A 56,422-nucleotide genomic window follows, 5' to 3' on the forward strand; every position below is an offset into this window, starting at 1 on the left:
TGATTTTCACCTCCACTTACTAGTTCATCTGTTCTTACAAAGCTGAGATGCTCCCGTTGGCTTCGGCACGGCATAGAACCAAAATATTGTGAAAGTGTTGCTGAACACTCATTTAGCGTTGCTTTATTAGCTTTATTTTTAGCTGATGAATATTCCCTGACATTAGATAAAACCAAAGCTATTCGTATGGCTTTAATACATGATTTTGGAGAAATATATGCTGGTGATTTCATACCTCATGATCGAATAGAACCAAATCAAAAATATCAACTAGAAAAGCAGTCTGTTCTTCAAGTGCTAAGTAAACTCAATCACGGAGCAGAGTGGATTGCTTTGTGGGAAGAATATGAAAAGGGAGAGTCTACGGAATCGCAGTTTGTTCGTCAAATTGACCGATTAGAAATGCTTTTACAAGCAAGCGTATACGAACATCAAGGATTAGCTAATTTATCAGAATTTTTTACATCTACTAATCAGGTCTTTGCAACATCGCCACTAAAATCTATATTGAATGCTTTAGAAGAATTAAGAGCTAACCTAGAACTACACAAACCTTGAGTTATTGCTTTATCGTTGGCGATCGCCTCTTCATAAGTTGGGGTTAAGCTAATTAACATACAGAATTAGCATAAATTTCAAGATTATGACTTAATATCCCAGTTTTCCAGCAAAACCACAGGTATAGGGCTGGCTTCTAAGACTGCTTGTGATACTGAGCCAATCAGTACCTGCTCCCAAGGTTGATGTCCGCGTTTTCCCATAACGATCGCAGTTACACTATACTCTTGGGCGACACGAATAATCTCCTCTGGAACAGCACCTGTAGTAGTCAAAAATTCATGTCTAATATCAGAAAGTAACTGTTTAGCTTGTTCGTGCAATTGTTTAACAGCTTGCTGATTTGAGATGTTAACTACGTGCAAGACAATTGCTTCACCATTACTGCGTCGTGCCAAATCTGCTACTTTTGTTAAAACTTCTGTAGCTAAATCAGAAGTGTCTACTGCTGCTAGGAACAAGGTATGAGTAGTTACTGAAACTTTTGTCGGGTCAACTTCTCCCCTTGTTAATAATTTAGGTGCAAAGGTCGTAGTTGCCCAAGCGCCTAAAGGTGCAGTTACTAAAATTGAGAGAGATGCGATCGCTAAAATTATCTCACCTCCGGCAATTCCTTGGGAGAGAGGAATGGCCCCAATAGCAGCTTGTACTGTAGCTTTAGCAGAGTTTCCTGGTAATAAAAATAATCTTTCGCGCCAATTCCAATTACTACCTAAAGTCGAGAGATACCAGCCTATCATGCGACCAATCAGTAACCCAATCGTCAAAATTAAAAGACCAGGTAACAAATTCTTACCCAATACTTGCAGTTGAATACTTGCACCCAACAGAACGAACAAAAAAATCTCAGCTACTACCCATAAGCTATCAAAACCGCCGCGTAATCTTCGGGCTAGGGGAGCATCTAATTCAATTAAGAAAAAACCCACACCCATTGTTGCCAAATAACCAGAGAAGTAAGGTAAAGCATGAGCGAAAATTACCAGAGATAAGGCCAAACCTGCGGCAATCATCGTATCTTGAACAACATTCTGAGTCCAGTTTTGTTTTGCCAACAGCAAAACTAGTAAACGCGCTCCTAAGTAGCCAAACAACACTCCCAGCAATATTTGCATAATAATTTGCAATGGAAGCAGTTGCACAGCAGTTAAAGTGAATCCTCCAGGAAGGGCGATACGTTCCACACCGCTACCCAAAAAACTTAGCAAAAGACTGAAAACTAGCAATAGCAGCACATCAGATAAAGCACTACCAGTTAAAATTGCATCGGGAATTCCTTTAGTGACACCCCAGCCTAAACTTTTGAGTCTGAGCATTCCAGGGACAATCACAGCTGGAGATTCAGCGCCAATTATGCAGCCCAACAACAACCCAGTGGGAAAGTCAAATTTAAAAATTACCATAGCAGCAAAGGCGGTCGCGATCGCTTCGGTAGTTGCTGGTAAAAATCCCAAACGCAGCGCCACGGTTCCTTGTTGAGCAAGCTTTTCTCGATCTAAGCCTAGTCCAGCTTTCATCAAAATAATCATCACTGCCAAAGTTCTCAAATCATCGGCAGCATTTAGCACATCTTGACTAATGAGATTACGAACTTGGGGGCCAAGAATAATCCCCACTAAAATCATCCCAATTAAAGGTGGAGCGCCTAAGCGACGGGCAATTTGACCCACAAAAAAGCCCATCATTAAAATCCATAACACACTAGCTAACATCCCATAACTCCTTGAGGTGCGATTTGTAGAGTGGTACTTTCTACAGGGAGTTAGGTAATGCATTGAGCAAGGCCCTACTCTCCCTTAGTCAGGAAAGTAGGAGCCATCAGCCTTTTAATTATTTATCCTTGATGGGAAAGGCGGTTTTGGCGAGCTCCATCGCCATGTTTAAGTAAACAATACTATTTTTCGCTTTTGCGATCAATCAAAATTTAAGATTACTGCGATCGCACCAACACTAATTTCTAAATTTCTCCTTCTCTGTGCCCTCTGTACCTCTGCGGTTAATTCAATCAAAGCCTTTTTTATACATTACATAGCATGGTTATATTTGGGTTTTTCAGAAAAAGTAACATTAGCAAAAGATATTTTCATAACTAATTTATCAAGATAATATTTACCTACATCATTAGGTAGAAGCTATTAATTTGGAAATTTATTAAACTTAGTTCAAGGAGCGTAAATACTGATTCATTAATATTAGGAGTTGAATAATGACAACTATTACAACTCACCAATCTTCTATTGAGACTTGTATTCAGAATTGTCTTGATTGTTTACGCGATTGCGAAAACTGTGCTGATGCCTGCTTAAGTAGTGACATGGTGCAGATGATGGCTGAATGTATCAGTTTGTGTAGGGACTGCGCTGACACTTGTGCCCTTTGCGCTCGTTTAATGATTCGTAATTCGCCTATCTATGCACATATGTGTAATGTATGTGCTGAAGCGTGTGACCGCTGCGGCAGAGAGTGTGCAAAACATCGCGGTGAACATTGTAAACGCTGTGCTGCATCTTGTCATCGTTGTGCCGAGTCTTGCCGTCAGATAGCTAGTGCGATCGCTTAACATAAATCATTTTGGTTGTAATCAGCTAATTATCCTAGTTTTTAGATAAAAGTAATTTCCAATACAGTTTATTAGCAAATTAGGTTTTGTGTTTCCTAAATAAATTATTTTATTGCCACCTGAGTAGGAAAACCGTAATGAAATTGGCGCACAATTCCTACCTGATAAATATGTGTTTGGATGGATAAAATGAAAGTGCGGCTTAAATAATGCTGTTATCTATAACTTCAATTACAGCATTAGTAGGAGAGCGAAAATATGACAAATCAATTAAAAACGGTTGCTTTACTAGCAGCGCTGAGTGGTCTTTTGATTGCCATTAGTTACTGGATACTTGGTGGTACTACTGGCTTGATTGTGGGAATTGGTTTAGCAGCAGCAAGTAACCTATTTTCCTGGTATCAATCAGATAAGATTGCTCTAGCAGTCTACCGTGCCCAGCCTGTTAGTGCTAGCGAAGCTCCGGGACTTCATCGCATGGTACAGAGATTATCCCAGTGGGCTAACATTCCCATGCCAGGAGTTTACATTGTTCCCGGGCCAACAGCCAATGCTTTCGCTACAGGGCGCGACCCAGAACACGCTGCTGTTGCCGTTACAGAAGGCATTTTAAATATATTGCCAGAGGATGAACTCGAAGGCGTACTTGCCCACGAACTCACCCACATTATTAACCGTGACACCTTAACACAAGCCGTTGCTGCAACAATCGCAGGTACTATCTCATTCCTAGCGCAAATGGTAAGTTACAGCTTATGGTTTGGCGGTGTCGGCTCGCGGGATGACAATAGAGGTGCAAATCCTTTAGGTATATTATTAACAGTAATACTTGCGCCTTTAGCTGCCACAATCATTCAGCTAGCAATTTCGCGCACACGAGAATTTTCTGCTGATGCTGGTGCGGCTAGATTGACTGGTAATCCTCGCGCTTTAGCCAGAGCATTGCAACGTTTAGAACTTACAGCTAGACAGTTGCCTTTAAATGCTAACCCAGCCTTTGAGCCGTTATTGATCATCAATCCTATCTCTGGACAGTTTCTCGGCAACTTGTTCTCCAGCCATCCTCCTACCGAAGCTCGTGTTGAACAGTTACTAAAATTAGAGCAAAAGCTGCCAACCACAGCTTATTAGGTTTTGGGCATTGGTGATTGGGCATTAGGGGAGCAGGGGAGAAAACTATACTCAGCACTCAACACTCACAACTATTAAGGATGTATCAACTATGAATGATAAAAATTTTCAATCCAAAGTAATAGAAATTAGCCCTCATACCCACGAATTGGTAGAAACCGAAATGGCTGGCGAAAGTGATGAAGTCAAGCGCGAAACCAAAGCGTTAATTGAAGCGCTAAAAAGACGTGCCCAAACTGAAGCAAAGTCAGCAGGTAATTACACCCGCGAAACGTATTTAAAAGCTGTGCGCCAAGCACGGGAAGCGATTGAAGCCAGGACACTCATTGAACAAGATCATCGCCTAGAATACGCTTGGGTAGTAATGCAGGGCGAAGCTGAGAAAAACTGGTACTTGCTAATGAAAGAAGTGGTAGACTTCAGCGTGCGCCTACAAAATGCTGCTAAAGCTGCTTGGGAAGCCTTTAATGCACCACGTTATCAACGTTAAACCTTGCGCCCTTACCAATGCCTCTTTTGAACTCAGATATTACATCTGCTGACTAAAACCTTGAATAGAGAAACTTTTAAGTCCACTTCAAGTGGACTTTTGCTGTAAGCCAGAGATTTCAATCTCTAGCGGGTGAGTAGGTTGGTGCAATATCTGAGTTGAAATAGATTATACCAATTTGAAAAAAGAATGCGACAGATGGGTAGGGGAGCCACTCCGTTCGGTCGCCAGACTTGTAGACACCCGGAGGGTGGCTTCCCGCAGGGTAGGATGTGGCGCTGCACAACATTGTTGTGCCCTTACTAATAATTTATGTGTCGCAAACATTATTTGAATTGGTATCAGGTAATCCCTCACACCACTCTGGGAAAAATTGCTGATCCTCAATTCGGACTAAACCAAATCGAGTTTCGGCATCCGTTAAGCTGGTAATCGCTTCTGGAATTACTGCTGTCTGTGTCATAGCTTTTATGCTGGCGATCGCAGTTACCAAGCTACTCTAAAATTACATTACCCCACCAACAGCAACCTCAAACTTCCAGTGTAATGCGTACCTCGATCAGATTGGCAGGATATTGTGCCATCTTGACTTCAATTGGATACTATTGATGCTAGATAATGGGAAAGCTTTGACATTTACTTACCCATCTAGAGCGAAAGAACAAAATTAACTACTATGCGAACTCACTATTGCGGCGAACTCCGAAAAGAAGATATTGGAGAAACTGTTACCTTGTATGGATGGGTAGACCGTCGCCGCGATCATGGGGGCGTGATATTTTTAGATTTACGCGATCGCTCTGGGATTGTCCAGATTGTCAGCGATCCCCAACGTACCCCGGATTCATACGAGCAAGCAAACCACTTGCGGAATGAATACGTTGTTGAAATCACTGGTAGGGTGACGCAACGTCCCGACGAATCTCTAAATTCCCGCATACCCACAGGCGAAGTTGAAATATACGCGGATAAAATTGAGTTACTCAACGCTGTCCGTAAACAATTACCTTTCCAAGTTTCTACTGCTGACACCGAAACAGTACGGGAAGATTTACGACTAAAGTATCGTTACTTGGATTTGCGACGCGAACGGATGGCGAGAAACTTGCAACTGCGTCATCAAGTTATTAAAGCTGTCCGCCGCTACTTGGAAGACGTAGAAGGTTTTATTGAAGTTGAAACCCCCATACTTACCCGTTCTACACCAGAAGGGGCGCGGGATTACATTCTACCCAGTCGCGTCAATGCTGGTGAGTGGTTTGCTTTGCCGCAATCACCGCAATTATTCAAACAAATCTTGATGGTATCTGGCTTAGACAGATATTATCAGGTCGCCCGTTGCTTCCGCGATGAAGATTTACGCGCCGACAGACAACCAGAATTTACTCAATTAGACATGGAAATGAGCTTCATGTCTCAAGAGGAAATTATCGAACTGAATGAGAAGTTAGTTTCTCATATCTTTGAGACGGTGAAAGGCGTTGCGTTACACTATCCTTTCCCTCGTCTTACCTACGCTGAGGCGATGGAACGCTACGGTAGTGATAAACCAGATACCCGCTACGGTTTAGAATTAGTCAACGTCTCTGATGTACTCAAAGATTCTGGTTTCAAAGTCTTCCGGGATGCTGTAGCTAATGGTGGTATCGTCAAAATTCTGCCGATTCCTAATGGTAACGATGCGATTTCTAACGTCCGCATCAAGCCAGGTGGTGACATATTCAAAGAAGCCAGTGAAGCCGGTGCGAAAGGTTTAGCTTACATCCGGGTAAGAGAAGATGGTGAAATTGACACCATTGGCGCAATTAAAGATAACCTCAGCCCAGAACAAAAAGCGGAAATCTTACGCCGCACAGGTGCAAAAGCCGGTCATTTGCTGCTGTTTGGGGCTGGTGATGCTGCGACTGTTAATAAAACTTTAGATAGATTACGGCAATTTGTTGCTAAAGAATTTAGCTTAATTGATCCAGAGAAAATCAACTTACTCTGGATTACCAATTTCCCCATGTTTGAGTGGAATGCTGATGAAAAACGTCTAGAAGCATTGCACCACCCATTTACTGCACCTCATCCTGATGATTTGCACGACTTAAAAACTGCCCGCGCCCAAGCTTACGATTTAGTATTCAATGGCTTTGAAGTTGGCGGTGGTAGTCGGCGGATTTATCAGCGAGAAATTCAAGAACAGGTGTTTGAAGCGATAGGTTTGTCTCCCGAAGAAGCACAAAATAAATTTGGCTTTTTGTTGGAGGCGTTTGAATATGGTACACCGCCTCACGGTGGCATCGCCTACGGTTTAGATCGTTTGGTAATGTTGCTAGCTGGGGAAGAATCGATCCGTGATGTCATCGCTTTTCCGAAGACACAACAAGCACGTTGTTTGTTAACTGATGCGCCTTCTGGGGTAGATGCCAAGCAACTCAAAGAATTACACGTTGCTTCGACATACAAGCCCAAGTCTTAGTTAACTCCTTTGAGAACAGCCTTTGTCAGGGCACAACATTGTTGTGCCCCTAACGTCACCCCTGTGATACCGTTTCATCTTTAGGTTGATACAAATGGCAAGTAGGGAAAGAGAAAAAAAGGCTTATCTGAACTGTATTGCCTGATGAGCGAATTTATTGCCTTGGCAGAAGATTTCTTGCTAGATGTAAGTCATCTGAGATTTGACAGATTAATTAATAAAAAATCTTTCATGCTTTGGCTGCTCTTTGAGAGATTGAACAAAATCTTTCAAGGTCATCAGGTTCCCTGTTAAGGTGAACTTAGGAGTGCCATTTGGAGCAACGATTTTCACCTCACCGTCTTTGAACTGAATCTGATTTTTAATGCTGTCCCATAGAGTATCGAAGCTTTCGTCATCTTTGCAACCATTAGCTTCAAGGAACTTTTGGCGCACTTCGATTTTCAGCGCTCGTGCTTCCGCTGCTTGGGTACGCGCTTCAAAATGCTTAATGACATCTTCATAGGCGCTTTCCCTTAGGATTTTGTTTTCAGCCTGAACTTGCTCTAACTGAGTTTTTATGGCTTGCAGTTGTGATATGGCATCAGATGATCTCTGGTATTCAGCTTTTAAGGCAAGCTTTGCATTAGCTAACAAAGCTTTGTAATCTAGCTGCTCTTGGTTTTGAATTTTCTCAGATTCCATATTACAAAAACTGGCGAGAGTGTAGTAAGTGTTCTGTCCTTTATTTGAGTGCTAATTGTTTCACTAATAAAGTCCTTCAGGAATGAGGCTGCTCCTGGATATTACTCACACAAAAACTAATATGGGAGCGAATAGCTCGCTCATAAATTACAGTTTGCTCTCTGCGTATTCCTACAGGCTGATATATGAATTTAATTTCTGGAAATTCGCACCAAGACATCAAAAAAATGTCTTTGGCTGGGGTAATAATCTGATAATGATTTTCTTGCTTTTTCTTGATGAGGCGACAGTTATTTAGTTTTAATTTTTCTTTAAGTAGGTTCTCAAATTCCAGAATTAAATTTGAAGCTGTTTTCATAGATTCTACACTTTTAAACGTGTTAGTTTAACAAACATTATCTGGTGATATTCTTAAGTATGACACTTCCATTAGCCATCACAACATATTGTATTTTTTTAATAAATTTTGAGCGGTCACAGACACAGGTGTAGGGTGGGCATTGCCAGCCCTACGTGTATCGCTTCAAGAAACCCCAAAAATGAAAAAACCCGCCACGGCGGGGTTACACACAACAAAATTATTTATAATCAAGGCTTAATTTAGCCAAAGTACCTCATTTCAGCTTCCAATTGACGAATCAGCTTTTCGTCGCCCTTAGCTCTGGCAACTTCCAAGCGATGTTCGATGTTTCTTTGGATGTTCTGGATGTGAGCTTCTTTGGCTTTGGTTGCAGCTTGTACTCTATTGGTGTTCATAAGATTACCTCTTTAAAGTTTTGGCTTTAATGTCTTGTATTCTTAATATAACACAAATTCCGTAGCCTTTGTTACAGAAAAATTTACTTCTTTACATTTTCATTGATCCATGCATCAACAGCCAATGAGTCAACAAATAATCTTTGACGAATACTTGGCTCAAAACCATGAAGTTGCACAAGCAAGTGTTCTCACTTTGTTAAGCGATTTTGGCGATCGCGATGTTTATGTAGGCGTGATGAAGGGAGTTATCGCCCAAATCAACCCCAAGCTAAGGCTGATCGACTTGACACACCAAATTCCGCCACAAAACATCGCCGCTGCTAGATTTTGTCTAATGAATGCTTACCCCTATTTCCCAGTAGGAACAGTTCATGTAGCTGTGGTAGATCCGGGAGTAGGAAGTCGACGACGGGCGATCGCAGTAGAATTTGCTCAAGGATTTCTGGTAGGGCCTGATAATGGTATCTTCAGTGGCGTTCTGAGTCAAATACCAGCGATCGCTGCCGTCGAACTCACAAATCTTAACTATTGGAGAACTCCCCAACTCAGTAGCACATTTCATGGTAGAGATATCTTTGCACCAGTGGGGGCGCATCTTGCCAGCGGTGTACCCATCCAACAGTTAGGAAGAGAAATCGATCCAGCAACTTTGGTACAGTTGGATATCGGCTGCTGCAATCAAACAACAACTGGTGTGAGGGGTTGCATTCAATATATTGACTACTTTGGCAACTTAGTGAGTAACATTCCTGGGGTTTATGTACAAGGCAAAACTTGGTGTGTGCAAATTGCTGGGTTAACCATACCTGGGTGTAATACTTACAGTGATGTCGAGGTAGGAGAGACAGCCGCTTTAGTTGGGAGTCACGGTTGGGTAGAAATTGCCATCAACAGCGGTAATGCATACTCACAGTTACAAATCAACTTGCAAGATACGCTAGAAGTCATTAGTCATTAGACTAGGTACTAGAGACTAGCTTAAATGCCTCACTCGGATTAAATTTTGTATGACTACACAAATTCTATCTGCACCAGAAGTTTATCAAGGCCAGTTTGGGGAATTTACAATTACTCAAAGCGATCGCACAGGTGTAATTATCTACCGCGCTGGGTTAATGGTAGCTGCACTCAGCTTTGCTATAGGTAGCGCTTTAGTATTGTTCAACAATAACCCAACAACCTTAAGCGTACTGACACCGCTATACGCCTGTTTTAGTCTTGCACTTGGTGTGAGTTTATTGAGCATTCATATTTACATGGTGCAACTGCACCGACTTTTGCAGATTTTTTGGGCGATCGGTAGCATTGCATCAGTGGTACTGGCACTGTATGGTAGTGAACCATTAGCTGCTACTGTTTACAATCAGCCTATTACCTTATTCGGAGTAGGTTTTACCTTTGTTGCACTAACAGGTATTTATTTCAAAGAAGCTTTCTGTTTTAATCGGCTAGAAACAAAAATATTAACTGTAATAGTGCCATTACTGTTGTTAGGACATTTAGTAGGTATTTTACCAACTCAGTCAGAACAGGTTTTATTAGGAATTTGGGCGATTTTATTTGTGGTGTTTGCTGTACGTAAGGCAGTACAAGCAATTCCTCCAGATATTGGAGATAAGTCTGTGTTTGCTTATTTGAAAAAACAAAGTTCAGCTAAGGCTTAATGCAGATAAAGAATCGCCAACGGCTAAAATTGCCGAAAATTCGCTTAATTAAACGTCAACAGATGTGGACACTGACGGTGCAGGGATGGATGATTGCGATCGCTTCTGTTGTTGCTGTCATAATTTTCGCTATCACTCACATACATCCGTTTCTTGCCGTTAATTCTCCCATCAAATCAGCAGAAGTATTGGTTGTGGAAGGATGGCTACCAGACGATGCATTACAAGAAGCTTTAGCTGAATTTAAAAGTGGTAATTATCGCCAAATAGTTACCACAGGAGGCACATTAGAACAAGGAAGTTATTTGATTGAATATAACAGCTTTGCAGAAGTGTCAGCAGCCACATTGAAGAAACTTGGTTTGGCACCAGACAAGGTAATAGCTGTGCCTGCACCTTTCGTAATTAAGGATCGTAGTTATGCTTCTGCTGCCGAATTTGGCCGCTGGTTATCTAATTCCAATTTAAAACTAGAAGCAATTAATCTTTTATCTTGGGATGCACATACCCGTAGGAGTTGGCTGCTATTTAAAAGAGTGCTTGCTCCCCATCATATCAAAGTTGGTGCGATCGCTGCAAAATCACAATATTACAATTCTAGCCAGTGGTGGCGTTATAGCCAAGGCGTGCGGACAGTTATTGATGAAGCGATCGCTTATATTTATGCCCAGTTTATTAATTGGAAAGCTTAGAATCAAATCAGGTTAATTACCCCAGATTTCTAATAATGCTTGTCGATAAATCTTCAGTCCTTCTGCATTCAGATGGACACCATCGGTTGTCAAATTTTCTTTGAGAGCTTTATTTTCATACAAAGGTGCTAAACCTTGTCCTATCACCGATACCTTTTCTGTAGCTGCAACTTGATTAATCAAATTATTGATTTGCTCTACTTTAGATAATGGTGCTGCTAAATTGGGTTTTGAGCTAGCTGTAACTGTTGAGTAAAAAGCAGGAAGCAGCAAAATCTCCTTAGTTTCCATTTTTCGTACAAGAGCGATCGCCTCTTGTAAATTCTTGCTAAACATCTCATCGCTAATTCCATACAAAGCATCATTAGCTCCAATAGCAATCACAGCTTTTTCACATTTCACATTATTAGAAACTAAAGCTTTTACTTGCTCAATCAAGGAAATTGTACTTAAACCATTTAACCCAAAATTAAATTTACCCTCTCCAAAATTATTTCCCAAGCCAGCAGAAATCGAATCACCGAACAAGCAACCTGAATATTGCTTACCTTGAGTAGCAAATGTTTGATATTGGAGTGCAAGTTGTCCTAAAGGCGAAGAAGTTATGTCGTCTTTTGGTGCGTTGCTAGATGAACTAGAATATAAATTTGACATCCCGATTAACTTGACAGCTTTTGGTAAATCAACAATCAATCTGTTGCTGGGATAAGCTTCGAGAAAACTAACTATCCCTAAACCTTCTTGTGATTTTGAGCCGATGATAATCGCAGATCGTAGCGCTGAAGTACCAGATGTATCACGACGAGCGATCGCTTGGGAAACAAAATATAAAATTTGCTTACCCATAATAGTATTTGTTAGCTTATCCAAAGCCGCAACATCAAGAGACATCTTTACCTGAAGAACCGACTGTAACTGCTGCTTTTGTTCAGCACTCAGGTAGCGTAAAAATGATTGTAAATCGGGAGAAACTTGTTGCGTTTCAGCATACTTACGGATATCTTTTACAGGTAGCGCTTGTTCAAATAAACCATACCTAACAACAATTTTATCGGCTGCAAAACTGGGAGATGAAGTAATAATGCTATCAACAGTTTGAAATATTAAACAACCAGATAGGCATAACAGAAAACGGTAGAAATAATTCATGACTAACGACAGTGGTGTAATTAATAGATTTGTCTTGAAAGAAGGCAGATGGCAGGAGGTAGGAGGTAGGAACAGATTTCCATCCTTCGTTATGTATGTGTAGCGTGTGCTTTGTGCTTACTTTAGTTCATGGTGTCCCTTGCATAAATAGTTTTTATCAGCTTTTATCGGTAATTAATTATTAATTGTTCAGATTTTTGCAATAAATCTAATAATTAATACTCAATGTTCAAGTGTGATTAGTCAAGAGTTATTAATTATTATCCCGCCCTCTTATTTATTCACATACAGCAGTTTGTTTGTAACTTAGTGAGGTACAAAAGCTAGTTTTACTTCTGCCCCTGCCTTCTGCCTTCTGCTATAAACGAACTCAATATGGGAATACTCAATCCAGTGGGTGTGAGGATGGATAAGTGGTAGAAGAACGGGCGTATTGGCTAGCGTGGTCACAAATTTCTGGGATTGGCCCGGTATTACTGCGACGCTTGCAACAGCATTTTGGCACGCTCGCAACAGCTTGGAAAGCTACTGCGGCTGAATTGTCACAGGTAGAGGGTTTTGGTTTTCAGACACTAGAAAAGGTAGTAAAACAGCGATCGCGTCTGCATCCAGAACAAATACTCACCAAACACCAAGAAGAAAACCCCCATTTCTGGACACCAGCAGATGCAGATTATCCCCGCTTGCTATTAGAAACTCCCAGCCCTCCTCCGATTTTGTACTATCGCGGTGAAGTTGAACTACAAGAAAATCTTGGGCACAAACCTTTAGTTGGCATTGTTGGCACTCGTAAACCCTCAGATTATGGCATCCGCTGGACTCGTCAAATTAGTACAGCTTTGGCCAAAAACGGCTTTACAGTTGTTTCCGGTATGGCAGAGGGAATTGATACTGAAAGCCACGCCGCCGCCATCAAAGCTGGTGGACGAACGATCGCAGTTTTAGGTACAGGTGTAGATGTCATCTATCCACACACAAATCGGGATCTGTATCAGCAAATTTTAGCTGCGGGATTAGTTGTAAGTGAGTATCCAACAAAAACCCCACCAGATCGTGCCCACTTTCCCCGCCGCAATCGAATTATTGCAGGATTAAGCCGTGCCATTTTAGTAATAGAAGCACCAATAAAATCTGGCGCATTAATAACAGCCACCTATGCAAATGAGTTTGGCAGAGATGTCTATGCCTTACCTGGAAGGTTAGACGACTACCCATCCCAAGGGTGTTTAAAATTACTGAGTCAAGGGGCTTTTTTAATTCTCAAGGAATTAGACGAACTATTAAAAATGCTGGGGGCGATACCACAACTAGATGTAGTTGAAGATTCCCCAGCACCGCAGCAGTTAACTTTGCCAGATTTATCACCAGAACTGCAACAAGTAATGAATGCGATCGCCTTTGATACCTTACCCTTCGATTTTATTGTCCAACAAACAGGCATGACCGCTGGCTCGGTTTCTAGTGCATTATTACAGTTAGAACTCATGGGTTTGGTATCGCAATTGCCAGGAATGCGATATCAGAAATGTTAATCCAGCAGCTTCTACAGCGTCTAAGATGTAATGATTTTCTGCGACCTCTGATTATTTTTTTATTTGGAAGTCCCTTTTACACCCAAATATCCGAAGTACAATCACCGCCAGGATAGCGCATCTCATGGGCACGAGCAGGGCCTGCTGGTTCTTTACCAAAGTCAACGTAAAAATTTTCGTTGATTTTCAGTCCCCCATTTTCAGTATCGCAATCAATTTGCAATAGATATGAGCCAGTTTTAGACAAGTCAGGATAAAACTGATTATCCCAAGTGCTGAATAAAGAATTAGTGACATAAAGCCGCTTACCATCCAGACTTAGCTGTAGCATTTGCGGGCCACCAGCCAATTTATGACCTTGTACTTCGCCATTTTTACCTAACAAACCACCACACCAAACTTGACCAGTCAGCTTAGGATGGGAAGGATCGCTGATATCGTATTGACGAATATCTCCATGCAGCCAATTGGAGAAGTAAATATAGCGATCGCACATTGAAATTAAGATATCAGTAATCAACGATGGCACAGGTATAGGCCAGCCTTCTACCTCTACTGATGGTATATCAATGACTTTCTCTGTTTGCCAATGACCGTTAGGCTTGTGCCAATGCCAAACATTGCTGCTGAGTGCGGCGGCGACAAATCCATGTGTGCTGTCGGGATTATGGTGAAAGCGCACTTCTAAAGGAATTAACCCTTCTTCCCCCAAGTCAACAGTTTGGATAATCTCGTGAGTTGACCAATCCCAGAAATGTATGTGGTGTCCATAGTTGCCAGCCGCTACATCGTTCAGGTCAAAGCCGGGATAATAGGTTTTGGGTGCGCCCCACTCACTACTTACCATGACATTATGACGCGGCTGATACCAAAAGTCATAGTTAAACTGCATAGTATCGGCTTGGCGTTCCCAGCGTCCAGCAATATCAAAATTCTCATTCAGTAACAAAAAGCCACCAGGGCCATTGCCTTCGCTGTCACCCAGCATAGAAATCATCACATGACCATCTGCTAGGCAATGTACTGTATGAGGTGCAGTTAAGTTGGTTTTTTCTTTGATTTCTTCTGGTTCAATAATTTTATGTAGTTTTGGTGCTTTCGTCTCTGCTGTATCAACAATATAAATACGACTAGACCGTTGTCCAGGAATCACACTAAACCGCCGTGATTTACTAGCATCACCATGGCAAGAACTACAAGCATTCCAGCCAAAGTGATGTAACTCATCGCCAATGTAAGGCATAGATAAACGATGAATCACTTGGGAGTAGGTTGGGGATTTAGGGTCAACGTCTACAGTTGCTAGATAATCTGGTTTCTCAATACCTGTACCCGTATAAAGAGCGATCGCATAAAGCACTTTTTCCTGTTCTGCTTGGATGGCTGCTTCTGGGGAAGCGTAACCAGGGCCGCAGCAAGCATGAGTCATAGTTAGACACCTCAACAAGCTTAGGACTTACGCACTGTATAAGTAGATATTAGTATGCATGAGTGTTCCTTGTAGGGTTAAGAAATAAGTAGGACGCGGAGCGATCGCTTTTGGCGCTGCGCCCCGCGCAATTGCATTGCAGGTCGATGTTATTCAATTGCAGACCGATGTTATTCAATTGCAGACCGATGTTATTCAATTGCAGACCGATGCAATTCAATTGCAGACCGATGTTATGCAATTGCAGACCGATGTTATGCAATTGCAGACCGATGTTATGCAATTGCAGGGCGATGTTATGCAATTGCAGACCGATGTTATGCAATTGCAGACCGATGTTATGCAATTGCAGGTCGATGTTATTTAATTGCAGGTCGATGCAATTCGATTGCAGACCGATGTATTAATATATCAATGCGGAAGTCTAAACGTCGAAGACTTTTGAGTTAATAGTGTGTTGCTCTTTGTGCTAACAACAGGAGGTATGCGATTGGCTGCTTTTACTGTAATAACCAACCAAACACAGACCCAATACTTAAAGTTAGATCACTAGCAAAAGATGGAACTGGGAGTTTTTGCGCTGGTTGGTCAAACACCTGTGGTTGCTGCTTTGGCAGATAAACAAACACAGTTTGCTCATTTGGGTCTATTAACCAACCTATCTGAGTGCCATAATCAAGGCAATGCAGAATATTTTTGATTACTTTTGTTTGGCTTTGGTCAGGTGAAAGGATCTCAATTGTCCAGTCAGGGGCTATTGAGAAGGTATTAGCAATCTCACCATTTCCGTCGCGCGGAATTCTTTTCCAGGTAAAGACAGACACATCTGGAACTATTGACCTTTCAACAAATATACAACGTAATTCTGAAAATGCCCGTGCAACCTGTTGAGGTTTAAGAATTAGGTTAACAGTAGTAGAAAACTCTGTTTGAATCGTACTGTGTCTACCCTGTGGCATTGGTTTCTGGATGATTTGCCCATCAATATATTCGTTAGCAGGCTTAGTTTCTGGTAGTTTCAGAAACTCCTCCAATGTGATGCGTTTAGATGGGGTCTGTACCATTGGAATTTCCTCGCAAAAGGCAGTTGAATTAGCTTGGATGCGATCGCACTAACGCACCCTACATTAGTGTAGTCGAAGGATATATCAGTTATTTAAATATTAAAATCAACTAGTTTGATGAAGTCAAAAAACAAACTATTGTATTTAAATGGCTTATTTGACTTACACATCAACAAGCAAATTTTAATTAAAGGAATGTTTAGGAGTGGCAAAAAAACGTCAAAAAAATGTATGGAGAAGTGAGCTTAATGACATCATTCGAGGTACGTGCGGAGGGTTTTTGTTTGGTATTCCCTTGCTGTACACAATGGAAGTGTGGTGGATTGGCTCGCTAGCAAAACCACAACTTATGATGTTGGCGATCGCCTTAATGTTTATTGCAGTTTTTTTACTGAACCGAACCGGAGGCTTTCGTAAACGCAGACATAACAAGCGAGCTTATGAAGCCACAATAGATACTGTAGAAGCAATAGCGATTGGGCTAGCTTGCTGTACATTTATTTTATTGTTGTTAAGAGAATTAACACTTGAAACTCCTGTTAAAGAAGCTTTAGGCAAAATTATCTTTGAAAGTGTTCCCTTTACTCTTGGTGTAGCATTAGCCAATCAATTTTTGGGAGATGCTAGTAGAAACAATTTTGAAGAGCAAACAACTGCTGACGACAACACTACAACCAAGAACCACGATACTGAGTTATACGCCACGTTCGCTGATTTGGGTGCAACTGTCATTGGTGCAACCGTAATTGGATTTAATATTGCGCCAACAGATGAGATTCCCATGCTAGCAGCTGCTGTCTCTCCCCCTTGGCAATTAGCAATAATCGCTACCTCTTTATTGATTTCCTATGGCATTGTATTTCAGGCAGGCTTTTCAGACCAAAAAAAGCGTATGCAGCAAAAGGGACTCTTTCAACGGCCATCCAGCGAAACTATTATGTCTTACTTAGTTTCACTATTATCGGCTGCGATAATGTTGTGGTTCTTTCAAAAGTTGACTTTTGATGACCCCTGGACAATGTGGTTGGAGCACACATTAATATTAGGTTTACCTGCAACTATTGGCGGTGCAGCTGGCAGATTAGCAATATGAGTAATACAGAAACCCAACATCAAAAGCGATCGCCGGCTGAATGGGTGACATTCATTACTGCTTCATTCATCCTGGCAGTGATAGTTAGTTTAGTAGGATACACATGGCTAAACGACAAAAATCAACCTCCTATTGTATCTGTTACTAAGAAGCAGACAATTCGGGAAATTGATGGAAAATTTTATGTTCCCTTTGAAGTCGTTAATACTGGTGGAGATACAGCTGAGTCAGTTCAGATAATGGCTGAGTTAGAAATTAACGGCAAAGTTACAGAAACAGGCGAACAACAGATTGATTTTTTATCTGGTGGTGAAAAGGAAGAAGGCGCATTTATATTTACCCGTAATCCTAACCAAGGTCAGTTAACTATACGCGTTGCTAGCTATAAATTGCCTTAGTTAGGAGCCATAGTTGGTAATGGGCAGGACTTACGCAACAATAAGATATTTTCGTCATTGCGACCGTAGGGAAGCAATCCCGAAGCCTTGTTTTTCGTTGCGAATGCGTAAGTCCTAAAGGGTAATGTTTTTGCTCCCATTACCAGTTATAAATTTGCAAAGCTGATATCTTAAACGCCTACCTTAGCCTTTGACCAAACACCGTTTTCATCTTCATCGAATTGCTGATGAACAGCTTCCCAAGCAGCTTGTTCAGCTGTGAACTCGTCACTAGTTTCGCTGAGTACAACGTTATAGCGTTCAATAAATGTACGTTGAGCTTCCTGCGAAAGATGAGAGCGAACTTCCGGCGATAAATCTTCTGGCTTGTTGCAAGGGCCAGGACAAGGACGAGCCAAAGTTTTCTCGGCGGTGTGAATTTCTTCAGCACCAGCACTTTCCAGTAGTAATTGGAATTCGCCAGTGCGATCGCTTGGAACTTCTGCCATTAACAAGAACTCGCCAGCTTGTAAGCGGGTTTGATAAACTGCTGCTTTATCTTCTGGCATTCCTAAAGTAGTCAAAACTGATACCAAGCCTGCACCAGCGCTACCTGCGATCGCTCCACTTGCAGCCCCAAGCAGCACCGCACTAATTGGGCCCGCTGCTACAAGAGGCCCAACAAAGGGAATAAACAGTACGCCTACTCCCGTGAGCAAGCTGAGAAAGGAACCAAACAAAGAACCAAAAATGGCCCCTGTTCTCAAACCTCCCACAATCACATCTCGCTTACTAATGAAGCCAGCAATTCGAGTTTCTGACTGAAAGTTTCTTCCCAATACGGAGATATGATCTCTGGGCACACCCCGGTCTAATAACCGTCGAATTACATCATCAATTTGCTTCTGTTCTTTCAATACAGCTGAGATTGTACGCTCTGCTACGTATGCTTCTGGCACTTGAATCTCCTAAAATCTTGTTTTTGCAAAGAACATATTAAATAGGCAGGTGCGGGTAGACTTTTCTTCCCGCAAACTGCAATTTTCCAGTCAGACTTTATGCTTGGGCTACTGGCCTATACACCTACAGGTGTCTGAGTTTCTCCTGCTGGCTGTCTACCGTTTGGCTCCAGTGCCTGCCCTTCAATAAATGAGCGCAGCATCCAAGCCATCTCCTCATGCTCTTCCATCAAACCAGTCAGAAAATCAGCTGTTCCCTGGTCATGAAACTCCTCACCAGACTGATCCACATGTTCTCTCAAGTTACGAATAACCTGCTCGTGATCTTCTACAAGATTAGCTACCATTCCCGTTGCTGTAGGGACATCACCAGCATGTTCCTTTAGGGTAGCAATCTTGAGAAATCCCTCCATTGTGCCAACTGGGTAGCCACCCAAAGCACGAACCCGCTCTGCCAAGGCATCAATATTTAAAGTCAGCTTTTCGTAGTGTTCTTCCCAAAGCTGGTGCAGACTGCGAAACTGAGGACCGACAACATCCCAGTGATACTTTTTGGTTTTAACTAGAAGTAAATAGGCATCTGCTAAATCTTGATTTAACAGATTAATAACTCCTTGACGCTGTTCTTCTGTCAACCCTATGTTTATTCTCGGCATTGCTTTCCATCTCTAAGCGAACTTATCTACTAAGTTCACAAATTAAATCGTGAAGTAACATCAGCCTACAGAAAGATAATTAAGAATATTTAATTTAAACTTGACAAGTATGTTTATATACTAGTAAATATTTATTTTTAATATTGAGTATTTAATTTTAAACATTCAAGTACAAATAGTAATAGACATCTTGATTGTTGGCTATCAAGATGTCTATAAATCGATTGTAAATAAAAAAGTAACTACTTGTGAACTAGACCTATTAAAAGTTGCACAGGTTAAAGCTGAGAGCGTGACTAACGCTGCTTATTTTTTACCAGTTACTTTTTCCAGAAAATTTTCTACTTCTTCTTCTACTGAAGTTGCACTTTGAGAGTTATCAGGACGCTTCATTTTATCGATATCAGCATCTCCCTGAACTTCGTTAAGCCCCTTATTAGTTTCCTCTTGAGCCTTTCTCATTCCTAAGGGCGCTGCTCTATCTATTTCGTCAGTTTTGGCCTGAGTTTCTAGAAGTTGTGTAGTGGCTTCTTGGGGATCACTTTGATAACTCTCGATTGCAAAAGCAGGAAACGCATTAGATACAAATAGCAGTGTACAGGTAAATGCCAACACTAAGAAACGCACTGGACGTAAGGCAGATGAAACCAAAGCAATAATTTTCATTTGAATTCCTCAATAACAGCGTCAAAAACGCAGAACTTGTACTTTAAAAAAGAAGCTTTTACCTTGATTAAGTTAATTTAAGTTAACAAATTTTCAAGGTTTGCTCCTAAGTTACTTAGCAATAGACCTAGAGAAGAAGTAGCTTCATGTCTTAAGCTGAATAAAAAACTAGTAGTGCTAGAAAGGAAGCTTTTTTATTCAACTAATATATTTTTTTGAAGTTTTTAATTCTTCATCCTAGGTTCACTAGTTTATTTTTAACTATAATAATTAATCCTTGCATCAATCTGAAGAATGAAATTAAATTTATATTTATTTACAATAAGATCACTCCCTAGATAGATCAGAAAAATATTGATTTAACAGGGCAATCAGCCATTATTTAATACTATTTATATTAAGTAAAGTACTAGAAAATTACCAGTCTTTATATATTATTCATCAGCTAAATATTGATGGCATTGTACAATTACAAATTACTCGATAAACTTAGAGTTAGGATATTACTCCCATTGCTACATAGTAGCGATCGCTTTCGTATTCCCGCGCATTTGTGCGTAACTTTTCGGCTACACAGTGTTCTTTGCAGACTTCATGTATCAGTTCCTCACCCCATCTAATAATTTGGCTTACTAGATGCCGCCACAGCCATTGAGGTGGACATAAAACCTTAAAACAGCATCAATTACTTCGCTTGGCTTAGTAATCTGTAATTTATCGCAGCCAGTGAGCTTATTATTAACATCTAGCCACAGATATAAATCAAGTTCTTTATCAATAAGAAAAATAGTGGGTGGTATAGGAATTGAACCTATCTCTGCGGATTAAAAGCCCGCTGCACAGCCACTATGCCAACCGCCCAATGCATACAAAATCAAGATTTCAATCCACCAGAAAGGTACTGTCCCTCCTATCTCTGAGTTATCAGCACATCACCTCACTTTCCGGCTCCCGGTGGACAGCGGATGATAGAAGATAACAGAACTACACAAGCGAGTGGCAAGGCTTGACTCGCGTTTTAAATTTGTAACCAGTAAAGGACGCTTTTACAAAGCGATCGCACAACCTAAACTTTGAGGCACGATTTTCATCAACTTGCCCATTTCATCTTCATTTTTCAAGGTTTAGATAAATTACTTTTAAGCGTTAGAGGTTGTTAGCAAAATAACCGACGCTCTAAGTAATAGTTTTGCTGTGCATTACGGATGTATTCGGTAGATTTTGCCTTTGCAAACTCAGAAGATTTCTCATTTACTTCCTCTACTTCAGATGGTTTGGAAATAGTAGGAGCTTTATTCGCTGATGGCTCTGGGTTATTCCAGCGTTTGTTAACTATTTGTATGTAGTAGAACATGGCTTTTGCTCCTTAGGAAGCTTTGCCTTTTTAGTTACATTAATACTACATAAGTAATACAAAAATTGTCAAGGGCTGGTAAAATTTTTTTGAGATTGTCTAAAAAGGCTATTTTGCAATGGTTTTAGCCTAATGAATTCCTTGAAAAAGCAAAACTAGCGCTTATGATTGGGCAGTTTTTGGAAACCTGATGTGACAGACAATCACCGCCAGCGGCAAAAGATAATTGGTGGAGTAGCGATCGCCTTTTGTGTAACAGCTTGTAGTATTACCCCAGGTATTTCTCCACAATTGGGGATTAACCAGCTAACAAATAAACTCGATGCTGCACAAGTTCCACAAAAAGCGTTAATCAACCAAGTTAATGCCCAATCGCCTGCACCAGCTAAAGTAAAAAACCTGACCTTTACTATTCCAACAAAATTTCAGGGAAAAACCGTTTATCAGGTGCAACCTAGCAACAACGAAAAAGTTATCGCCTTGAGCATTGATGATGGCCCTTGGCCCAATACCACCATAAAAATGTTGGAGATTCTCAAGCAAAATGATGTTAAAGCAACATTCTTTTGGGTAGGGCAAGCATTACAAGCAAATCCCGAAATTGCCAAACAAGTAGTAGCTGAGGGACACGCCATAGGCAACCATACTTGGCATCATTGGTATCGACGAATGGATGCAGCCACAGCCAAAAGTGAAATTGAGCGCACGAACGAACTTATATACAAAACTACAGGAGTCAAAACTAGTTTGTTCCGTCCTCCAGGAGGCGTGTTAAATAATGGACTGGCTGCTTACGCCCATAGCCAGAAATATGCTGTAGTCATGTGGTCGCAAACTTCTGCCGATACAGATCCTCGTGCTAAATCTCAAGTATTCGTGAAAAATGTCTTGAGAGATGCCAAACCAGGTTCTATTGTATTGATGCACGATGGCGGAGGCGATCGCCAAAGAACTGTACAAGCCTTGCCACAAATCATCAACGGACTCAAACAACAAGGCTACCGATTTGTGACAATTCCCGAACTACTAGAAATGCAGAAATAACAATCCTATTGGGCATTGGGCATGGGGGAGGCAGTGCGTTGGACGGGTTCCCCGGCTTGAAGCAACTGCCGTCATGGGGCATTGGTTATTTGCCCCTGCACCCCTGCCTAATTATTCGCTCATGGCAGAGGCGCAGGCTTGCGCTTCCTGCCAAATTTTATGTAGAAAGAACTCAGTGCGATCGCTCATACAAGTGACAAACACACCCGCAGCCTCCTCAGAACCGTCTGATAACCAAGAACCCCGCAGGGTGACTTCCATATATTCGGCATCACAGGTAGACAGCGCCATGATTTCACTGTCATTTCGTTTTACCTCAGCCTTGAGCTTTTCTACTCCTGGTAAATCAACAGGAAGCAAAAAGGAAGCAGTGCTAGGTTCAACGCAAAGAGATTGACCAACTCGCAGTGCCAAAATCACTCGCTGTGCTACCCACTCCTCCAGCGATAGAGTTAGACACTCTAAGTAAAAGCTCCTTTCGGTATAAGTTAATTTCAGCATTCCTTCTGCTCTCCTGTTATTCCAGGTTTGCTTGCATATCTATCCAGAACTGCTCGGCAAAAGAAATTGCCGGATGGACTGGTGCTTTAGGTTGAGTACGTAGTGGCATACCAGCCTGAGACGGAGTGCGATCGCCTTTTTGGGAGTTACATCTTTCACAAGCTATGACTACGTTATTCCATGTGTGCATACCGCCTTTAGATCGGGGAATCACATGATCCAGCGTTAGACGTTTAGTGCTACCGCAATATTGACAACTGTGATGATCTCGCCGCAACACTTCCCGCCGATTAACCGGAGGAACTTTCCACATCCGCTCACTAGAAGCAATTTTTAAACGAATGTGTTTTGGCACGTCAAGTATCAAGCTAGGGGAACGGATTTGCGATCCACCTTCTGCCGAAAATCCTAATGGTTCAGCCTTATTTGTCACTAACAACACAATCGCCCGCTTGATATTGACCCGACACAGTGGCAAGTAATTTTGAGAAAACACCACTACGGATCGCTCTAACACTTGCATTGCGCTTGTCACAGCTTGACTCCTTATAAAAAACCCCCGCTTCTTATTTAGCTGAAGCGGGGGTGGGAAATTGACCTAAAAGTTTTTTGGCCTATATCGGTACAGTATTCCTCTGCCTGTACCTCCCGCTTCTTACGTCTAGTTGTGGTTTTTCATTCAGCCCACCAATACTGATATTTCTAAAATCATAATTACCCTCTGTGATTTGCCCATATTTTTGGCCACCGTTACCCATAAAAAAATACTCCACTCCCACAGACGCTGATTCCCGACTGGTTCGGCAGTTGGTAGCGCTCAAAGAAGTAGAGATGGGATAAACGGATTTCACAGAAAATTTCACCTATTGAACATTCCTTTAAACATACTACACTTGTATTACTATCCTGTCTATACCTTTAAGGAGAAAAAACACATGCATACCATCGCTCGTACCCCAACCACTGATATGGAAGTTACCAGTATTCGTCTTGAACGGGAACTGAAAGATAAACTAAAAGATATAGCTGGCAATCAAGGATATCAAGCTCTAATCCGAGACATCCTTTGGAATTATGTGCAGCAAAAATCAGGTGAGTGGAAACCCCGATTTTCACGAACTGATATTCGGGCTAGCATAGCCGCCACAGCTCAACAAGAAGAACGTTGTGTACTTACAGGTCAACTCATTCAACCGCAACAACCAATGCTCTTAGGACTGACAAGAAATGGTGACATGGTTCCTCTGAGTATTGAGAGTTTGGCTGGATAATCTTGTATTCGTCTGAATGCAGCCCAGTTACAACTTAGGATACTAGGCTGCATTCATAAGTAAATATTATACTTTTTATAAGTCAACTATATAAAGCTAAACTTATATATTACTTACCGAATATATAGTGGTCATATTTTCCTTCGAGCCAAACCAATAGCAAGTTAGCTTACTTACGTTTTTCTGTAATATAAATACTATTTCTATTGAGAAATTTAAGTGTTAACACGCAAAAAAATCGGAGTTTTTGCCTTAATTCTAGAGAAATTACGGTTTATGTATAGTCGCAGGCAGGATATCCTAAGTCAAAGTTTGTAAATTAAGCCCATACAGACAAGGCAGCAAATATCTAGCTGAGGCTTTTTAGTATATCTTAGGTGTCTTATTACTTGTGTAGAAAATTGTTTAATATACCAAAAATTAGTCATCTGAAATAGAAAGGGGCTATAACAGGTGAGAGAAAGTCTTCATAGAAGATTTGCAATTCATCAGGGTGCACCAAACAAACTCATGGTGAAGAATTAAGTTGAGAAATTGGGTGCAGAAAAATGGGGTCGTTATCCAAGAGCGTGCCAAGAATGAAAAAGCGTTTATCATCGCCGCCACAGTGCCCAGATGACGTAGATCGACTACAACCATACCAAGTCAAGCTGATGCAGCATCAGGAAGAACCAGCCAACCAGTTGGCACACAAGATCAATCAAATCATCGCTAAAAGTTCAGCGACGACATTGATGCTGCGAGAACTAGCCAAATTGCTGGGAGTGGCTTTCAAGGTAGATTGCTGCTTAGTTACAGTTATGAGTGAGGTATGCAGTGAAACGACTACTGCTAATTGGTGTAGTGACGAATATTTAGGATTACCACACTCAGACGAAACATTCTTGATGGAACAGTTGCTGATGGAATTGCCTGTAGTGCAATGTGCTGCTGAACCATTAACCATTGAAGATATTTCGACAATTCAAAAAAGTCTGGTAACTGGTTGTCAATCCTTACCTTTACCAATAAAAGCTGTTTTGGCAATTCCCACCCGCTTTAATGATAAAAATAATGGAGTGATTAGCCTGATTAAATTCCAACCTTATGATTGGAGTCAGTCAGAAAAACAACTGCTAAAAACTATAGAGCCGTCTTGCGCGATCGCTTTTGCTCAAGTAGCACAATCACAGTTAATTGCTGCTCAACAGCAGTATTTGCAAAAAATTAACCAACACGAAAGCTTAATCAAGCAATTAACTATACTCAGCCGTAGCAACTTGGAGTTGAATCAAATGCTCCAGTTGGTAATCGCCTCGACTGCCGAATCTCTACAGGCGGATCGGGGTCTACTGATACTTTTAAAATATACTGATCCACTGTTTAGGACTCGACCTAAAAAACAAATTCCCAAGGCCAAAGCGACGGTAGTTGGTGAGTGGGCTAGGGACTTCCATTACGGCACAAATACAGCAAAAACCTTAGATAATAAGTCTTTTGTTGTTTCAGAATGTGGGTTATGCCAGCGTATGCTTATAGATTCTGGCAAGCCAATAATTATTAATGATTATACAGACCAAACAGATAACTTAACGCCGGCTCCATTGTTTGCAATCGAGATGCTACCGGCTGTACTTTTAATGCCATTAGAGAGCCAAGGCAAAGTCTTAGGATTCATAGTGCTACAGCAAGCAGTTGCTCGCAGTTGGCAAGAAGCAGAATTAAATATTGTAGAAATGGTTTGCGCTCAAGTCAGTAATGCCATAATTCAATCACAGACATTACGACAGGTACAGACTTTGGTAGATGAACGTACAGCACAATTGCAACGCAGTCTGGAAGTTCAAGCAAAATTATATGAAAGAACGCGGCAATACGTTGAGCAGCTACGAGAACTCAACCATCTTAAAGATGAATTTTTAAGCAACATCAGCGATCGCTTACGCTACCCACTGACAAATATGCTGATGTCAATTCGTAATCTACGTCTGCCAAAAATAGCACCAGAACGTCAGGCTAAGTATATAGATATTTTAGAGCAAGAATGTACCAAAGAAATCAATTTGATTAATGACTTGCTAACACTTCAGAAACTAGAGTCTCATCAAGAAACTCCGCAATTTGAAACTATTGATTTAAATACAAGAATTCAGGATTTAGCAGCATCTTTTGAGAAAAAACTGGCAGATAAAGCATTAAGTATTACCTTAGATTTACCGGAGCGCTCATTAAAGCTACAAACTGAAATAGAAAGTTTTGACCGTATTCTGCAAGAGTTATTAACTAATGCCTGTAAATACTCAGAACATGACACAATAGTTCATTTGCAAGCCGAGCATCAAGTCGATCAACTGGTCGATCAAGTTATTATTAAGGTGACAAACACAGGACGTGGCATCTCCGAAGAAGAAGCGACTTACATCTTCGACAAATTCCGTCGCGGTAAAGGACGCTGGACTCCTGGGACTGGTTTGGGTCTTGCTTTAGCTAAGTCCCTTGTGCAGCACCTAAATGGGACGATTGCCGTTGAGAGTATTCAAATCTCAGAGTTAGACCTGAGTAACATTTGTTTCACGCTCACCTTACCCCAGTTTTCTGAAGCAAGCAAACCATATTCTGAAAGTGACTGAACAAACTAACACCACAACCGGCCTTGATTTTAATGTCGCTGGAGACGAAACAAACTTCAACACGAATTTGGCTCTTGATACAGGTGCTGAACCATCTGTAGAAGTCCAAATTAAGAAAATAGCAGAAAGGCAACGGCAAATCACTGCTAAAATCCAGATACCCCAACCAGTAGAACAAATCTGGAAGGTTTTGACAGATTATGAAGGATTAGGCGATTTTATTCCTAACCTTGCTAAGAGTCGTCTGCTTGAGCATCCTAACGGTGGTATTCGACTAGAGCAGATAGGCTCTCAGCGCCTACTAAACTTTAACTTTTGTGCGCGTGTAGTTCTTGATTTGGAAGAATATTTCCCCAAAGAAATTAATTTTCGTATGGTAGAGGGAGATTTCAAAGGCTTTTCTGGTAGCTGGTGCTTAGAGCCTTATTCTCTCGGTGAGTTGATGGGAACAAATCTCTGCTACACAATCCAAGTTTGGCCTAAACTCACTATGCCAGTGACAATCATTGAAAATCGCCTCAGCAAGGATCTGCGGTTAAATCTTTTAGCTATTTACCAGCGTGTAGAGCAGTTAGCCAGCAAATAAAATTAGTAATTAATCAGCCTATCCTGAATTCACATCAATTAAAGGATAGGTTTTTATTTTAGTAGGATAAATCAAAGGCAACTTTTTGCACTTTAATTTTCTTTTTAATACCCCCAGGGGAATTCGAATCCCCGTTACCTCCGTGAAAGGGAGGTGTCCTAGGCCTCTAGACGATGGGGGCGTCTTGGACTCAAACCTTTTATAAAATAACTAATTTCCCAGGCGATGTCAACAGTTTTTGCTAAAAAAATTTGTTTTCGCTAAATTAAGTGCAAGTAGACGCGATCGCCCGTATGAAGACACGCTTGTTCTTCCAGAACAGGCTCCCTCAAAGCTCCGCTTTGAGGCAACCACACGGAGTGCGGTTGGGCAACAGGGCGCGCGGAAGCGATCACCAGCCGATACTCAAATCAACCTTGGGCACAGTGAGTGTGGGCTTTACCCGTACTAAGGGAGAAATTTTATGTCCATCTCGAACGGGATCAGAAATTTATCAACGGCCACTTTGGGTGCTGCGTTAATTACTCTAGGAATCCCTAAGTTAGCTATAGGAGCATCGCTGTATTCTATTTTAGATCTGGGGACACTAGGCGGTGAAAGAACTGATGAGATTGGAGTATCCGATATCAACAACTCTGGCCAAGTAGTCGGTTATGCAGATGCACCTGGTGGATTAGAGTTCAATCATGCCTTTCTTGCGGAAAAAGGCAGCATCAAGGATTTAGGTACGCTTGGTGGTTACAATAGTGCCGCCAGAGGTATCAATAACTCCAAACAAGTAGTTGGCGAGTCTCTTAACAGCAGTCTGCTGCGCCGCGGCTTCCTTTGGGAAAAGGGTGTGATGACAGAGCTAAAAACTCTTGGCGGACCTTGGAGTGTTGCCACTAATATCAACGATGCCGGCACAGTTGTTGGCTTTTCCACACCCACCGGAACCACCGAAGAAGAACACGCCGTTCTCTGGAAAAACGGCCAAATCCAAGATTTAGGAACGCTGAATAATAGTAGCTATAGTTTCCCTTCTGACATTAATGAATTAGAGCAAGTAGTTGGCTATTCGGATGGTCGTGCTTTTCTCTGGGAAAATGGAGTAACCAAGGATCTGGGCACTCTGGGGGGTGATAATAGCTCGGCTTATAGCATTAATAACTTAGGTCAAGTGGTGGGCTATTCTGATGTCGAGTATGGTTTCCCCCGTCATGCTTTCCTTTGGGAAGATGGTGTGATGGAGAGTCTCGGCACTCTTGGTGGCGATGATAGCTACGCCTACGACATCAACAATCTGGGCCAGGTTGTTGGTAGCTCCCAAACAGGTAAATTGAGAGAATATCCCTACTTACCATCCAACTTAACTGAAGAAATTGCTCATGGTTTTCTTTGGGAAAATGGTGTTATGACTGACCTAAATACTTTAATTCCTGACTCCTCTGGCTGGGAAGTAATATCTTCATGGGGTATTAACGACCTTGGGCAGATTACAGGTGTTGGCGTAAAGAATAGTCAGTGGCGTGCTTTCCTAATGTCCCCTAAATCTGTCCCCGAACCTGGTTCTATATTTGGCAGTTTATTAGCATTGACTGGTGGAGTAGGTTTAGCGCTGAAATACAAAAAGTACAAGCAATTTAACGGTGACTTTAAAAGCTGAAACTCAGAGCTGATTCGTAAAGAAAATCTTAAGGATATCTAACTCTTTGCTGGATAAGGCTTTGAGAAAATAAAGGCTTGATTCTCCCAAATTAGTGAAACCCTTACGGGACAAGGATTTTACTCTGGTTTACAAATTAGCTCTCAGTTTTTGCTTTCTAGTGTTAGAAACACATCTTAATTCGTAAATCTGCAAAAAATTACTGTAAACTTTGGGTTTTATAAGCCATTGCTATTGCAAATTTATAAAAATTTTTGGCTATATTTGTGTAATCGTAAAGCCAAATATATTCTATTTTTTGCTGTTTTGAGTTGATACCAGCCGTTTACTGTTATAGCGTTGGAAGATACATAATTTTTTAATGATCCGCTAAAGACGCCAAGTCAGAGAGAGAAGAATAAATAGGTAATTTTATCAGCAGGAAAGGAGTAAGAGTACTTTTAGTTTCTAGCTAGGCATTACTGCTTTTTTGCCAATAGGCTGAGAATAGAGTATTATAAAAAACTAAGTATAAAAAAGTTTGAATTTAACAAAGGAAAAAGGGTGTGATGTTGTACCCTTTAGAGGTAATGTTTACTATTCTTTACAAAAGATTTTGATATATATCGCTCAAAATCTACTACATGGAAGCATCTTTTGACATCACCCTACAAATGGTGACTGCTGTTGTTGCAGGTATTAGCGCCCAAGTGCTTGCTGCCTATCTCCGCTTACCCAGCATTGTATTGTTGCTGCTGTTGGGCATCATGCTGGGGTCTGATGGTATTGGTTTATTGCATCCTCATTTGCTAGGTACAGGTCTGGAAGTTATTGTCGCCCTAGCTACGGCAATAATTTTGTTTGAAGGTGGACTCAACCTAGATTTGCGAGAGTTGGGGAGAGTTTCCGTTAGCTTACAATTGTTGGTCACCTTAGGAACGCTAATCACATTGATGGGCGGTAGTATGGCGGCTCATTGGCTAGGTGAATTTCCCTGGAATATAGCCTTTCTCTACGCTTCGATAATCGTGGTTACAGGCCCAACCGTCATCAATCCGCTGCTGAAACAAATCAATGTTGATCGACAAGTGGCAACGCTTTTAGAAGGAGAAGGCGTTTTAATTGACCCAGTGGGGGCTATCCTAGCCTTTGTTGTCCTTGATACGATTTTGAACGGCGATGCCGACCCAATCAATGCCATCATCGGTTTACTTATACGTCTTGGGATTGGTGGAGCAATTGGTGGTGCTGGCGGTTATTTGATGAGCTTGATTTTTAAACGCGCCAATTTTTTGTCCTTTGAACTGAAAAACTTGGTGGTGCTGGCGATACTCTGGGGTTTATTCACATTAGCGCAAACTATCCGCAGTGAATCGGGAGTAATGACAACGGTGGTTGCTGGAGCAGTATTTGCCAACTCCTCAGTACCAGAAGAAAGATTTTTGCGACACTTCAAAGGTCAATTAACCATTCTCAGCGTTTCTGTACTGTTTATTTTGTTAGCAGCTGATTTATCTATTGCCAGTGTGTTTGCCTTGGGTTGGGGCAGTTTATTCACGGTTTTGGTACTAATGTTCGTCGTTAGACCAATTAACATTCTTTTGTGTACTTGGAACAGTGACCTCAACTGGCGACAGAAATTGTTTTTAAGTTGGGTTGCTCCTAGAGGGATTGTTGCGGCCTCTGTTGCCTCTTTATTTGCAATTTCGTTGACACAAAAGGGTATCAACGGTGGTGATGCGATCAAAGCCCTAGTGTTCTTAACAATTATTATGACGGTTGTTTGTCAAGGCATTACTGCTGGACAGGTTGCTAAGTGGCTGCAAATCACCTCCAAAGAAGCGACTGGGGCGGTGATTGTAGGTTGTAATCCTTTGAGTCTGTTAATTGCCCGGTTCTTTCAAGAACGGGGTGAAAATGTAGTGATGATTGATACTGACCCGGACTGCTTTGCACAAGCTGAAGCTCAAAATCTGCGGGTGATTGCTAGTAGCGCGCTGGATACTGCGGTGTTGGAAGAAGCGGGACTAGCTTCTATGGGCACTTTTTTGGCTATGACTAGTAATGGCGAGGTCAATTTTGTCTTGGCACAACGAGCAGCTGAGGAATTTCATCCGCCGCGTGTCTTAGCTGTTTTTCCCCGTGACCCGCAAGCAAATACTTCTACAACTAGTAAAGTTAACCAAGCTTTCGTTTCAGACTTGGCAATTAAAACTTGGAATGAATACTTGAATGATGGGCGAGTGAAGTTGGGAACAACTACGCTGACTGAGTTGGAATTTTCTACTCAACAGGATCATATACAGGAAAAGATTCGGACTGGGGTATTAGTACCGTTATTGGTAGAACGAGAACAACGCTTACAGGTAATGCCAGTTAATCAAGAATGGGAAGTTGGCGATCGCATTATCTATTTATTGTATGACCCCAGACCTAATCTTTTAAAACGCTTATCTGGTGCGAGTCAGTCCACTCCCCTATCTCTGGAAAAGTTACCTGAGGTTGAAGAAGTCCCCCTATCGAAACTGGCTCAACTTTCCGCTAGTGAAACTTCTGGCGCTTGATCAAAGCCACTTTCGTTCATTTTGGATGTCAGTTCTTCTGCGTACATTTCTCGCTCTTGCCACAGTACAGCAGATAAATGCACCACAGCCAGAATTAGGGCGACAGGCGAAATAATATAACTGTTTAAAGCGTAAAGGTGTTCAACAGTTATAGTGCTAATAGCTCCCCCGCCAGTTAAGATGTCTCGCAACTGTCCACCGATGAAAGGAATGGCTTCGATGTTTCCTAGCTCAATGCTAAAACGCCAGTATCCTTCTTGAGTCCAGTCTAAAAGCATTGCTGTCCAATCTAGAGCGATCGCACTTAGAGTAAACAAAATCCCACTAATCCAAGCAGTTAGCCAACTCTTGCGAAATTGCCGACCTAAAAACATCACTACAATTTGAATTAAGGCCACAGCAATTACAGCGTTACCAGCAATATCATGGGTTTTGTGAAATAACCAGCCGTATGGTACTTGTGTATCAATCATCTTCAGCGACTTATAAGCACCACCAGCTGTCGGTTCGTAATAAAAAGACAGTAAAACTCCAGTAGTGAGGTCAATCAAGCACAGAGTAAGAATCACGACTGATAATATTGTCGTTAGTCGCCGCAAAATCCTATCGAAATGAGTGATTTGCATGACTGACACCTCTTTATTTTGAGTAAAAGTGTATTTTTATTACAATCTTAACTAAGAAAAGTTAACTTAGTTTACCCTTTGGATATATTTAAGCCAAATATTGTGCCCAAGTTTGCAGCGTTTCTGGTGAGCCATACCAAATACCAGGGCTTCTGGGAGAATGCCTGACGCCTTCAATGACAATATTTTCGGCACCATCCAAATGAGCAGCTGCAATGGGCGTGATCCCGTCTCCCCAAGTGTTTCCTTGACCACAAGTTAATTGATAACTACTGTAAGCGAACCAGCTACCGGGTCGCTTTTGTCCAAAGATAGTTTTGCCAGCTATACATACATAACGAACGTTTTTGTAAAAAGCTCCAGGATAGTTATTGCTGACAAAATCTAAATTCCAACGTGTCCAGCGCTCTTGGCTAACATGAGGTGTACCTAAAGTGATGAGAGTCGCAACCAGAGGGTGAGCTTCCCACAGAGATGATTGTGCTTCACCACTCCCCAAATAAGGCTTTTCTCCCAAGTAGATGCGAGATATCCATCCCCCTGCCGAATGACCAATCAAGTTAATTTGAGAAGTTTGATATTGCTGCAATATCTGCTTTACAGTGCGATCTAGTTGCCAAACAATAGGTGTTACAGGTCGTCCGCCGATCAGGGATATCCAGTCCCGTCGGCGCAGCGGTACTGTAACTGTAGGAAAACCCAACTGTTGTAGAGATTGTTCGAGTTGGCGGTAGGCGATCGCGCTTTCTAAATAGCCAGGTAAAATAACTGTTGGTAAAGGCATTTTAAATTTTAAATGTAAAAGTTTTAAACTTGAGATTTTTTTTACACAATCTCAAATTATTATGATTGTGTGCCTGATTAAAATCTCTAAAAGAATAACAACACCAACCACAATTTTAGGTTGGGCTGACGTGTTAGGATAAATTAGATTCAGTTACCTGTGTACTGATTTATTTTTATTTATACTTAAGCTTGGTATCTGTGATTACAGCATATTTGAGCGCAAATAGAATATTTAGTGAAACAGGCAAATTGAACAGCCGACGAAGTATATATTGAGACTGATATAAAGTCTGGCGATAAGCCATTTGTGCGTCTACGCTCAAAGTTGCAACTACCATAACCTTTAGTTGGAATTGTGGGAGTTATAAAAGCCAAAAATAATAATTTTTTAATCGCCTCGTTAGCAAATGCAACTTTGAAGTACAATATTACCTTATTACAAAAATAAAATCCTGGAAAAAATGCCAAAATTGCTGTTTTGGGACTAGTACAGGAAGCTATGATTTTTAAAGGAACGCATCTATTGCCACGGTAGTCCGCTTAATAATTTATTGAAAGTTAACTGCAACCGAGCCGAGTGAACGATAACAGCTATGTCTTACGTCTCCCTGCTGAAAAATCTACCAGAAATCTTAAGCCAGCCAACTGGGATAGCAGCTATAGCCTCTCTTGGCATCCACGGTGCTATTGCGTTGATTGTGCCATTGATGCCTGTAGACTCCAATAAATCTCAAGAATCAGCATCGTCAAAAACAGTCGGAGTCTTGGAATTAAGCCAAGCTGACCAAAATCGACTGCCACAAATTCCAGGCACATCACCAGCTCCTCTACAATCCCCAGTGCCTTTGGAATCACAAATTCCTTCTTTGAACCCGGATACCCAAACTGCTGCTTTACCTCCGTTACCAGCACCACCTGCGCCTAGTCAGCTAGTACTACCGGCCATCCCTAAAGCACTTGATAATTACCGCATTTCCTCGCTACCCCAAAGACAACCTCTACGGATAGCTCCCAGAGGAGATTTCCGATTTGACACATCTGGTTTCAAAGCCAAGGAAAAATTCTCTTCATCAGCTCCGCGTTTCAGTAACAGGGATATAGCAATAGCACAAACTAAACCATTGCCAATCAGCAAATTGCCTGTATTGCCGGAGGCTAAAATACCTGATGGACTGCTAAACTCTCCATCTCCCAATCTCTCTGAGACCACCGCCGCTACAACACCAGCCATAACACCAGATGTAAATACCACTCCACAAAATACTCAGCTTAGAGAAGATGCATCTAAAGTTGCTCAAAACGAGCAGCTAGTAGCTCGTATTAGAGAAACTCCACAAGCTGGGGATAACTTATTAATAGCGAGGGAAAGCATACCGCAAGGACAAGTAGGATCTACATCGGCAATACCCGTTGAGTTACCTGCAATAGGAACAGAAAAGGCGCTCGCGCAGATCAACTCTTACGAAAACCTCAGAAAAGCAGTACAGCAACAATATCCGAATGCAGCAGAAAAGGCTGTCATCCGTGAGTCGATTGTTACAGATAAACCTGAGCAGGAAGGTCTAGTCTTGGGTCGATTAGTGGTAGATCCTGATGGTAAAGTCTTGGATATTAAATTTGAAACCAAGTTAGTCTCGCCAGCCCTGCAATTAAAAACGAGGGAATACTTTAACACTCATCCTCTAAAGGGAGATAAGCAAATTGCTCATCACCCATTTAGCTTGGAGTTTAGAAATAACAGCGATAATGCGGTTGGGGATACTCAAAAATCATCGCCCGTATCGGCGTTGACTGCTCAACCATTACCCAATCCGGTAGTTAATAGCAATCAACCTTTACCCGTATCAGCGTTTACTGCTAAACCATTATCTAATCCAACAGTCAATAGCAATAGCCAATCTTTACCTGCACCAACAAATACTGCTAAACCATTATCTAATCCGGTAGATAATAGCCAGTCTTTACCTACACCAACAAATACTGCTAAACCATTATCTAATTCAACAGTCAATAGAAATCAGCTTACGCCTGCACCAGTGGACGGACTTAAGCCATTATCTGCACCCACCCCAGCAGCTACAGCTAAACCATTAACTACGTTAGATAGCAATAGAAATCAGACTGCATCCTCTGTGGAATCTGGTAAAAAACTAATACGACAGTTGCGTGAATTGAGACAGCAAAGACAAGGCTCTAATCAAGAAAAATAAAAACTGCTTAGAATTTGATATCTAGAAATTTGGAGAGGAGTTAAAAATGAATAAGGATGAATGATTCATTTGCTCATTCATCCTTGATCATTATGATTATCCTTAATCCGGTTTTTTCGGATGTTTTTAGAGGTTAAAAACTCTCTGGCTAAACAAAGAGTTTTCGCCTTTCCTAAATACATATTTCAGGCAGTTTACCAACCCTTTTCTGCTTGTTGAAAAACGTAAGCAGCTACTTCTAAAATCTCCTGATTACTTAACTTAGCTTTGAAGGCAGGCATAGCATTTTTACCGTTTTGTACCTGGTTGATAATTGCTTGAATAGAGTCATTGTCATAATTTTCCAGGTATTTTGATAATGCTTCCTTTTTCAAGGTTTTCTGGCTAATGAGGATGTTACCACCACCTATATGGCAAGAAGAACAGTTCGCGTTGAAGATTTTGGCTCCATTGGATATTTCGGCAGCTAATGCTGGAACAATGAATGTGAATCTGAATAGGGCGATCGTCAACAGCAGGATAAATAAAAGTATTCTCAAGATGTTCTCCTTGCAACAATACTTCAGCAACTGCTCGCATGGCCTTTAGTCAGTTTTCGATAGCTGCTAAAAGTCACAAATTGTATTACATTGCAGTTACCAACCGCTATGTGTACTCTATCCTATGAAGCGCTAATTTCTGTAACGTATAGACGTAAATCAGCACCAGAGGATTAAAATTAAATATTTGCAGCTTTAAATTTTAGGGCGTGTCATCAATTAAGCCAGATAACGGCAGCAGCAAGATAAATTGCGCCCAGAAAGTTCCTTGCCCGCTGATCATAACGTGTTGCGATTGCGCGAAGCGCAGTGCCAAAGGCAATCGCTCGATATTGCTTGAGTTGGGCAAAGAAATTCTCAATCAGATGTCGTGCTTTATATAAGTCTTTGTCATACTCACGAGAAACAATACGGTTGCGTTTAGGCGGAATAACTACCGTTTTGCCCTGTTGTTCAAGTCGCTCAATCACGCGCTCATCAGCATCGTATCCCTTGTCCGCAAGCAGTGTATCGGTATCGGCTCCATCAAGGTCACATGCTTGTCCAGGAGTCAGGTGAAAGCCGATAGGATTGCCCAAGGCATCCACCAAGGTATGAATCTTGGTACTCAATCCACCTTTGCTGCGTCCGATGGCTTCCCTAGACGCATCCCCCCCTTTGCTCCGGCACTGTGTTGGTGGGCACGCACAATCGTCGAGTCAATCGGGAGCATATTCGTTGTCTGCATCCTCGGCTAAGGCTTCAAACACCCGTTGCCACACTCCGCGCTTTGCCATCGACTCAAACGGGTATGAACTACTCGAAAATCCCCAAACCTTTCGGGTAAGTCTCGCCACCCACTCAGGGTTATTGCAAACAAGGCTCCAATTTGCAACGATCGAAAATCCCCAAACCTTTCGGGTAAGTCTCGCCACCGGATACCTGCAAGGGGAGAATACAGTACGGCTTCGACAAACAATCGATTATTTTTAGCCGTCACTGCGACAGTCTCTTTTCGCCCTGGTAGTAGGTCTTTGATGCGTTCCCACTGGTCATCTCGCAAAGCATAGCGGCGCGTCATTTTTACACTCCTCCTCATGACTCAACTCGCGCTTGGCTATCAATTCTAAATTAGATTGATGCCTATTTGATGACACGCCTTAGCATAACGCACCTTCCTAGCTAAAATTTATCTTTACTCAATGCAATCCTTACACTTGCAAGCGTAACCATAAGTGTCATTGGATTGACTGGTGAAGGAATAAACCCACGCTCCTCATAAAACTTTTTTGCCCTTTCTGAGATAGCGTGTACAAGAATAGCTCTGATTCCTAAAATTTCAGATGCTTGCAATATACGAAGAACAGCATCACGCAATAATGCACTCCCAATCCCTTTTTGCTGCCAGTGAGAATCTACAGCGAGTCTGCCAATAACTACAAGAGGTATGGGATCAGGCATATTGCGTTTAACTCTACCTGGAGCTTCGGCATGTATTACACTGGCAGTAGCCAGACAGTAATAAGCAATAACTTTTTGTCCAACCGTTACAACATAAGTTCGTGAAGCCTCACCTTCATTTTTTAATGCACGACTCTTCAACCAATCGTCCAATTCTGGATACCCTGAATTAAATTCATTCAAATCATAGTTTGAATTTATTGGTTGAGGAGCTTGTAACTCTTGATTCTCCTCTATTGTCACACTTCATCCCAAGGCGCTTTTTTTGTCAATAATTTGCGTAAATTCTGGTTTTCCATAGGTGGTGCATCGAGAGCATCCATAAATTGTTTAAACTTTGCGTCATCTAAAATAAATAATCTGCGTTCAAGTAAGACAGCTTCAGCTTCTCGACAAGCTGCTTCTAGCATAAAATCTGAGCGATTTTTACCAAGAATCTCCGCCGCATGATCTATTAAATCACGCTGCGTTTGGTGTACCCGGATATTGATCGTCAGATTACGGTTCCGATTGACTGGCTCTGTTGATTTCTTTTGCATCAATCAATCTCCTCTAAATGTCTTTTATATAATCAACATACAAATTTTGTAAACACAATGTCAATACAAAAACTCATTTTTCCTCTTAAAGAGGTTGTTACTCACGATCAATTAAGTGAAATTCTGCAAATTCTAGCGTATCTGGATGAATTCCAGAAACCTAAAGAAACGCTAAAATCAAGTCAGCCTTTGTATCGTAGCGGTTGTGTCCCACATCACTCAGAGTGCGGTTCACTGCATTAACCCTGACTGTCAACGTCCCTATCCTCAGCCTTGGGGAAACAAATTTTGTAACAGCTGTGGCGCACCGCTACAGTTGTTAGACCGCTATATCCCACTTCAGCCTTTGGGATCGGGAGGATTTGCCCAAATTTACACAGTTTGGGATGAAAAAACGCAGACAGAAAAAGTGCTGAAAGTATTGGTAGAAAATTCACTGAAAGCACTGGACTTGTTTAGACAAGAAGCGGCAGTTTTAAGCAATTTGCGGCATCCGGGTGTCCCTAGAGTCGATGCAGATGGCTATTTTCAATTAAATTTGTCTAATCCCAAACTACGTCAACTGCCTTGTCTGGTGATGGAAAAAATCAACGGGCAGACTTTAGAAGAAATTCTTAAAAGCTATCCTCTAGGCTGTCCAGAGATTATGGTGTTCAACTGGGTTACCCAGGCTGTACAGATTTTGCAGGAATTGCACAAACACCAGATTATTCACAGAGATATCAAACCTTCTAATTTAATGCTGCGTAACTCCTTGCCAACTATACCTCTGGTTCGGCAGGAAACAGGGGGGGATCAATTGGTGTTGATTGATTTTGGCGGGGCCAAACAATTTAGCAGCCCTATGCTTCGTTCTCAATCGAGTTCAACTAGATTATTTTCTTCCGGCTACAGCCCACCAGAACAAGTTACTGGGGGTAATGTGGGGCCAAGTTCTGATTTTTATGCCCTTGGTCGCACAGCAATTGAATTACTAACATGTAAGTATCCCCCAGAGTTGGAAGATCCACAGACTGGGGGGTTGCGCTGGCGTAGTCGGGTGAATGTGAATCCGCAGTTTGCAGATTTGTTGGATGAGATGGTGCAAGAGGATGTACGATCGCGCCCAGCAAATGCCAATATTATTCAAAAACGTTTGGCGAAAATTTCTCGAATATCACAGCAGAATTTATTTTCTATACTTCAAGGCTTTTGGCAGCAAGTATTAAATAAACTGATACTGCTAATGCAAGCTGTGGAAAAAGCCTTAGCGAACTTTAGCAAAGCTGTTGGCAAGACTACTCTTTTTATACTTCAGGCGATCGCTAAATTCTTACTAGCCTGTCTGGTAACAATTTGGGCGATGATTCTGACTGGGCTTGGTGCTGCTATCGGTACGATCGCCGGTTTTATTTTGGCCTATCGCACAATCTTAGGCGATCGCGTTGCCGAATTTATCTTTCGTCAGCTACCTGGCTTATTTTCCGATACTTCAACTGTATTAGGGGCAGAAATTCTAGTGTTTGCTGCCGCAGGTTTAGGAACTGCATGGGGACTAACAGCTGCGGGTGGTTTTGGTCAGCGACGGCGGTTTTTGGTAGCATCGCTGATGGGTATGATTAGCTATGGCTTTGGCTGGTTAGTTTTGCAATTCACCACACCCAGAAATAGTAATGAAGGGTTGGTGATGTCAATTGTGTTTGCAGTTTTCCTGTTCACCCTCGGTTTAGGTCTTCGCAGCCATCGTATAGTTTACGCTGTCATTGCTTCCTTGGGTACTGCACTTTTATTCATTAGTTTGATTCGTTTAGGGTTGCCACCAGATGTATTTCAATTTTCTAGTCAACCCCAATGGCAGGAGTTACCCCTGCCATTAGGTTTTTTTATTGTTGAAGGTGCGTTTCTAAGCTTTTGGTTAGCAGTGAATTATTACCTAATTGTGCCTGGGTTGCGCTTTTTAGGGTGGCGTTAAGAAAATGCCCAAAATTAAGATCCCCCTAGCCGTTTTTTATCATCGGCCTAGGGGGATCAAATATGTGGTAGTCTATAATTGGTTCAGTATAGTTCGTTACGACTAGATTCTAATCCCTACATTTTATTTTGGCTAGTATCATTACTAGAATTTATAAGATTTTTATAACTTCTTCATCGTCGCTTCATTAGCCGCTATTTGGTGAGAAATTCGGATATGTTAAGTATGACATACGTATAGTTGTTATACCGTGTCCGTGACCGTTGAAATGCCCATAATTTAGGTACTCTACCTAGCCTATGGTGTGAGCCAGAGACTACCCTCTGTGTTTGTCATCAGAGTTTGGCGATGGTGTAAGTATTATGGGGCTTTAACGGAACACGAGAGTACTTGTCATCCGTTAGTGAATATCCGTAAAAAATATGAAACTTAAGACTGTCGCTACCCTGACCCTGTTAACTTGTTTTGGATTTGCACAACAAGCTCTAGCATTGAACCAACAAGATTTAGAGCAATTGAAGACAACGGGTAACTGTCCCAGGTGCGAGTTGGGTGGTGCTGACCTCACACAAGCTAATCTGCCAGGAGCTAATTTGCGTGGGGCTAATTTGAAGGGAGCCATTTTATCTCAGGCTAATCTCACCAATGCAGACCTTACCGGTGCAAACCTAGAAGCTGCGATTCTGAGTTCTGCGAATCTCAAAGGTGCTTCCTTAACCGGTTCAAATTTGAAATCAGCATCTTTAGAGAATGCCGATTTATCTTTTGCTGGTTTCATCAGTGCCAATTTGGAAGCAGCTAACCTCAAGGGTGCCACATTGCTGTTCACTAATTTTCGGGCGGCAAATTTCCGGCTAACAACAATGGCTAATGGTGTCGTCACCTCTGACAAACCTTATGGCTGGTCGTTGCAGGAAGGCCCAGACCAAGTTACTCCGAAGAAATAGGCGCAAATATTCACGCTCAAGAAGAGGCAAAGGAGCAGGGGCGCACTGCCTACCCTTAAAAAGGGATGCTATTTTTCTTCTTTAACCCCCTGAAAAAGGGGGTCGTCGTAAGCGGGGGGATCTTATCCGAAACCTTATTTACTAAAGTTATAAATGACTCGTTTTTGAGAATAAAATCGCTGTATTCTTTATATATCAAGGCTTATAGCATAAGCTTCCGTTGATATTGTGGTAATTTCAGGTTAGCTACTGGTTAACACTTCTTTATCATGGGAACAAAGCCAGTCAACTGCGATCAATCTATGCTTACCGAGATTAAAGACTTAGCCACAAAACTAGCACCCCGCCTCATTGAAATTCGCCGCCACATCCATGCTCACCCAGAACTCAGCGGTCAAGAATACCAAACAGCTGCTTTTGTTGCTGGTGTGCTGTCTTCTAGTGGTTTGCATGTGCAAGAGGGGGTTGGCAAAACTGGGGTTATTGGCGAACTGCAAGGTACTGGTAAAGATCCCCGTTTATTGGCAATACGTACCGATATGGATGCTTTGCCAATTCAAGAACGTACTAGGTTGGAATACACCTCTCGCACCGCAGGCGTGATGCACGCTTGTGGACATGATGTCCATACCACAGTGGGCTTAGGAACAGCAATGGTACTGTCCCAAATGGCAGAAGCGTTAGGCGGTAAGGTGCGGTTTTTATTTCAAGCAGCCGAGGAAATTGCTCAAGGAGCAAACTGGATGGTTAAAGATGGAGCCATGAAAAATGTCTCGGCTGTATTAGGAATTCATGTTTTTCCTTCCATACCCGCAGGTTCGATTGGTGTGCGTTACGGTGCATTGACCGCCGCCGCCGATGATTTAGAGATTATCATTATTGGCGAATCTGGGCATGGGGCGCGTCCTCATGAGGCGGTTGATGCAATTTGGATTGCTTCGCAAGTAATTACCGCGCTGCAACAGGCAATTAGCCGGACACAAAATCCCCTACGTCCTGTAGTATTGAGCATTGGACAGATTAATGGTGGGAGAGCGCCAAATGTGATTGCCGATCAGGTACGCTTGCTGGGAACCGTGCGATCGCTCCACCCCGAAACTCGTGCTAATCTCCCCAAGTGGATCGAAAATATCGTCGCTAATGTTTGCAATTCCTATGGTGCGCGTTATCAAGTCAATTATCACCAAGGCGTACCCAGCGTTCAAAATGATTATGCCCTGACACAATTGTTTCAATCAGCAGCTGAAGAAGCTTGGAGTAGCGATCGCGTCCAAGTCTTACCCGAACCCTCCCTTGGCGCTGAAGATTTTTCTGTTTATTTAGAACACGCTCCTGGTTCTATGTTTCGCTTGGGCGTAGGCTACCCAGACAGACTTATTAATCACCCATTACACCACCCCGAATTTGAAGTCGATGAATCTGCAATTCTCACCGGGGTTGTGACTATGGCGTATGCTGCTTATAAATACTGGCACTGCCCTCAAACCCTCTAAAAGAAAGGGTTTTTATCCTGCTATTAATAGGTAAAACCTACAACCCTCTCCTCTGCTCCTCTGCCCCCCTGCCTCATAAAGATAATACTTCTTGTAGCTGTTGAGTTATACACATGGCAACGCCTTTTTCGTAGTAAGCTGCTTCGTTAATAAACACCGGGAATACAGTTGAGTCACCTTCATAGGCAATCTCTTGTCCATCAAAAGTTAAAAATATTAGTTCCCCAGGATGCAGTGCTTCATAATCTCTAAATTGCAGCTGAGGATGAATCATTGCTTGAATTTCTCCAACTTCATTTCTGGGATAATCTATTGTCTGAATAGTTTGATAAATAGTAAATGTATCTTTTACTTGCGGTGGTGTTCCCTCGTTGTAGGCTTCCACATAGTCAAGAATTATGTGAACAAGTTCTTTAGTTTGCTGAAATAAAGTTGCATTCAATACTCCTTGAGCAACTGCACCGACTTCGATAGTGCAGCCAAATTCGCAAATCGAATCTAGATAAGGCCTATCAGAGGTTTTTGGCTCTGAATAAAGTACCTTAACGTTGGGATTTACACTAGAAAGATAAGCCGCTAACCGCAAGTTAAATGAATGTTTGCTTGGCAAAATAATTGTTAGCCTCATGTTGGAGGTTGTGCTGTGTAAATCAATAACAAAATCCGCCGCCAAGCTACCTCCAGTCCCGAAAGTTCGGTAAATTGCTTTGGCTCTTTGTGCTTCGTAACTTGAAAGCTTTGGATTTTCTAAATCTTGGCGTTGAAAACAGCGATTGAGGTCAGTATCTACATATCTTTTCCCAATTTCATATGCTTTGGGATTGGCGATCAAAGTGTAACTTTCAAAGCTTTCTCGCTGAATTAGCTTAGGCATTTCCTCAAATTTTTTAACCAGGTAAATACCTATAAGTTCGTTTCCGTGGGTTCCACCGACAATAACAACACGCTTAATTTGATTCATAGTTACAATAATTCCTCCTCTTAGTTTGAAAAGCTAACCTGCTGAGAATAAATCGATATTATTTATTACACTATAGGATTCCTATTTAATTTATGAAATACGCGTAGGGTAGGCAATGCCCACCAAAACCCGGATATGGTGGGCATTGCCCACCATACATTTTTTTGAAGATTTCTATAGGAAAAAATTATTATATTTACAACACAAATTTTTCTTAATTAGGAATTACAAGGAATAACGGGAGCGTGAAAGCCCACTTCTTTTGGGCGTGGGATGAAACACGACTTGGCAGCTAATCGCACCATTAATCTACCTAGTTTTTTGATTGACGATAAGCAAAGACTCCCAACACCTAGATGTTGGGAGCCTGCAATTTTAACTAACCTTTGCTAATCTCTAGAGAAGGCTAAAAGCGTTCTACGCATTTGCTTCGCTAACTACACCAAGTCTTTGTTGAATTCGGGTCTTAGCAGCTTTGAATTCGGTAGCCCATTGTTCAGTTTGCTCAGAACTCAAGTTGTTGCGAATAGCAGCAAACATTGTGCTTTCTTCTTGACGAATATGATCGCCAACGGCATCCATCAACTGTCTGATTTTATCTTTGAATTGATCTGAAGAGGGGCTAATAGCCTGAATTTCCTCTAACATCCGCTTCATTTCGGCTTGCTCGTCAAACAGTTCTTGTGTATCGCCCTCGCCGTAGAAAGCCCGTACTCTTGGGTAAACTACTTCTTCTTCAGCTTCAGAGTGAGCGGTTAGATCCTTGTAGATTTGACCAAAATACTCTTGGATCTTTTGTGGGTCGTCGCTTTGCAATAGTTCGGTGAACAGAGTATTTACCTTGTTGTGATCCAACCGGATAACATCTTGGATGTTCAGATCTTGTTTGTCACTGCTTTGGGTAACAGCACTACCTACCACGCCGCTGAATGCTGCCATAGCATCTTGAACCCGTGCCCAGATACCTTGATCTGCATCTTGTCCAGTTAGCTCACGAACACCCAAAATCTCCAAAACGCCTTTAAGTTGCTCTTGGTGAGCGCGGTTCTCGAAGTTAACGGCGTTGAGAGGCCCGATCGCTAGCATTACGTCAGCGCCAACTTTTTGGGCAGCTTTGTGAACTAACAAACCGCTCATGGTTTGTTGATGCTTCAGCAATTCATGCTGAGATACTTTTTCGTACAGGCTTAGTTCGGAACCTTGAAACAATTGCCGAGCTGTTTCAATCATTTGTTGAACACTTTGTTTTGGTTCAGCTTGGATACCATACTGACCAATTGCTGTTTCAATAATGCCCAGATTTTTTTCGTCATCTTTGAGGAAATCGCGGAGGCGATCAGCAATTTCACTATCAAGACCTTGACTCAAAAGCAGTTGTTCATTTTCGATAATCAACTGTTGGAGGGCCTTCATATTTGCCAATTTAACGGCAATTGCATTGCGTTTAGCATCATCTAAACTAGCTACCATTTTATGTTCTCCTCAAAAAAGTGTTCGTATTTGTCACTAATCTCAAGTTTGCATATTGCTGAGTATTCTTCCCTCTTTCTTTTGAGTGATTGCTTTCGCAACTCAAGATAGAAACTTAAAAAAATGATTCATAAATTCTTACTTCTACATTTAGATAGACAAGTATTAAATATTTACTCCATCGCCAGATAGATAAATTTTTGATGTCGATTTTCTAGATTGACTCAAAGGTAGCCAAAGATAGTCAAAGCGGAGATTAAGTCATAATGTCAGAAAGTCCTGGACTAGGAGAGCAAGCGCTGAATAAAGCAGCCGAAATAGGATTATCTAGCCAGTTGGATGCAGTAGAAAATTTAGATGTCGATATTAAAACTGATCCGCTCAAACTGGTTCAAGGACAAGTGGATTCAGTAACGATTGAAGGCAAAGGTTTGGTGATGCAAAAAGACCTCCGAATGGAGGAAATGCAAATGCAGACAAATAGCGTCGCTATTAATCCCATGAGTGTTGCCTTTGGCAAAATTGAACTTACTAAACCTACTGTAGGAACTGCGCGGGTTGTTTTAACCGAAGCTGATATTAACCGCGCCTTTAACTCGGAATATGTCCGTTCCCAACTTCAAAATCAGAAAATACAGATCGACGGACAACCGATGTCAATTGCACCCCAAAATGTAGAATTCCGTTTACCTGGGGAGGAAAAAGTTGCAATCAATGCCAACATATTGTTAGTAGAAATTGGCGAAACTCGCCAAGTTGATTTTTCGGCAGTACCCCGTGTCAGCCCTGACGGAAAAACGGTTTCTTTGGAAAATGTCGAGTATGGTCAAGGTGAAGAAATATCGCCAGAACTCACAAAAGCTTTGATAGATCAAACGAGTGAACTTTTGAATCTGAGTAACTTTGACTTGGATGGAATGAGCTTGCAAGTTAAGAGTTTAGAGGTAGAAACAGGCAAACTCATCCTCCAATCGCAAGCTTATGTTGAGCAAATTCCTTCAGCTTAAATTTAGGGTAGTAAATAATGGAAACTACAGAAACAACCTCGACACCTTTTCCTAATATTCCGCCAATTATTGAAAGTGACGACAGAGAGTATCTTGATAGTGGTGTACCCAGCACAGTGGCGATCGCTGGACATCCCTTACACCCTTTGACTGTCATCTTCCCCATAGCCTTTTTAGCCGCCGCCTTAGGAAGCGACTTCGGCTACTGGTTAACCAATGATTTCTTCTGGGCCAGGGCTTCGTTATGGTTAATCGGACTCGGGTTGGCTGGAGGTGTCATAGCTGCAATAACCGGGATGAGTGACTTTTTAAGAATTGAACGAGTCCGCAAGCGCACCGCAGGTTGGGCGCACATGATTCTTAACGTCTCTATCTTGGTTTTAACACTTGTCAATTTTCTGCTTCGTCTGGGTAACGCTGAATCACGCATCTTACCTTGGGGACTGTTAATCTCCCTGATTGTCGGTACACTGACTAGCATTTCTGGATGGTTTGGTGCTGAACTCTCTTATCGCCACAAAATTGGTGTAGTGGGTGCTGGTAGCAAAAGATATCCCTAAATCACAAAAGCCAGAGGGCAGAGGGCAGAAGGAATACTGCTATCTGCATCTGACTACGAAGTTGTGAGATTTTGCATAATGCAAAAGCAACTGAAAAAATATCGGTGCCAAGGCTAAAATTTTCCTTAGTTTATAGCCTGGAAAAAATGCTCCGCAACCGTAACCAAACAATCTATATCATTTTTTCTTTGCTCATCGTGATAGCGATGGGCTTTTTATTTAAATACTACTCTGGGCCTGCTCACCAATGGTTTAATGACTATGGAGCAGCTGTATTTTACGAAATCTTTTGGTGTTTATTTGCATTTTTGTTTGCCAGGAGTCGGGCAGCAGTCAAGCAAATTCCTATTTGGGTTTTTATCATCACCTGTATACTCGAATTTTTGCAGCTTTGGCATCCACCATTATTGAAAGAGATTCGCGCTACATTGATAGGTAAATGGTTACTTGGTACTACCTTTGTTTGGTGGGATTTTCCACATTATCTGTTGGGTTGTGTTTTAGGTTGGCTATGGCTACGAAAATTACAAGGAATAAGTAATGCAAAAAAAAGTTAAGGTTAAACCTAATTCAAAACAACAAAAAATTGAAGAACAAACCGATGGTAGTTTGAATATACATTTAAAATCTCCTCCAGTAGACGGTAAAGCAAATGAAGAGCTAATTAAACTACTAGCAGAAAAATTTGATGTACCCAAATCTCATATCCAAATTAAATCAGGTATGACCTCTCGACAAAAGCTAGTGGAAATTGATACAGATATCTAGTGTTAAATTAGTGAACAGTGGTCAGTTAACAGTTAACACCTTTAACTTGATAACTGTTAACTGACCATTGTTGTTAAAATAATTTTGTTACTCTTGTTGAATGCTGATATATCCTGGCTGAGATTTGACTCGTTCAATCCAAGCTTGAATAGCAGGAAATTGTGTCATATCAAACCCGCCTTCATGGGCTACATGAGTGTAAGCAAACAAAGCAATATCAGCGATCGTATAACGTTCACCTACAAAAAAAGTGTGAAAGGTTAATTGGTTCTCCATCACCTTTAATGCTGCATAGCCCGGTTCCCGTCTTTGTTTGATAGCTTCCTGATTTTCCTCAGACTTACCTAAAATAGAAATCAAAAATCTTGATGTTGCGATAAAAGGTTCATGGCTATATTGTTCAAAAAATAACCATTGCAAAACTTGGGCTCGCAAAAATCGGTCATAGGGTAGAAATTCTGTTCCTTCGCTTAGATATACCAATATGGCATTTGATTCTGCTAAGTATTTCCCTGGTTCAATTTCCAAAAGTGGAATTTTACCGTTAGGATTTTTACTTAAAAATTCGGGTGTTCGAGTCTCGCCTTTGGTGATGTTTACTTCTATCCTTTCAAAGGGCATCCCAATTTGTGTTAATAGAAGACGTATCTTGTAGCCATTGCCTGAAGGTAAAAAATCGTACAGCCGCAGCGTTTCCATGCCAAAAAATATAATAAAGAATATGTGAGAAGGGAGGGTTCAAAATACAATATCTTACCAAATGATTTTCCAAAAACCGGATATTTTTTGCTTTCTATTCAACATCTTAGAAAGAAATAGAATTATCTGAAGAAATAAAAAAAGTATTCTTTAATTCTCATATTTAAATGTTTAATTTTAATCCGTGGTCGGAGATAAAAGTATGTGTGGAAGATTTACTTTAAATCAAGCAGCAGCAGTATTAGCGCAAGCTTTCGATGTAGAAGCGGTTCCGAACTTAGAGGCGCAATATAACATTGCACCTACGCACATGGTAGCAACTGCTTTACATAACCTCGAAAGCAATAAACGTGAATTTCAATATTTACGTTGGGGGTTAATCCCCTCATGGGCAAAAGACCCAACTATAGGGGCAAAACTGATCAATGCTAGGGCAGAAACCGTTGTTGAAAAGCCATCTTTCCGTTCAGCTTTTAAACACAGACGCTGTTTAGTGCTAGCTGATGGCTTTTATGAGTGGCAACGACAAGCAAGCAAGAAGCAGCCATTTTATTTTCGTGTGCAAGATGGGCAACCCTTTGCCTTTGCAGGTTTGTGGGAAAAATGGCGATCGCCTTCAATAGAGGAAATAGTTTCTTGTACAATTTTGACAACGGCAGCCAATAAATTACTGCAACCAATCCACGATCGCATGCCAGTAATTCTGTCTCCCGACGATTACAATTTGTGGTTAGACCCGGAAGTGCAAACTCCTGATGTATTACAGCAGCTATTGCGTCCTTATCCAGCCGAAGCGATGACTAGCTACCCGGTTAGCACTTTGGTAAACAAACCGCAGCATAATACCCCAGAGTGTATTATGCCGATGAGCGAGAAGAATGCCTCATAAATCAGTTAAATTAGCTATTGAGTATACCGATTGCAAAAATAATCAGTGAATAAAATTTGCGGTTACCCCTTTTGCTTTCCTTTGCTCAGAAGGGAAAATAGGGGTGTTCCGTCTGTGCCCACAAGACCTAAAGAATATTAATCGCGTCCTCCTCCACAAGAGATGGGGGCATTTTTGAGCCAATAGCTGCAATCTCAATAGAGGCGAATATGCCAAGAACACAGAAAAACGATAACTTTATTGACAAATCCTTTACAGTGATGGCAGATATCATTCTCAAGATACTGCCAACTAACAAAAAAGCTAAAGAAGCATTTGTTTATTACCGAGATGGCATGACGGCCCAGGCAGACGGCGAATATGCTGAAGCTTTAGAATGCTACGAAGAAGCCCTAACATTAGAGGAAGACCCCAACGATCGCAGCTATATCCTCTACAATATGGGGCTGATTTATGCCAGCAACGGCGATCACAACAAAGCTTTAGAATTGTATCACCAAGCAATTGAGATTAACCCACGTCTACCTCAAGCCTTGAACAACATCGCCGTGATTTATCACTACCAAGGCGAAAAAGCTAAAGAAGCTGGAGATAATGACGGGGGTGAAGCCCTGTTAGACCAAGCAGCAGACTACTGGGTGAGAGCTATTCGCATGGCTCCTAATAACTATATCGAAGCTCAAAACTGGCTGAAAACCACCGGGCGATCGCAAACTGACGTATTCTTTTAGCTAATTAGTCAGTGGTCAGTCGTCAATTATGAGTAATAAATTGATTTCTGACCATTGACTATTGACCATTAACTACTGACAAACCATGATTGATCGTGAGCAAGTTCACAAAGTGGCTCTCCTCGCTCGTTTAGAATTGACACCAGAAGAGGAAGAGCAATTCACTACCCAATTGGGAAGTATTTTAGATTATGTCCAACAGCTAAGTGAATTAGATGTCAGTGATGTGCCCCCAACAACACGGGCAATTGATGTCAGCAACGTCACACGAGAGGATGAGTTGCAACCCTATCCTGACCGAGAAGCCATCCTCAACGGTGCGCCTGAACAGGAAGGCGATTTTTTCAAAGTACCAAAAATTCTTAATGCTGAATAGTCAGAATAATTCGTAATTATTACCCCATGATTGTAGGGGTTTAGCAATGCTAAACCCTTATGATTACTCAAAATTAATCAATTCAAAAATTTCTTGATTTTTTATTTTGCATTTTGAATTCAAAAAAGGTCATTAGCCAATGGCTAACGAATCAGGAGGTAATTATGGGTTTGGGAATCCTCAAAGATGGTCAGTGGATAGCTGAAAGAAATCAAGAAGACTTAGATGGGAAATTTATTCGTCCCTCAACAACTTTTCGCAATCAAATTACAGCGGATGGCTCAAGTGGATTTAAAGCTGAACCAGGACGATATCATCTTTATATTTCTTGGGCTTGTCCTTGGGCCTGTCGCACCGCAATTCTCCGCCAGTTAAAAGGTTTGACAGATACCATTGGCTTATCGGTAGTTGGCGCGGAAATTGATCAAAATAGCTGGGAATTTGTTGATGAACCAGGAGCGATTCCTGATACAGTCAACGGTACTCAATATCTCTGGCAAATTTATCTCAAGGCTGATCCTAATTACAGTGGGCGGGTGACAGTTCCAGTTTTATGGGATACCCAAAAACATACAATTGTTAATAATGAATCCCGCGAAATCATCCGAATGTTTGATACACAATTTGATGATTTCGCTAAAAAAAATGTCAACTTCTATCCTCAAGATTTGCAAAAAGTAGTTGACGAAACGATTGATGCAATTTATCAACCAATTAATAACGGTGTCTACCGTGCAGGATTTGCTACTACTCAGTCTGCTTATGATGAAGCGGTAACAGAATTATTTACTGCTCTCGATTACTGGGAAGAAGTATTAGGTAAGCAACGCTATCTGTGTGGAAATCAAATTACTGAAGCAGACTGGTGTATGTTTACTACCTTGTTTCGCTTTGATGCAGTTTATTATGTGCATTTCAAATGCAACATCCACCGAATTGTCGAGTATCCTAATCTGTGGAATTATCTTAAAGAACTCTACCAACTGCCGGGAGTCAAAGAAACTTGTAATCTAGACCACATCAAAAGGCATTATTACAAAAGCCATCCCAAGGTTAACCCCACCCGCATTGTGCCAAAAGGCCCTGTAATTAATTTTGATGAACCACATAATCGCGCTCAACTAAAGGCTTGAGCGCATGAATTTTGTCTAGCAAATTAAGGAGATGAGTCGATTGCAAATTCGTGAAGATGACCTGACAGGTAAAAAGATCGCTGACCTTCTGCGGGAACATCTCGAAAATATGCATGAGATTACCCCGCCCCAAAGCGTTCATGCTCTTGATTTAGAGGCATTGCGCTCGCCAGATATTACTTTCTGGACGGCTTGGGAGGGCGATGAATTACTCGGATGTGGAGCATTGAAAGAACTAGATTCAAGAAGTGGTGAAGTCAAATCAATGCGTACCGCCAAGGCTCACCGTCGTAAGGGTATCGCCTCAAAGATGCTTGAACACATAATCAAAGAAGCCGAACGGCGTGCTTACGATTGCCTGAATTTGGAAACAGGGGCAATTCCAGAGTTCGCCCCAGCACGAGCCTTATACACACGGTATGGGTTCGAGTACCGAGGCCCCTTCGCTGACTACATTAATGACCCGAACAGCGTATTTATGACGAAAAAGCTCGCTTGATTCGCCCAAAGAAATTGGCATATTTCTTGGAAATCTTGCAATAACGCCCAAAAATCTCTTGTACAAAATTTTACTGTACATCCTCCAGTCTGGAGTGAATGAACAAATACTTTGCTGTAGATCCACTCATAGGAGAGTAATCGCTTACAAAAATACAAATGTTAAAGCTAAAAATTTATGAATGCTGTTGTGTCCATTTGTCCCATAAAAGATGCATATCATCTGGTTGCCCGTCGTAGTTAAGCATCTCGTCCCAAATCGTTACCCATGTCTGGGCGCTGCGTGTCCAAACGTTGCCAACTGGACGTAACTTTGTTGTATCATCTAACGTCCCAGCTTTAACGTTGATAGTATCACGGCTGTAAGTCCGCTCATGAAATAACCGCGTTCCGCACTCACCGCAGAATAGATTTTTTACTTCACGTCCGCTATCAGCTTTACGAATCCAAGCTTTTGGCTGTCCTTGAGTAATAACCACAGCATCTCGTCCTACAGTCAATGACATCCCAAAGGCACTAGAGAATTGTTTTTGACACTCTTTGCAATGGCACAGGTAGAGAGTTAAAGGTTGGGCATGAATTTCGTAACGAATCTCCCCGCATTGACAACCCCCAGTATATGGAAGACTCACAAATTTTCTCTCCTTGAGAATTAGTTATTACTCTGTGTAACTAAGGCTATCTCAATTTTGAAACAGATTTTAGCAAAATGTTAAGGAATATTTCGCTAACAGTTGAGATTGATTGTCCAGAAGGTGAAACACCCGTGGAGTGGATGTTGCTCACCACGGAAATTATTGCAGATATCCAAATTCCAAACATCCTCTAAAAATAAATTCCCAGATTGTGTCTGGGAATGTGAGCAAGAGGCGAAATTGTGAGTTATTTATCCAGAACGTTAATTAATAATTTCTGTCAAGGACTGAAAGAAACCTGGGTAAGAAATAGCAGCCGCTTCTGCGCGGTGAATGGTAGTGATCCCAGTGGCAACCAGAGCCGCGATCGCTAAACTCATAGCAATGCGATGATCTGTATGGCTATCAACATCAGTACCCGCCAAGGGAGTACCGCCAGTAATTTCCATACCATCGGGTAGTTCAGTGACTTGTGCCCCCATTTTATTGAGTTGCTGCGCCATGACAGTAATGCGATCGCTTTCTTTGACTCGCAACTCGGCTGCATCCCGAATGATTGTTGTTCCTTGGGCAAATACCGCCGCTACTGCCAAAATCGGAATTTCATCAATCATTCTGGGTACGATATCCCCGGCAATGATGCAGCTTTTTAAGTTACTGGAACGCACCCGTAAATCTGCCACTGGTTCACCAGCTACTTCTCGCTGATTTTCCAGTTGAATATCTGCTCCCATGAGTTCTAAAGCTTCCAAGATCCCAGTCCGGGTGGGATTAACGCCGACATTTTCTACCACCAATTCTGAACCAGGGACAATTGCCCCAGCCACTAACCAAAAGGCAGCTGAACTGATATCCCCTGGTACGATTACCTTTTGCCCATACAGTTGAGCAGGCCCGGTAATAGTAACGCTGTTGGTTTCTGGGTCAACGCTGAGGTCTGCACCAAACGCCCTGAGCATTCTTTCACTATGGTCGCGGGAAAGAGCGGGTTCGGTAACGGTAGTTTTTCCTTCGGTTGCTAAACCAGCAAGGAGAATGCAGGATTTTACTTGGGCAGAGGCAATGGGGGAGTAGTAGTGAGTGGGTTTTAGGGCTTGTCCTTGAATCGCTAGCGGTGCTAAAGAATTGTCTTTACGCCCCCAGATGTGGGCCCCCATTTGTTGCAAAGGTTTAACAACGCGGGACATGGGACGCGATCGCAAAGAACTATCACCAGTTACAGTAAAAAAGCGCCCTCGATGAGATGCCAAAAGTCCCAACATCAGCCGCAATGTTGTGCCAGAGTTACCAGCATTCAACACATCAACTGGTTCTTGCAAATTTCCCAGACCAATACCTTTAACCCGTACTAATTCTGTATTTAGTTCCGAAATTTCTGCACCCAAAGCTTGAAAACAGCTAGCAGTGCTACGGGGGTCTTCTCCTAACAGAAGTCCTTGAATCTCGGTTTCACCTTGGGCTATGGCACCCAACATTAAAGCACGGTGGGAGATAGATTTATCTCCTGGTACTCGGATACGACCTTGCAAGGATAACCCCAAGGGAGGTCGCTGAATAATTAACTTATGCGAAAGGTCTTGTTGCGTTTCTACGGTTATAACAGCAGCCGACATTAGGATACACTGGCTTTTGAATATACCGGAAGTTATAAGCGACTTCATTTGCCGCTGCTATTGACTTCCTTCCTAGTATGGTATCGCCTTTTGCTCCTTGAAACTTAATCAAATCTACCAAAAGTAAATTTGATGTTCAGTTATTGCTGTTCTATTCCTGCCAAAAGCCACGAAAACAGGAGTTTTTTGTATCTTCCCAGACTTCCGTTGTATTAAATCTATCATCTGAGATTTTTTACGAAATATTTACCTACTTGTCTTTCGGATTAGCTGTCTCAAGAAAAACTGTAGTTTTAGCTTTCTAAATTCGCATCTACTTCTTTTCATTTTTATTGATTTAGATTACCAAATAAGCAGATTCAGTTAATATCTAAGCATGTTTTACTGTTTAATTGCTTAGACTGATCTGCTAGATACCCAGGTGTTGTATTTCGTTTCATTCAATAGCTTTTAGCCCTTATCGCTCCCATGCTGACCCATCACCGCAAGCCCGTGTGCTTATCACTTATTTCCACTGACCTACCAGTTTGGTCTGTTGTGGAAACTGCCGGGACATTGTATCAAAAAGATACTGACCGATTTCATTTACTTTTGACTGCTCCGCCCTTAATTAGCTGTGAAGTAGCGAGTTCCATAACTCCAGAGGACACGCTTCCCCACAAAAGGAATAATGCTTATGCCCCCAACAGTCCTAGAATTTTATGGTTGGAGATTTCTCCTTACCGGGTAATCATGACCATGCAAGGTAACGGTCAAGTTAGTTATCGTCACTTCTGGGAACAAGGCGTTTATGGAATTAGCCGTTATTGGCTACCTACTGAATCATTGCAACCTAATGAGCCTATACGCCTGCGTAATTTTACTACCGCTATGACACTCAGCGGCAAGTCTCTACCAGAGCATTTACGCCTAGAATATGAATTGTGGGCAGATAAAGTCCAATTAGGACACTATATCCTCAACTTAGAAATTAAACACTAATAGCAAAGTTACATTCACCCCCGCTAAATTCAGAAGTTATGGTGGGGGTGAATTTTTAGTACCGCTGTGCAGAATTAAAAAGTTAAAATAGCCTAGAACAGTTACTCGTTAGGCATTTATAAAAAGCTTCTATTCTAGGCTTTTGAGATTCTTTTAGATGAGATTCTATTGTCGCTATGTAATAAATAAAAACTCTTAATCCAAATCTGAAAATCAAGAATTGGTATAACTGGGTTCGTTCCCAGGTTTCCACTTGATATTGCATCCAATACTTGGCTTTTGCTCATCTTGCACAGGTTTACCCGCTAGCACCGCTTCAATAGCAGCACGTAAATCTGCACCCGTTACGGGTTTGCCATTACTAGGGCGGCTATCATCCAATTGTCCACGATAAACTAGTTTGCGTGCGCCATTAAATACAAAAAAGTCAGGTGTACAAGCTGCTGTGTAAGCCTTTGCTGTCTCTTGAGTTTCGTCGTAGCATAGAGGAAATTGCAACCCTAGTTCTGTCGCCATCTCCTTTAACAATTCTGGTGCATCATCTGGATAATTTTTCACATCATTGGCGCTAATGGCAACAATTCCTAAATCACTGTTGAAGTAATCTTTCCCCAGCAGTGCTAATTGTTCTTTGATATGCTTCACAAACGGGCAATGTCGACAAATGAACATTACCAGTAGTGCTTTTTTGTCTGCAAAGGTAGACAACGAAATTGTCTTGAAAGATACCACTTCTGGTAGATGAAAATCTGGTGCAATAGTGCCTAAAGGCAACATTGTAGAAGCAGTTAAAACCATAATTTATCTAATACTTTTACCCTAAAAATTTCTGGTGCAATAAGTTAAGTTCAACATACCATTAAACTCTTATAAATATAGAGACGAGCGATACCTCGTCTCTGCATTTGTTAAACAAATTTAAAATAACTAATTACAGCAAATTTCAGGTAATTGAACCACAAGTTGCAGTAAAAGGGACATGAAGTGATTGTTTGATTAGATGCCAGTAGCTTACTCAGGAGATTTGCGTCGTCGTGTGGTTGAAGCGTGGGAAGCCAAGGAAGGATCACAGCGGCAGTTAGCTCAAAGATTCAAGGTTAGCTGATCATTTGTACGAAATCTAGTGCGTCAGTATCGGGTAAATGGACAAATAGAAGCAAAACGGCGTGGGGGATACCAAAAACCCACAATTAGTCACGAACATCTCAGCATTATCCAATCTTTGGTTAAGGGTAAAAATGATTTGTTGCTAAGAGAATTATGCGTAGGCGTAGCCCGCCGCAGGCATCGCTTCGCGGAAATTACACAGATAAGAACGAGTATTTTTACTACGAATTGCCATTTAATCGGTTGGTGCAAAAGTAAAATTTTTGCATCCTTACTCCCCAGATTTATCACCAATAGAGCTTTGTTGGTCTAAACTCAAGCAATTTTTTCGTTCTTGTGAGGCACGTACCGAGAAACCACTTAATCAGGCAATGGCTCTTGCAGTAAATTACATTACTGAAGATGATGCCTTTGGTTGGTTCAATTACTGTGGTCTATTTACCTGAAAATCGCTGTAATTATTAATGACGATAAGCGACGCGGAGACTTTGAATTAAAATTACCAAAGATGCGATCGCCATCAACCCACCCCAAAACCAGTAAGGTAAAAGCAAATACCGCTGCATTTGTGCTGTATCCGAAAGTCCTAGAGGGCCTGCACTGTAGCTAAATAAATAATCGAGTTGATGGTATGTACTCACGCAAGCTTGCACGCCTAGAAATTGAACGCCAAACCCCTGCACCCAGCGAGGAGCTTTCAGGGCAATACCCAGGATAATTAAACCTAGTAGGGGAATTGCCACAAACCCAAACAAGGAACGTACCCAAATTAATGTTGATAGCAGCAAAACACTCCCCAGTATTTTCAAACTCAGGGAAGCTGCTTTAAAACTGCGGGAAGCCAGAATCAAAGCTGCGCCAGCAATCGGCGGCCCCATTGGGCCTGCGGCTGCAACTAACGCCGGGCCAATTGGCCCTAATGTCAACGCGATGCGATAACTTGCTACACCAGAACCATTGCTAAAAATCTGTAATTGCTGAAA

At 41.7% G+C, this 56,422-nt stretch carries 60 protein-coding genes, 2 tRNA genes, 2 pseudogenes and 1 riboswitch (1 of these 65 cut by a window edge); of the genes and pseudogenes, 33 read left to right on the plus strand and 31 right to left on the minus strand.

The genetic code is table 11. From position 1 onward, the window contains the following. The first annotated feature begins 42 nt into the window (after positions 1–42). Positions 43–558: an HD domain-containing protein gene (locus tag AC5JL8_RS30400; protein ID WP_495883737.1), complete on the plus strand. Its 516-nt coding sequence runs from the start codon at positions 43–45 to the stop codon at positions 556–558. Between the two features lie 83 nt (positions 559–641). On the opposite strand, the gene AC5JL8_RS30405 is transcribed toward AC5JL8_RS30400, so the two are convergent. Continuing rightward, complete coding sequence (locus AC5JL8_RS30405) at positions 642–2,270, minus strand: cation:proton antiporter (protein ID WP_495883403.1); 1,629 nt, start codon at positions 2,268–2,270, stop codon at positions 642–644. A gap of 90 nt (positions 2,271–2,360) precedes the next feature. After that, positions 2,361–2,443, minus strand: a riboswitch (Fluoride riboswitch). 321 nt (positions 2,444–2,764) lie between these two features. On the opposite strand from AC5JL8_RS30405, the gene AC5JL8_RS30410 reads away from it, so the two are divergent. The 3 genes from AC5JL8_RS30410 (at position 2,765) to AC5JL8_RS30420 (ending at position 4,739) form a co-directional block, all read left to right on the plus strand. Continuing rightward, positions 2,765–3,118 carry a four-helix bundle copper-binding protein gene (locus AC5JL8_RS30410; RefSeq protein ID WP_495883404.1) on the plus strand — a complete coding sequence of 118 codons (354 nt, stop codon included), beginning with the start codon at positions 2,765–2,767 and terminating at the stop codon, positions 3,116–3,118. Between the two features lie 258 nt (positions 3,119–3,376). Continuing rightward, positions 3,377–4,249 carry a zinc metalloprotease HtpX gene (locus AC5JL8_RS30415; RefSeq protein ID WP_495883405.1) on the plus strand — a complete coding sequence of 291 codons (873 nt, stop codon included), beginning with the start codon at positions 3,377–3,379 and terminating at the stop codon, positions 4,247–4,249. Between the two features lie 91 nt (positions 4,250–4,340). Next, positions 4,341–4,739, plus strand: a complete 399-nt coding sequence (locus AC5JL8_RS30420; RefSeq protein WP_495883406.1) for a hypothetical protein — start codon at positions 4,341–4,343, stop codon at positions 4,737–4,739. A gap of 310 nt (positions 4,740–5,049) precedes the next feature. Here the strand turns inward: AC5JL8_RS30420 and AC5JL8_RS30425 are convergent, their stop codons facing one another. Continuing rightward, positions 5,050–5,202, minus strand: a complete 153-nt coding sequence (locus tag AC5JL8_RS30425) for a hypothetical protein (RefSeq protein ID WP_495883407.1) — start codon at positions 5,200–5,202, stop codon at positions 5,050–5,052. Positions 5,203–5,415: 213 nt separating this feature from the next. Between AC5JL8_RS30425 and aspS the strand changes: the two genes are divergently transcribed. Then, a complete protein-coding gene (gene aspS, locus AC5JL8_RS30430) occupies positions 5,416–7,203 on the plus strand; it encodes an aspartate--tRNA ligase (protein ID WP_495883408.1) in 1,788 nt (595 codons plus the stop codon). 210 nt (positions 7,204–7,413) lie between these two features. On the opposite strand, the gene AC5JL8_RS30435 is transcribed toward aspS, so the two are convergent. The 3 genes from AC5JL8_RS30435 to pirA all read right to left on the minus strand — a co-directional run bounded on the left by AC5JL8_RS30435 (position 7,414) and on the right by pirA (position 8,643). Further along, complete coding sequence (locus tag AC5JL8_RS30435) at positions 7,414–7,887, minus strand: hypothetical protein (protein WP_495883409.1); 474 nt, start codon at positions 7,885–7,887, stop codon at positions 7,414–7,416. Positions 7,888–7,963: 76 nt separating this feature from the next. Beyond that, positions 7,964–8,245, minus strand: a complete 282-nt coding sequence (locus AC5JL8_RS30440) for a hypothetical protein (protein WP_495883410.1) — start codon at positions 8,243–8,245, stop codon at positions 7,964–7,966. Between the two features lie 242 nt (positions 8,246–8,487). Continuing rightward, on the minus strand, positions 8,488–8,643 hold the full coding sequence (pirA, locus tag AC5JL8_RS30445) for an arginine synthesis PII-interacting regulator PirA (protein WP_495883411.1): 156 nt from the start codon (positions 8,641–8,643) through the stop codon (positions 8,488–8,490). A gap of 124 nt (positions 8,644–8,767) precedes the next feature. Here pirA and AC5JL8_RS30450 point away from each other — a divergent pair, with 124 nt between their 5' ends. The 3 genes from AC5JL8_RS30450 to AC5JL8_RS30460 are packed head-to-tail and all read left to right on the plus strand — an operon-like array spanning position 8,768 to position 11,002. Further along, on the plus strand, positions 8,768–9,604 hold the full coding sequence (locus AC5JL8_RS30450) for an SAM hydrolase/SAM-dependent halogenase family protein (RefSeq protein ID WP_495883412.1): 837 nt from the start codon (positions 8,768–8,770) through the stop codon (positions 9,602–9,604). Positions 9,605–9,653: 49 nt separating this feature from the next. Beyond that, complete coding sequence (locus tag AC5JL8_RS30455; RefSeq protein ID WP_495883413.1) at positions 9,654–10,310, plus strand: DUF2301 domain-containing membrane protein; 657 nt, start codon at positions 9,654–9,656, stop codon at positions 10,308–10,310. Next, a complete protein-coding gene (locus tag AC5JL8_RS30460; protein ID WP_495883414.1) occupies positions 10,310–11,002 on the plus strand; it encodes a YdcF family protein in 693 nt (230 codons plus the stop codon). The genes AC5JL8_RS30455 and AC5JL8_RS30460 overlap by 1 nt, the downstream gene beginning before the upstream one ends. A gap of 12 nt (positions 11,003–11,014) precedes the next feature. Here the strand turns inward: AC5JL8_RS30460 and AC5JL8_RS30465 are convergent, their stop codons facing one another. Then, positions 11,015–12,151 carry an SGNH/GDSL hydrolase family protein gene (locus tag AC5JL8_RS30465; protein WP_495883415.1) on the minus strand — a complete coding sequence of 379 codons (1,137 nt, stop codon included), beginning with the start codon at positions 12,149–12,151 and terminating at the stop codon, positions 11,015–11,017. A gap of 413 nt (positions 12,152–12,564) precedes the next feature. Here AC5JL8_RS30465 and dprA point away from each other — a divergent pair, with 413 nt between their 5' ends. Continuing rightward, positions 12,565–13,683, plus strand: coding sequence for a DNA-processing protein DprA (gene dprA / locus AC5JL8_RS30470; RefSeq protein ID WP_495883416.1), 1,119 nt, complete (start codon positions 12,565–12,567; stop codon positions 13,681–13,683). Positions 13,684–13,759: 76 nt separating this feature from the next. Here the strand turns inward: dprA and AC5JL8_RS30475 are convergent, their stop codons facing one another. Next, positions 13,760–15,112 (minus strand): selenium-binding family protein, encoded by a 1,353-nt coding sequence (locus AC5JL8_RS30475; RefSeq protein ID WP_495883417.1) that lies wholly within the window; start codon positions 15,110–15,112, stop codon positions 13,760–13,762. A 136-nt stretch (positions 15,113–15,248) separates the two neighbouring features. Between AC5JL8_RS30475 and AC5JL8_RS30480 the strand changes: the two genes are divergently transcribed. After that, on the plus strand, positions 15,249–15,479 hold the full coding sequence (locus AC5JL8_RS30480; protein WP_495883418.1) for a hypothetical protein: 231 nt from the start codon (positions 15,249–15,251) through the stop codon (positions 15,477–15,479). Between the two features lie 133 nt (positions 15,480–15,612). Here the strand turns inward: AC5JL8_RS30480 and AC5JL8_RS30485 are convergent, their stop codons facing one another. Next, positions 15,613–16,176: a Uma2 family endonuclease gene (locus tag AC5JL8_RS30485; protein ID WP_495883419.1), complete on the minus strand. Its 564-nt coding sequence runs from the start codon at positions 16,174–16,176 to the stop codon at positions 15,613–15,615. A 205-nt stretch (positions 16,177–16,381) separates the two neighbouring features. Here AC5JL8_RS30485 and AC5JL8_RS30490 point away from each other — a divergent pair, with 205 nt between their 5' ends. Both AC5JL8_RS30490 and AC5JL8_RS30495 read left to right on the plus strand, forming a co-directional pair. After that, positions 16,382–17,269 carry a TIGR02587 family membrane protein gene (locus AC5JL8_RS30490; RefSeq protein ID WP_495883420.1) on the plus strand — a complete coding sequence of 296 codons (888 nt, stop codon included), beginning with the start codon at positions 16,382–16,384 and terminating at the stop codon, positions 17,267–17,269. Further along, positions 17,266–17,667, plus strand: coding sequence for a TIGR02588 family protein (locus tag AC5JL8_RS30495; protein ID WP_495883421.1), 402 nt, complete (start codon positions 17,266–17,268; stop codon positions 17,665–17,667). Before AC5JL8_RS30490 ends, AC5JL8_RS30495 begins: the two co-directional genes overlap by 4 nt. Positions 17,668–17,837: 170 nt before the next feature. On the opposite strand, the gene AC5JL8_RS30500 is transcribed toward AC5JL8_RS30495, so the two are convergent. From AC5JL8_RS30500 to AC5JL8_RS30520, 5 genes are all read right to left on the minus strand, one after another. Beyond that, on the minus strand, positions 17,838–18,605 hold the full coding sequence (locus AC5JL8_RS30500) for a ChaB family protein (RefSeq protein WP_495883422.1): 768 nt from the start codon (positions 18,603–18,605) through the stop codon (positions 17,838–17,840). Positions 18,606–18,721: 116 nt separating this feature from the next. After that, positions 18,722–19,261, minus strand: coding sequence for a Dps family protein (locus AC5JL8_RS30505; RefSeq protein ID WP_495883423.1), 540 nt, complete (start codon positions 19,259–19,261; stop codon positions 18,722–18,724). 306 nt (positions 19,262–19,567) lie between these two features. Further along, the gene (locus AC5JL8_RS30510; protein WP_495883424.1) at positions 19,568–19,927 is read right to left on the minus strand and encodes a hypothetical protein; all 360 of its coding nucleotides are present in this window, start codon (positions 19,925–19,927) and stop codon (positions 19,568–19,570) included. A gap of 790 nt (positions 19,928–20,717) precedes the next feature. Next, a tRNA-Lys gene (locus AC5JL8_RS30515) sits at positions 20,718–20,788 on the minus strand. A 295-nt stretch (positions 20,789–21,083) separates the two neighbouring features. Further along, a complete protein-coding gene (locus AC5JL8_RS30520; RefSeq protein ID WP_495883425.1) occupies positions 21,084–21,281 on the minus strand; it encodes a hypothetical protein in 198 nt (65 codons plus the stop codon). Between the two features lie 192 nt (positions 21,282–21,473). Between AC5JL8_RS30520 and AC5JL8_RS30525 the strand changes: the two genes are divergently transcribed. Then, on the plus strand, positions 21,474–22,325 hold the full coding sequence (locus tag AC5JL8_RS30525; protein ID WP_495883426.1) for a polysaccharide deacetylase family protein: 852 nt from the start codon (positions 21,474–21,476) through the stop codon (positions 22,323–22,325). A gap of 111 nt (positions 22,326–22,436) precedes the next feature. On the opposite strand, the gene AC5JL8_RS30530 is transcribed toward AC5JL8_RS30525, so the two are convergent. From AC5JL8_RS30530 to AC5JL8_RS30540, 3 genes are all read right to left on the minus strand, one after another. Then, positions 22,437–22,826, minus strand: a complete 390-nt coding sequence (locus AC5JL8_RS30530; RefSeq protein WP_495883427.1) for an alr0857 family protein — start codon at positions 22,824–22,826, stop codon at positions 22,437–22,439. Between the two features lie 16 nt (positions 22,827–22,842). Next, entirely contained in the window at positions 22,843–23,361 is a 519-nt protein-coding gene (locus tag AC5JL8_RS30535) for an HNH endonuclease (RefSeq protein WP_495883428.1), read from the minus strand. Positions 23,362–23,440: 79 nt separating this feature from the next. Beyond that, entirely contained in the window at positions 23,441–23,689 is a 249-nt protein-coding gene (locus AC5JL8_RS30540; RefSeq protein WP_495883429.1) for a hypothetical protein, read from the minus strand. 72 nt (positions 23,690–23,761) lie between these two features. Here AC5JL8_RS30540 and AC5JL8_RS30545 point away from each other — a divergent pair, with 72 nt between their 5' ends. The 3 genes from AC5JL8_RS30545 (at position 23,762) to AC5JL8_RS30555 (ending at position 27,292) form a co-directional block, all read left to right on the plus strand. Beyond that, entirely contained in the window at positions 23,762–24,097 is a 336-nt protein-coding gene (locus AC5JL8_RS30545; RefSeq protein ID WP_495883430.1) for a ribbon-helix-helix domain-containing protein, read from the plus strand. A 578-nt stretch (positions 24,098–24,675) separates the two neighbouring features. Next, the gene (locus AC5JL8_RS30550) at positions 24,676–26,706 is read left to right on the plus strand and encodes a sensor histidine kinase (RefSeq protein WP_495883431.1); all 2,031 of its coding nucleotides are present in this window, start codon (positions 24,676–24,678) and stop codon (positions 26,704–26,706) included. Beyond that, a complete protein-coding gene (locus AC5JL8_RS30555; protein WP_495883432.1) occupies positions 26,699–27,292 on the plus strand; it encodes an SRPBCC family protein in 594 nt (197 codons plus the stop codon). The genes AC5JL8_RS30550 and AC5JL8_RS30555 overlap by 8 nt, the downstream gene beginning before the upstream one ends. Before the next feature lie 108 nt (positions 27,293–27,400). Here the strand turns inward: AC5JL8_RS30555 and AC5JL8_RS30560 are convergent. Both AC5JL8_RS30560 and AC5JL8_RS30565 read right to left on the minus strand, forming a co-directional pair. Further along, a tRNA-Glu gene (locus AC5JL8_RS30560) sits at positions 27,401–27,473 on the minus strand. 79 nt (positions 27,474–27,552) lie between these two features. After that, positions 27,553–27,687 carry a hypothetical protein gene (locus AC5JL8_RS30565; RefSeq protein ID WP_495883433.1) on the minus strand — a complete coding sequence of 45 codons (135 nt, stop codon included), beginning with the start codon at positions 27,685–27,687 and terminating at the stop codon, positions 27,553–27,555. Positions 27,688–27,755: 68 nt separating this feature from the next. Between AC5JL8_RS30565 and AC5JL8_RS30570 the strand changes: the two genes are divergently transcribed. Together AC5JL8_RS30570 and AC5JL8_RS30575 are read left to right on the plus strand one after the other, a co-directional pair. Continuing rightward, entirely contained in the window at positions 27,756–28,937 is a 1,182-nt protein-coding gene (locus AC5JL8_RS30570) for a hypothetical protein (protein WP_495883434.1), read from the plus strand. 623 nt (positions 28,938–29,560) lie between these two features. After that, positions 29,561–31,480, plus strand: a complete 1,920-nt coding sequence (locus AC5JL8_RS30575) for a cation:proton antiporter (protein ID WP_495883435.1) — start codon at positions 29,561–29,563, stop codon at positions 31,478–31,480. Here the strand turns inward: AC5JL8_RS30575 and AC5JL8_RS30580 are convergent. Further along, positions 31,447–32,106, minus strand: coding sequence for a cytochrome b N-terminal domain-containing protein (locus AC5JL8_RS30580; RefSeq protein ID WP_495883436.1), 660 nt, complete (start codon positions 32,104–32,106; stop codon positions 31,447–31,449). The two genes, AC5JL8_RS30575 and AC5JL8_RS30580, sit on opposite strands and share 34 nt — an antisense overlap. A gap of 88 nt (positions 32,107–32,194) precedes the next feature. Further along, on the minus strand, positions 32,195–32,890 hold the full coding sequence (locus tag AC5JL8_RS30585) for an esterase/lipase family protein (RefSeq protein ID WP_495883437.1): 696 nt from the start codon (positions 32,888–32,890) through the stop codon (positions 32,195–32,197). A 595-nt stretch (positions 32,891–33,485) separates the two neighbouring features. On the opposite strand from AC5JL8_RS30585, the gene AC5JL8_RS30590 reads away from it, so the two are divergent. Beyond that, positions 33,486–35,102 carry a hypothetical protein gene (locus AC5JL8_RS30590; RefSeq protein WP_495883438.1) on the plus strand — a complete coding sequence of 539 codons (1,617 nt, stop codon included), beginning with the start codon at positions 33,486–33,488 and terminating at the stop codon, positions 35,100–35,102. A 194-nt stretch (positions 35,103–35,296) separates the two neighbouring features. Here the strand turns inward: AC5JL8_RS30590 and petJ are convergent, their stop codons facing one another. The 4 genes and pseudogenes from petJ to AC5JL8_RS30610 all read right to left on the minus strand — a co-directional run bounded on the left by petJ (position 35,297) and on the right by AC5JL8_RS30610 (position 37,620). Then, positions 35,297–35,641 carry a cytochrome c6 PetJ gene (gene petJ / locus AC5JL8_RS30595; protein ID WP_495883439.1) on the minus strand — a complete coding sequence of 115 codons (345 nt, stop codon included), beginning with the start codon at positions 35,639–35,641 and terminating at the stop codon, positions 35,297–35,299. A gap of 215 nt (positions 35,642–35,856) precedes the next feature. Next, a pseudogene (locus AC5JL8_RS30600) lies at positions 35,857–36,701 on the minus strand (IS5 family transposase). Positions 36,702–36,802: 101 nt separating this feature from the next. Next, the gene (locus AC5JL8_RS30605; RefSeq protein ID WP_495883440.1) at positions 36,803–37,324 is read right to left on the minus strand and encodes a GNAT family N-acetyltransferase; all 522 of its coding nucleotides are present in this window, start codon (positions 37,322–37,324) and stop codon (positions 36,803–36,805) included. Beyond that, a complete protein-coding gene (locus tag AC5JL8_RS30610) occupies positions 37,321–37,620 on the minus strand; it encodes a type II toxin-antitoxin system TacA family antitoxin (protein ID WP_495883441.1) in 300 nt (99 codons plus the stop codon). The genes AC5JL8_RS30605 and AC5JL8_RS30610 overlap by 4 nt, the downstream gene beginning before the upstream one ends. A gap of 205 nt (positions 37,621–37,825) precedes the next feature. Between AC5JL8_RS30610 and AC5JL8_RS30615 the strand changes: the two genes are divergently transcribed. The 3 genes from AC5JL8_RS30615 to AC5JL8_RS30625 all read left to right on the plus strand — a co-directional run bounded on the left by AC5JL8_RS30615 (position 37,826) and on the right by AC5JL8_RS30625 (position 42,011). After that, positions 37,826–39,571, plus strand: coding sequence for a serine/threonine protein kinase (locus AC5JL8_RS30615; RefSeq protein ID WP_495883442.1), 1,746 nt, complete (start codon positions 37,826–37,828; stop codon positions 39,569–39,571). 422 nt (positions 39,572–39,993) lie between these two features. Then, entirely contained in the window at positions 39,994–40,518 is a 525-nt protein-coding gene (locus AC5JL8_RS30620) for a pentapeptide repeat-containing protein (protein WP_495883443.1), read from the plus strand. Positions 40,519–40,820: 302 nt separating this feature from the next. Beyond that, a complete protein-coding gene (locus AC5JL8_RS30625; RefSeq protein WP_495883738.1) occupies positions 40,821–42,011 on the plus strand; it encodes a M20 family metallopeptidase in 1,191 nt (396 codons plus the stop codon). 73 nt (positions 42,012–42,084) lie between these two features. Here the strand turns inward: AC5JL8_RS30625 and AC5JL8_RS30630 are convergent, their stop codons facing one another. Both AC5JL8_RS30630 and AC5JL8_RS30635 read right to left on the minus strand, forming a co-directional pair. Next, on the minus strand, positions 42,085–42,972 hold the full coding sequence (locus tag AC5JL8_RS30630) for an aspartoacylase (RefSeq protein ID WP_495883444.1): 888 nt from the start codon (positions 42,970–42,972) through the stop codon (positions 42,085–42,087). 417 nt (positions 42,973–43,389) lie between these two features. Next, positions 43,390–44,442 carry a hemerythrin domain-containing protein gene (locus tag AC5JL8_RS30635; RefSeq protein WP_495883445.1) on the minus strand — a complete coding sequence of 351 codons (1,053 nt, stop codon included), beginning with the start codon at positions 44,440–44,442 and terminating at the stop codon, positions 43,390–43,392. A 266-nt stretch (positions 44,443–44,708) separates the two neighbouring features. On the opposite strand from AC5JL8_RS30635, the gene AC5JL8_RS30640 reads away from it, so the two are divergent. The 4 genes from AC5JL8_RS30640 (at position 44,709) to AC5JL8_RS30655 (ending at position 46,777) form a co-directional block, all read left to right on the plus strand. Further along, on the plus strand, positions 44,709–45,449 hold the full coding sequence (locus tag AC5JL8_RS30640; RefSeq protein WP_495883446.1) for an LmeA family phospholipid-binding protein: 741 nt from the start codon (positions 44,709–44,711) through the stop codon (positions 45,447–45,449). Positions 45,450–45,466: 17 nt separating this feature from the next. Beyond that, on the plus strand, positions 45,467–46,009 hold the full coding sequence (locus AC5JL8_RS30645) for a DUF2231 domain-containing protein (protein WP_495883447.1): 543 nt from the start codon (positions 45,467–45,469) through the stop codon (positions 46,007–46,009). A 146-nt stretch (positions 46,010–46,155) separates the two neighbouring features. Beyond that, a complete protein-coding gene (locus AC5JL8_RS30650) occupies positions 46,156–46,566 on the plus strand; it encodes a ribosomal maturation YjgA family protein (protein ID WP_495883448.1) in 411 nt (136 codons plus the stop codon). Beyond that, positions 46,550–46,777 carry a DUF167 domain-containing protein gene (locus tag AC5JL8_RS30655; protein WP_495883449.1) on the plus strand — a complete coding sequence of 76 codons (228 nt, stop codon included), beginning with the start codon at positions 46,550–46,552 and terminating at the stop codon, positions 46,775–46,777. Before AC5JL8_RS30650 ends, AC5JL8_RS30655 begins: the two co-directional genes overlap by 17 nt. Positions 46,778–46,864: 87 nt before the next feature. Here the strand turns inward: AC5JL8_RS30655 and AC5JL8_RS30660 are convergent, their stop codons facing one another. Then, positions 46,865–47,476 carry a glutathione S-transferase family protein gene (locus AC5JL8_RS30660; RefSeq protein ID WP_495883450.1) on the minus strand — a complete coding sequence of 204 codons (612 nt, stop codon included), beginning with the start codon at positions 47,474–47,476 and terminating at the stop codon, positions 46,865–46,867. Between the two features lie 202 nt (positions 47,477–47,678). On the opposite strand from AC5JL8_RS30660, the pseudogene AC5JL8_RS30665 reads away from it, so the two are divergent. The 5 genes and pseudogenes from AC5JL8_RS30665 (at position 47,679) to AC5JL8_RS30685 (ending at position 51,104) form a co-directional block, all read left to right on the plus strand. Beyond that, positions 47,679–48,379 (plus strand): annotated as a pseudogene (locus AC5JL8_RS30665) (SOS response-associated peptidase). A gap of 195 nt (positions 48,380–48,574) precedes the next feature. After that, positions 48,575–49,096: a photosystem I assembly protein Ycf3 gene (locus AC5JL8_RS30670; protein WP_495883451.1), complete on the plus strand. Its 522-nt coding sequence runs from the start codon at positions 48,575–48,577 to the stop codon at positions 49,094–49,096. 85 nt (positions 49,097–49,181) lie between these two features. Continuing rightward, on the plus strand, positions 49,182–49,472 hold the full coding sequence (gene gatC / locus AC5JL8_RS30675; protein WP_495883452.1) for an Asp-tRNA(Asn)/Glu-tRNA(Gln) amidotransferase subunit GatC: 291 nt from the start codon (positions 49,182–49,184) through the stop codon (positions 49,470–49,472). A gap of 164 nt (positions 49,473–49,636) precedes the next feature. Then, the gene (locus AC5JL8_RS30680) at positions 49,637–50,605 is read left to right on the plus strand and encodes a glutathione S-transferase family protein (RefSeq protein WP_495883739.1); all 969 of its coding nucleotides are present in this window, start codon (positions 49,637–49,639) and stop codon (positions 50,603–50,605) included. 31 nt (positions 50,606–50,636) lie between these two features. Further along, positions 50,637–51,104, plus strand: a complete 468-nt coding sequence (locus tag AC5JL8_RS30685; protein WP_495883453.1) for a GNAT family N-acetyltransferase — start codon at positions 50,637–50,639, stop codon at positions 51,102–51,104. Between the two features lie 175 nt (positions 51,105–51,279). Here AC5JL8_RS30685 and AC5JL8_RS30690 read toward each other — a convergent pair whose 3' ends face one another. Continuing rightward, positions 51,280–51,735 (minus strand): GFA family protein, encoded by a 456-nt coding sequence (locus AC5JL8_RS30690; protein WP_495883454.1) that lies wholly within the window; start codon positions 51,733–51,735, stop codon positions 51,280–51,282. A gap of 266 nt (positions 51,736–52,001) precedes the next feature. Further along, entirely contained in the window at positions 52,002–53,351 is a 1,350-nt protein-coding gene (aroA, locus tag AC5JL8_RS30695) for a 3-phosphoshikimate 1-carboxyvinyltransferase (protein ID WP_495883455.1), read from the minus strand. Positions 53,352–53,819: 468 nt separating this feature from the next. On the opposite strand from aroA, the gene AC5JL8_RS30700 reads away from it, so the two are divergent. Continuing rightward, positions 53,820–54,332, plus strand: a complete 513-nt coding sequence (locus AC5JL8_RS30700; protein WP_495883456.1) for a hypothetical protein — start codon at positions 53,820–53,822, stop codon at positions 54,330–54,332. 213 nt (positions 54,333–54,545) lie between these two features. On the opposite strand, the gene AC5JL8_RS30705 is transcribed toward AC5JL8_RS30700, so the two are convergent. Further along, the gene (locus tag AC5JL8_RS30705; RefSeq protein ID WP_495883457.1) at positions 54,546–55,130 is read right to left on the minus strand and encodes a thioredoxin family protein; all 585 of its coding nucleotides are present in this window, start codon (positions 55,128–55,130) and stop codon (positions 54,546–54,548) included. Positions 55,131–55,702: 572 nt separating this feature from the next. Here AC5JL8_RS30705 and AC5JL8_RS30710 point away from each other — a divergent pair. Then, the gene (locus AC5JL8_RS30710; RefSeq protein WP_495883458.1) at positions 55,703–55,885 is read left to right on the plus strand and encodes a hypothetical protein; all 183 of its coding nucleotides are present in this window, start codon (positions 55,703–55,705) and stop codon (positions 55,883–55,885) included. Between the two features lie 15 nt (positions 55,886–55,900). Here the strand turns inward: AC5JL8_RS30710 and AC5JL8_RS30715 are convergent, their stop codons facing one another. Continuing rightward, positions 55,901–56,422: the 3' portion of a M50 family metallopeptidase gene (locus AC5JL8_RS30715; protein WP_495883459.1), read on the minus strand. Its footprint extends 219 nt past the window's final position; only the last 522 of its 741 coding nucleotides appear in the window; the start codon falls outside the window, past its right edge; its stop codon occupies positions 55,901–55,903.

The organism is Mojavia sp. (assembly GCF_059505145.1).

Excerpts from the sequence above, each read along its gene's own strand:
- AC5JL8_RS30465 (WP_495883415.1), bottom strand. The coding sequence starts at position 12,151 with ATGAATTATTTCTACCGTTTTCTGTTATGCCTATCTGGTTGTTTAATA.
- AC5JL8_RS30700 (WP_495883456.1), top strand. The coding sequence starts at position 53,820 with ATGCTGACCCATCACCGCAAGCCCGTGTGCTTATCACTTATTTCCACT.
- aroA (WP_495883455.1), bottom strand. The coding sequence starts at position 53,351 with ATGTCGGCTGCTGTTATAACCGTAGAAACGCAACAAGACCTTTCGCAT.
- AC5JL8_RS30625 (WP_495883738.1), top strand. The coding sequence starts at position 40,821 with ATGCTTACCGAGATTAAAGACTTAGCCACAAAACTAGCACCCCGCCTC.
- AC5JL8_RS30425 (WP_495883407.1), bottom strand. The coding sequence starts at position 5,202 with ATGACACAGACAGCAGTAATTCCAGAAGCGATTACCAGCTTAACGGAT.
- AC5JL8_RS30450 (WP_495883412.1), top strand. The coding sequence starts at position 8,768 with ATGAGTCAACAAATAATCTTTGACGAATACTTGGCTCAAAACCATGAA.
- AC5JL8_RS30580 (WP_495883436.1), bottom strand. The coding sequence starts at position 32,106 with ATGCAAATCACTCATTTCGATAGGATTTTGCGGCGACTAACGACAATA.
- AC5JL8_RS30705 (WP_495883457.1), bottom strand. The coding sequence starts at position 55,130 with ATGGTTTTAACTGCTTCTACAATGTTGCCTTTAGGCACTATTGCACCA.
- AC5JL8_RS30415 (WP_495883405.1), top strand. The coding sequence starts at position 3,377 with ATGACAAATCAATTAAAAACGGTTGCTTTACTAGCAGCGCTGAGTGGT.
- AC5JL8_RS30455 (WP_495883413.1), top strand. The coding sequence starts at position 9,654 with ATGACTACACAAATTCTATCTGCACCAGAAGTTTATCAAGGCCAGTTT.
- AC5JL8_RS30640 (WP_495883446.1), top strand. The coding sequence starts at position 44,709 with ATGTCAGAAAGTCCTGGACTAGGAGAGCAAGCGCTGAATAAAGCAGCC.
- AC5JL8_RS30655 (WP_495883449.1), top strand. The coding sequence starts at position 46,550 with ATGCAAAAAAAAGTTAAGGTTAAACCTAATTCAAAACAACAAAAAATT.
- AC5JL8_RS30530 (WP_495883427.1), bottom strand. The coding sequence starts at position 22,826 with ATGCTGAAATTAACTTATACCGAAAGGAGCTTTTACTTAGAGTGTCTA.
- AC5JL8_RS30680 (WP_495883739.1), top strand. The coding sequence starts at position 49,637 with ATGGGTTTGGGAATCCTCAAAGATGGTCAGTGGATAGCTGAAAGAAAT.
- AC5JL8_RS30440 (WP_495883410.1), bottom strand. The coding sequence starts at position 8,245 with ATGAAAACAGCTTCAAATTTAATTCTGGAATTTGAGAACCTACTTAAA.
- AC5JL8_RS30550 (WP_495883431.1), top strand. The coding sequence starts at position 24,676 with ATGAAAAAGCGTTTATCATCGCCGCCACAGTGCCCAGATGACGTAGAT.
- AC5JL8_RS30685 (WP_495883453.1), top strand. The coding sequence starts at position 50,637 with ATGAGTCGATTGCAAATTCGTGAAGATGACCTGACAGGTAAAAAGATC.
- AC5JL8_RS30585 (WP_495883437.1), bottom strand. The coding sequence starts at position 32,890 with ATGCCTTTACCAACAGTTATTTTACCTGGCTATTTAGAAAGCGCGATC.
- AC5JL8_RS30475 (WP_495883417.1), bottom strand. The coding sequence starts at position 15,112 with ATGACTCATGCTTGCTGCGGCCCTGGTTACGCTTCCCCAGAAGCAGCC.
- AC5JL8_RS30495 (WP_495883421.1), top strand. The coding sequence starts at position 17,266 with ATGAGTAATACAGAAACCCAACATCAAAAGCGATCGCCGGCTGAATGG.
- AC5JL8_RS30510 (WP_495883424.1), bottom strand. The coding sequence starts at position 19,927 with ATGAAAATTATTGCTTTGGTTTCATCTGCCTTACGTCCAGTGCGTTTC.
- AC5JL8_RS30505 (WP_495883423.1), bottom strand. The coding sequence starts at position 19,261 with ATGCCGAGAATAAACATAGGGTTGACAGAAGAACAGCGTCAAGGAGTT.
- AC5JL8_RS30590 (WP_495883438.1), top strand. The coding sequence starts at position 33,486 with ATGTCTTACGTCTCCCTGCTGAAAAATCTACCAGAAATCTTAAGCCAG.
- AC5JL8_RS30485 (WP_495883419.1), bottom strand. The coding sequence starts at position 16,176 with ATGGTACAGACCCCATCTAAACGCATCACATTGGAGGAGTTTCTGAAA.
- AC5JL8_RS30630 (WP_495883444.1), bottom strand. The coding sequence starts at position 42,972 with ATGAATCAAATTAAGCGTGTTGTTATTGTCGGTGGAACCCACGGAAAC.
- AC5JL8_RS30635 (WP_495883445.1), bottom strand. The coding sequence starts at position 44,442 with ATGGTAGCTAGTTTAGATGATGCTAAACGCAATGCAATTGCCGTTAAA.
- AC5JL8_RS30645 (WP_495883447.1), top strand. The coding sequence starts at position 45,467 with ATGGAAACTACAGAAACAACCTCGACACCTTTTCCTAATATTCCGCCA.
- gatC (WP_495883452.1), top strand. The coding sequence starts at position 49,182 with ATGATTGATCGTGAGCAAGTTCACAAAGTGGCTCTCCTCGCTCGTTTA.
- AC5JL8_RS30410 (WP_495883404.1), top strand. The coding sequence starts at position 2,765 with ATGACAACTATTACAACTCACCAATCTTCTATTGAGACTTGTATTCAG.
- pirA (WP_495883411.1), bottom strand. The coding sequence starts at position 8,643 with ATGAACACCAATAGAGTACAAGCTGCAACCAAAGCCAAAGAAGCTCAC.
- aspS (WP_495883408.1), top strand. The coding sequence starts at position 5,416 with ATGCGAACTCACTATTGCGGCGAACTCCGAAAAGAAGATATTGGAGAA.
- AC5JL8_RS30570 (WP_495883434.1), top strand. The coding sequence starts at position 27,756 with ATGTCCATCTCGAACGGGATCAGAAATTTATCAACGGCCACTTTGGGT.
- AC5JL8_RS30460 (WP_495883414.1), top strand. The coding sequence starts at position 10,310 with ATGCAGATAAAGAATCGCCAACGGCTAAAATTGCCGAAAATTCGCTTA.
- AC5JL8_RS30420 (WP_495883406.1), top strand. The coding sequence starts at position 4,341 with ATGAATGATAAAAATTTTCAATCCAAAGTAATAGAAATTAGCCCTCAT.
- AC5JL8_RS30620 (WP_495883443.1), top strand. The coding sequence starts at position 39,994 with ATGAAACTTAAGACTGTCGCTACCCTGACCCTGTTAACTTGTTTTGGA.
- AC5JL8_RS30660 (WP_495883450.1), bottom strand. The coding sequence starts at position 47,476 with ATGGAAACGCTGCGGCTGTACGATTTTTTACCTTCAGGCAATGGCTAC.
- AC5JL8_RS30670 (WP_495883451.1), top strand. The coding sequence starts at position 48,575 with ATGCCAAGAACACAGAAAAACGATAACTTTATTGACAAATCCTTTACA.
- AC5JL8_RS30575 (WP_495883435.1), top strand. The coding sequence starts at position 29,561 with ATGGAAGCATCTTTTGACATCACCCTACAAATGGTGACTGCTGTTGTT.
- AC5JL8_RS30435 (WP_495883409.1), bottom strand. The coding sequence starts at position 7,887 with ATGGAATCTGAGAAAATTCAAAACCAAGAGCAGCTAGATTACAAAGCT.
- AC5JL8_RS30405 (WP_495883403.1), bottom strand. The coding sequence starts at position 2,270 with ATGTTAGCTAGTGTGTTATGGATTTTAATGATGGGCTTTTTTGTGGGT.
- AC5JL8_RS30650 (WP_495883448.1), top strand. The coding sequence starts at position 46,156 with ATGCTCCGCAACCGTAACCAAACAATCTATATCATTTTTTCTTTGCTC.
- AC5JL8_RS30545 (WP_495883430.1), top strand. The coding sequence starts at position 23,762 with ATGCATACCATCGCTCGTACCCCAACCACTGATATGGAAGTTACCAGT.
- AC5JL8_RS30610 (WP_495883441.1), bottom strand. The coding sequence starts at position 37,620 with ATGCAAAAGAAATCAACAGAGCCAGTCAATCGGAACCGTAATCTGACG.
- AC5JL8_RS30520 (WP_495883425.1), bottom strand. The coding sequence starts at position 21,281 with ATGTTCTACTACATACAAATAGTTAACAAACGCTGGAATAACCCAGAG.